Annotated in this window: 53 protein-coding genes and 4 pseudogenes (1 of these 57 only partly in view); 23 read left to right on the plus strand and 34 right to left on the minus strand. The window is 72.4% G+C overall.

What is annotated here, in order from left to right; genetic code table 11:
* Both MXD57_RS19355 and MXD57_RS19360 read left to right on the plus strand, forming a co-directional pair.
* Entirely contained in the window at positions 1-1,512 is a 1,512-nt protein-coding gene (locus tag MXD57_RS19355) for an LCP family protein (protein ID WP_374114727.1), read from the plus strand.
* A gap of 133 nt (positions 1,513-1,645) precedes the next feature.
* Positions 1,646-2,338: a GAF and ANTAR domain-containing protein gene (locus MXD57_RS19360; RefSeq protein ID WP_250402792.1), complete on the plus strand. Its 693-nt coding sequence runs from the start codon at positions 1,646-1,648 to the stop codon at positions 2,336-2,338.
* On the opposite strand, the gene MXD57_RS19365 is transcribed toward MXD57_RS19360, so the two are convergent.
* The 4 genes from MXD57_RS19365 to MXD57_RS19380 all read right to left on the minus strand — a co-directional run bounded on the left by MXD57_RS19365 (position 2,283) and on the right by MXD57_RS19380 (position 6,256).
* Positions 2,283-2,942, minus strand: coding sequence for an ATP-binding protein (locus tag MXD57_RS19365; protein ID WP_250402793.1), 660 nt, complete (start codon positions 2,940-2,942; stop codon positions 2,283-2,285). The two genes, MXD57_RS19360 and MXD57_RS19365, sit on opposite strands and share 56 nt — an antisense overlap.
* A gap of 290 nt (positions 2,943-3,232) precedes the next feature.
* Positions 3,233-4,111, minus strand: coding sequence for a CAP domain-containing protein (locus MXD57_RS19370; protein ID WP_250402794.1), 879 nt, complete (start codon positions 4,109-4,111; stop codon positions 3,233-3,235).
* Between the two features lie 461 nt (positions 4,112-4,572).
* Entirely contained in the window at positions 4,573-4,860 is a 288-nt protein-coding gene (locus tag MXD57_RS19375) for a DUF1905 domain-containing protein (protein ID WP_250402795.1), read from the minus strand.
* Between the two features lie 91 nt (positions 4,861-4,951).
* A complete protein-coding gene (locus MXD57_RS19380) occupies positions 4,952-6,256 on the minus strand; it encodes an MFS transporter (RefSeq protein ID WP_250402796.1) in 1,305 nt (434 codons plus the stop codon).
* Positions 6,257-6,313: 57 nt separating this feature from the next.
* Here MXD57_RS19380 and MXD57_RS19385 point away from each other — a divergent pair, with 57 nt between their 5' ends.
* Positions 6,314-7,297: an ArsR/SmtB family transcription factor gene (locus MXD57_RS19385; protein ID WP_250402797.1), complete on the plus strand. Its 984-nt coding sequence runs from the start codon at positions 6,314-6,316 to the stop codon at positions 7,295-7,297.
* Between the two features lie 31 nt (positions 7,298-7,328).
* Here the strand turns inward: MXD57_RS19385 and gap are convergent, their stop codons facing one another.
* The 3 genes from gap to MXD57_RS19400 all read right to left on the minus strand — a co-directional run bounded on the left by gap (position 7,329) and on the right by MXD57_RS19400 (position 9,612).
* Positions 7,329-8,327 carry a type I glyceraldehyde-3-phosphate dehydrogenase gene (gene gap, locus MXD57_RS19390; protein ID WP_250402798.1) on the minus strand — a complete coding sequence of 333 codons (999 nt, stop codon included), beginning with the start codon at positions 8,325-8,327 and terminating at the stop codon, positions 7,329-7,331.
* Positions 8,328-8,436: 109 nt separating this feature from the next.
* On the minus strand, positions 8,437-9,399 hold the full coding sequence (locus MXD57_RS19395; RefSeq protein WP_250402799.1) for a GlxA family transcriptional regulator: 963 nt from the start codon (positions 9,397-9,399) through the stop codon (positions 8,437-8,439).
* A 57-nt stretch (positions 9,400-9,456) separates the two neighbouring features.
* The gene (locus MXD57_RS19400; RefSeq protein WP_250402800.1) at positions 9,457-9,612 is read right to left on the minus strand and encodes a DUF6131 family protein; all 156 of its coding nucleotides are present in this window, start codon (positions 9,610-9,612) and stop codon (positions 9,457-9,459) included.
* Positions 9,613-10,094: 482 nt separating this feature from the next.
* On the opposite strand from MXD57_RS19400, the gene MXD57_RS19405 reads away from it, so the two are divergent.
* Together MXD57_RS19405 and MXD57_RS19410 are read left to right on the plus strand one after the other, a co-directional pair.
* Positions 10,095-11,306 carry a S8 family peptidase gene (locus MXD57_RS19405; RefSeq protein ID WP_374114728.1) on the plus strand — a complete coding sequence of 404 codons (1,212 nt, stop codon included), beginning with the start codon at positions 10,095-10,097 and terminating at the stop codon, positions 11,304-11,306.
* 291 nt (positions 11,307-11,597) lie between these two features.
* Complete coding sequence (locus MXD57_RS19410; RefSeq protein ID WP_250402801.1) at positions 11,598-12,266, plus strand: lamin tail domain-containing protein; 669 nt, start codon at positions 11,598-11,600, stop codon at positions 12,264-12,266.
* A 168-nt stretch (positions 12,267-12,434) separates the two neighbouring features.
* Here MXD57_RS19410 and MXD57_RS19415 read toward each other — a convergent pair whose 3' ends face one another.
* The gene (locus MXD57_RS19415; protein ID WP_250402802.1) at positions 12,435-13,589 is read right to left on the minus strand and encodes a glutathione-independent formaldehyde dehydrogenase; all 1,155 of its coding nucleotides are present in this window, start codon (positions 13,587-13,589) and stop codon (positions 12,435-12,437) included.
* 262 nt (positions 13,590-13,851) lie between these two features.
* Here MXD57_RS19415 and MXD57_RS19420 point away from each other — a divergent pair, with 262 nt between their 5' ends.
* The gene (locus MXD57_RS19420; protein ID WP_250402803.1) at positions 13,852-14,742 is read left to right on the plus strand and encodes a restriction endonuclease; all 891 of its coding nucleotides are present in this window, start codon (positions 13,852-13,854) and stop codon (positions 14,740-14,742) included.
* A 256-nt stretch (positions 14,743-14,998) separates the two neighbouring features.
* Here MXD57_RS19420 and MXD57_RS19425 read toward each other — a convergent pair whose 3' ends face one another.
* Positions 14,999-15,214, minus strand: coding sequence for a hypothetical protein (locus MXD57_RS19425; RefSeq protein ID WP_250402804.1), 216 nt, complete (start codon positions 15,212-15,214; stop codon positions 14,999-15,001).
* Positions 15,215-15,489: 275 nt separating this feature from the next.
* Between MXD57_RS19425 and MXD57_RS19430 the strand changes: the two genes are divergently transcribed.
* From MXD57_RS19430 to MXD57_RS19445, 4 genes are all read left to right on the plus strand, one after another.
* On the plus strand, positions 15,490-17,709 hold the full coding sequence (locus MXD57_RS19430) for an FUSC family protein (protein ID WP_250402805.1): 2,220 nt from the start codon (positions 15,490-15,492) through the stop codon (positions 17,707-17,709).
* A 421-nt stretch (positions 17,710-18,130) separates the two neighbouring features.
* Entirely contained in the window at positions 18,131-19,543 is a 1,413-nt protein-coding gene (lpdA, locus tag MXD57_RS19435; protein ID WP_250402806.1) for a dihydrolipoyl dehydrogenase, read from the plus strand.
* Between the two features lie 275 nt (positions 19,544-19,818).
* Complete coding sequence (ctaD, locus tag MXD57_RS19440) at positions 19,819-21,549, plus strand: aa3-type cytochrome oxidase subunit I (RefSeq protein ID WP_250402807.1); 1,731 nt, start codon at positions 19,819-19,821, stop codon at positions 21,547-21,549.
* On the plus strand, positions 21,546-21,914 hold the full coding sequence (locus MXD57_RS19445) for a hypothetical protein (RefSeq protein ID WP_250402808.1): 369 nt from the start codon (positions 21,546-21,548) through the stop codon (positions 21,912-21,914). The genes ctaD and MXD57_RS19445 overlap by 4 nt, the downstream gene beginning before the upstream one ends.
* 52 nt (positions 21,915-21,966) lie before the next feature.
* Here the strand turns inward: MXD57_RS19445 and MXD57_RS19450 are convergent, their stop codons facing one another.
* The 5 genes from MXD57_RS19450 to MXD57_RS19470 all read right to left on the minus strand — a co-directional run bounded on the left by MXD57_RS19450 (position 21,967) and on the right by MXD57_RS19470 (position 26,871).
* Positions 21,967-22,362: a GNAT family N-acetyltransferase gene (locus MXD57_RS19450; protein WP_250402809.1), complete on the minus strand. Its 396-nt coding sequence runs from the start codon at positions 22,360-22,362 to the stop codon at positions 21,967-21,969.
* 38 nt (positions 22,363-22,400) lie between these two features.
* Positions 22,401-23,855, minus strand: a complete 1,455-nt coding sequence (locus MXD57_RS19455) for an NAD(P)/FAD-dependent oxidoreductase (RefSeq protein ID WP_250402810.1) — start codon at positions 23,853-23,855, stop codon at positions 22,401-22,403.
* A gap of 32 nt (positions 23,856-23,887) precedes the next feature.
* Positions 23,888-25,042 carry an MAB_1171c family putative transporter gene (locus MXD57_RS19460; RefSeq protein WP_250402811.1) on the minus strand — a complete coding sequence of 385 codons (1,155 nt, stop codon included), beginning with the start codon at positions 25,040-25,042 and terminating at the stop codon, positions 23,888-23,890.
* Between the two features lie 75 nt (positions 25,043-25,117).
* On the minus strand, positions 25,118-26,293 hold the full coding sequence (locus MXD57_RS19465) for a hypothetical protein (protein ID WP_250402812.1): 1,176 nt from the start codon (positions 26,291-26,293) through the stop codon (positions 25,118-25,120).
* A complete protein-coding gene (locus MXD57_RS19470; RefSeq protein WP_250402813.1) occupies positions 26,290-26,871 on the minus strand; it encodes a toxin in 582 nt (193 codons plus the stop codon). The genes MXD57_RS19465 and MXD57_RS19470 overlap by 4 nt, the downstream gene beginning before the upstream one ends.
* Before the next feature lie 655 nt (positions 26,872-27,526).
* On the opposite strand from MXD57_RS19470, the gene MXD57_RS19475 reads away from it, so the two are divergent.
* The 3 genes from MXD57_RS19475 to MXD57_RS19485 all read left to right on the plus strand — a co-directional run bounded on the left by MXD57_RS19475 (position 27,527) and on the right by MXD57_RS19485 (position 30,712).
* Positions 27,527-28,810 carry a phosphatase PAP2 family protein gene (locus tag MXD57_RS19475; RefSeq protein WP_250402876.1) on the plus strand — a complete coding sequence of 428 codons (1,284 nt, stop codon included), beginning with the start codon at positions 27,527-27,529 and terminating at the stop codon, positions 28,808-28,810.
* A gap of 146 nt (positions 28,811-28,956) precedes the next feature.
* The gene (locus MXD57_RS19480; protein ID WP_250402814.1) at positions 28,957-29,127 is read left to right on the plus strand and encodes a hydrophobic protein; all 171 of its coding nucleotides are present in this window, start codon (positions 28,957-28,959) and stop codon (positions 29,125-29,127) included.
* Positions 29,128-29,467: 340 nt separating this feature from the next.
* Positions 29,468-30,712 carry an NAD(P)/FAD-dependent oxidoreductase gene (locus tag MXD57_RS19485; RefSeq protein WP_250402815.1) on the plus strand — a complete coding sequence of 415 codons (1,245 nt, stop codon included), beginning with the start codon at positions 29,468-29,470 and terminating at the stop codon, positions 30,710-30,712.
* A gap of 14 nt (positions 30,713-30,726) precedes the next feature.
* Here the strand turns inward: MXD57_RS19485 and MXD57_RS19490 are convergent, their stop codons facing one another.
* Together MXD57_RS19490 and MXD57_RS19495 are read right to left on the minus strand one after the other, a co-directional pair.
* The gene (locus MXD57_RS19490; protein ID WP_250402816.1) at positions 30,727-32,223 is read right to left on the minus strand and encodes a cryptochrome/photolyase family protein; all 1,497 of its coding nucleotides are present in this window, start codon (positions 32,221-32,223) and stop codon (positions 30,727-30,729) included.
* 466 nt (positions 32,224-32,689) lie between these two features.
* Positions 32,690-32,905, minus strand: coding sequence for a hypothetical protein (locus tag MXD57_RS19495; protein ID WP_250402817.1), 216 nt, complete (start codon positions 32,903-32,905; stop codon positions 32,690-32,692).
* 581 nt (positions 32,906-33,486) lie between these two features.
* Here MXD57_RS19495 and MXD57_RS19500 point away from each other — a divergent pair.
* Complete coding sequence (locus MXD57_RS19500; protein WP_250402818.1) at positions 33,487-34,332, plus strand: RNA polymerase sigma factor SigF; 846 nt, start codon at positions 33,487-33,489, stop codon at positions 34,330-34,332.
* Between the two features lie 78 nt (positions 34,333-34,410).
* Here MXD57_RS19500 and MXD57_RS19505 read toward each other — a convergent pair.
* The 5 genes and pseudogenes from MXD57_RS19505 to MXD57_RS19525 form a co-directional block, all read right to left on the minus strand.
* A pseudogene (locus MXD57_RS19505) lies at positions 34,411-34,507 on the minus strand.
* Between the two features lie 156 nt (positions 34,508-34,663).
* Positions 34,664-35,077: a cytidine deaminase family protein gene (locus MXD57_RS19510; protein WP_250402819.1), complete on the minus strand. Its 414-nt coding sequence runs from the start codon at positions 35,075-35,077 to the stop codon at positions 34,664-34,666.
* Between the two features lie 112 nt (positions 35,078-35,189).
* Positions 35,190-35,921 carry a dienelactone hydrolase family protein gene (locus MXD57_RS19515; protein WP_250402820.1) on the minus strand — a complete coding sequence of 244 codons (732 nt, stop codon included), beginning with the start codon at positions 35,919-35,921 and terminating at the stop codon, positions 35,190-35,192.
* Positions 35,922-36,106: 185 nt separating this feature from the next.
* Positions 36,107-36,943 carry a hypothetical protein gene (locus tag MXD57_RS19520; protein WP_250402821.1) on the minus strand — a complete coding sequence of 279 codons (837 nt, stop codon included), beginning with the start codon at positions 36,941-36,943 and terminating at the stop codon, positions 36,107-36,109.
* A gap of 293 nt (positions 36,944-37,236) precedes the next feature.
* Positions 37,237-38,280 (minus strand): GlxA family transcriptional regulator, encoded by a 1,044-nt coding sequence (locus tag MXD57_RS19525; RefSeq protein WP_250402822.1) that lies wholly within the window; start codon positions 38,278-38,280, stop codon positions 37,237-37,239.
* Positions 38,281-38,410: 130 nt separating this feature from the next.
* On the opposite strand from MXD57_RS19525, the gene MXD57_RS19530 reads away from it, so the two are divergent.
* The gene (locus MXD57_RS19530; RefSeq protein WP_250402877.1) at positions 38,411-39,334 is read left to right on the plus strand and encodes an NADP-dependent oxidoreductase; all 924 of its coding nucleotides are present in this window, start codon (positions 38,411-38,413) and stop codon (positions 39,332-39,334) included.
* 46 nt (positions 39,335-39,380) lie between these two features.
* Here the strand turns inward: MXD57_RS19530 and MXD57_RS19535 are convergent.
* Positions 39,381-39,477, minus strand: a pseudogene (locus MXD57_RS19535).
* A gap of 425 nt (positions 39,478-39,902) precedes the next feature.
* Between MXD57_RS19535 and MXD57_RS19540 the strand changes: the two are divergent.
* The 3 genes from MXD57_RS19540 (at position 39,903) to MXD57_RS19550 (ending at position 41,982) form a co-directional block, all read left to right on the plus strand.
* A complete protein-coding gene (locus tag MXD57_RS19540; protein WP_250402823.1) occupies positions 39,903-40,469 on the plus strand; it encodes a DinB family protein in 567 nt (188 codons plus the stop codon).
* 468 nt (positions 40,470-40,937) lie between these two features.
* Positions 40,938-41,459, plus strand: coding sequence for a transglycosylase SLT domain-containing protein (locus MXD57_RS19545; RefSeq protein ID WP_250402824.1), 522 nt, complete (start codon positions 40,938-40,940; stop codon positions 41,457-41,459).
* A gap of 139 nt (positions 41,460-41,598) precedes the next feature.
* Positions 41,599-41,982, plus strand: coding sequence for a VOC family protein (locus MXD57_RS19550; protein WP_250402825.1), 384 nt, complete (start codon positions 41,599-41,601; stop codon positions 41,980-41,982).
* Positions 41,983-42,111: 129 nt separating this feature from the next.
* Here MXD57_RS19550 and MXD57_RS19555 read toward each other — a convergent pair whose 3' ends face one another.
* The 3 genes from MXD57_RS19555 to MXD57_RS19565 form a co-directional block, all read right to left on the minus strand.
* Entirely contained in the window at positions 42,112-42,933 is an 822-nt protein-coding gene (locus MXD57_RS19555; RefSeq protein WP_250402826.1) for a maleylpyruvate isomerase family mycothiol-dependent enzyme, read from the minus strand.
* Positions 42,934-43,130: 197 nt separating this feature from the next.
* Positions 43,131-44,174, minus strand: coding sequence for a vWA domain-containing protein (locus MXD57_RS19560; protein WP_250402827.1), 1,044 nt, complete (start codon positions 44,172-44,174; stop codon positions 43,131-43,133).
* 254 nt (positions 44,175-44,428) lie between these two features.
* A complete protein-coding gene (locus tag MXD57_RS19565; protein ID WP_250402828.1) occupies positions 44,429-44,674 on the minus strand; it encodes a DUF5133 domain-containing protein in 246 nt (81 codons plus the stop codon).
* Between the two features lie 396 nt (positions 44,675-45,070).
* Between MXD57_RS19565 and MXD57_RS19570 the strand changes: the two genes are divergently transcribed.
* Positions 45,071-46,009, plus strand: a complete 939-nt coding sequence (locus MXD57_RS19570; protein WP_250402878.1) for a L,D-transpeptidase — start codon at positions 45,071-45,073, stop codon at positions 46,007-46,009.
* Positions 46,010-46,140: 131 nt separating this feature from the next.
* Here the strand turns inward: MXD57_RS19570 and MXD57_RS19575 are convergent, their stop codons facing one another.
* The gene (locus MXD57_RS19575) at positions 46,141-46,419 is read right to left on the minus strand and encodes a GlsB/YeaQ/YmgE family stress response membrane protein (RefSeq protein WP_250402829.1); all 279 of its coding nucleotides are present in this window, start codon (positions 46,417-46,419) and stop codon (positions 46,141-46,143) included.
* A 252-nt stretch (positions 46,420-46,671) separates the two neighbouring features.
* On the minus strand, positions 46,672-47,226 hold the full coding sequence (locus MXD57_RS19580) for a hypothetical protein (RefSeq protein WP_250402830.1): 555 nt from the start codon (positions 47,224-47,226) through the stop codon (positions 46,672-46,674).
* A gap of 140 nt (positions 47,227-47,366) precedes the next feature.
* Here MXD57_RS19580 and ku point away from each other — a divergent pair, with 140 nt between their 5' ends.
* The gene (gene ku, locus MXD57_RS19585) at positions 47,367-48,410 is read left to right on the plus strand and encodes a non-homologous end joining protein Ku (protein ID WP_250402831.1); all 1,044 of its coding nucleotides are present in this window, start codon (positions 47,367-47,369) and stop codon (positions 48,408-48,410) included.
* 111 nt (positions 48,411-48,521) lie between these two features.
* Here ku and MXD57_RS19590 read toward each other — a convergent pair whose 3' ends face one another.
* Together MXD57_RS19590 and MXD57_RS19595 are read right to left on the minus strand one after the other, a co-directional pair.
* Positions 48,522-48,845, minus strand: coding sequence for a UBP-type zinc finger domain-containing protein (locus tag MXD57_RS19590; RefSeq protein WP_250402879.1), 324 nt, complete (start codon positions 48,843-48,845; stop codon positions 48,522-48,524).
* Between the two features lie 144 nt (positions 48,846-48,989).
* Positions 48,990-49,169: pseudogene (locus tag MXD57_RS19595) on the minus strand (MmyB family transcriptional regulator); the annotation flags it as partial.
* Between the two features lie 288 nt (positions 49,170-49,457).
* Here MXD57_RS19595 and MXD57_RS19600 point away from each other — a divergent pair.
* Both MXD57_RS19600 and MXD57_RS19605 read left to right on the plus strand, forming a co-directional pair.
* A pseudogene (locus MXD57_RS19600) lies at positions 49,458-49,908 on the plus strand (SDR family oxidoreductase).
* A gap of 183 nt (positions 49,909-50,091) precedes the next feature.
* Entirely contained in the window at positions 50,092-50,382 is a 291-nt protein-coding gene (locus MXD57_RS19605; RefSeq protein ID WP_250402832.1) for a hypothetical protein, read from the plus strand.
* 331 nt (positions 50,383-50,713) lie between these two features.
* Here MXD57_RS19605 and MXD57_RS19615 read toward each other — a convergent pair whose 3' ends face one another.
* From MXD57_RS19615 to MXD57_RS19635, 5 genes are all read right to left on the minus strand, one after another.
* Positions 50,714-51,586 carry an AraC family transcriptional regulator gene (locus MXD57_RS19615; RefSeq protein WP_250402833.1) on the minus strand — a complete coding sequence of 291 codons (873 nt, stop codon included), beginning with the start codon at positions 51,584-51,586 and terminating at the stop codon, positions 50,714-50,716.
* Between the two features lie 273 nt (positions 51,587-51,859).
* Positions 51,860-52,975, minus strand: coding sequence for a MerR family transcriptional regulator (locus MXD57_RS19620; protein ID WP_250402834.1), 1,116 nt, complete (start codon positions 52,973-52,975; stop codon positions 51,860-51,862).
* A 551-nt stretch (positions 52,976-53,526) separates the two neighbouring features.
* A complete protein-coding gene (locus MXD57_RS19625) occupies positions 53,527-53,913 on the minus strand; it encodes an ArsR/SmtB family transcription factor (RefSeq protein WP_250402835.1) in 387 nt (128 codons plus the stop codon).
* Positions 53,914-54,105: 192 nt separating this feature from the next.
* Entirely contained in the window at positions 54,106-54,480 is a 375-nt protein-coding gene (locus tag MXD57_RS19630; RefSeq protein ID WP_250402836.1) for a hypothetical protein, read from the minus strand.
* A gap of 203 nt (positions 54,481-54,683) precedes the next feature.
* A complete protein-coding gene (locus tag MXD57_RS19635) occupies positions 54,684-55,136 on the minus strand; it encodes a hypothetical protein (protein ID WP_250402837.1) in 453 nt (150 codons plus the stop codon).
* Positions 55,137-55,601: 465 nt separating this feature from the next.
* Here MXD57_RS19635 and MXD57_RS19640 point away from each other — a divergent pair, with 465 nt between their 5' ends.
* Positions 55,602-56,229, plus strand: partial view of an oxidoreductase gene (locus MXD57_RS19640; protein ID WP_250402838.1) — the 5' portion only. It continues 152 nt past the right edge of the window; 628 of the gene's 780 nt are visible here — the first part of the coding sequence; the start codon lies at positions 55,602-55,604; its stop codon lies beyond the right edge, outside the window.

Below are 56,229 nucleotides of genomic sequence, written 5' to 3' on the forward strand. Positions count from 1 at the left end.
ATAGGCCTGGCGGTCGCGGTGCTGGTCACGGCCGGTGCCGGCTGGTGGTTCTACGAGCACCTGAACGGCAACATCCACAGCGTCTCGCTCGACGGCAAGGGCGGCACCGAGAAGGCCGACGCGTTCGGTCGTACCCCGATCAACATCCTGGTGATGGGCTCGGACGGCCGCACCAGTGAGGCGGACTGCAAACTCGGCGGCGGCTGCTCGCGGACCGGCGTCCAGGACGGCAGCAACGCCGACGTGCAGATGGTGGTGCACATATCCGCCGACCGCTCCAACGCCACCGTGATGAGCATCCCGCGCGACACCATGACCAAGGTTCCCGCCTGCAAGGACAGCGCGAGCGGCCGGTCCACGGGCGGCTACTACGGCCAGATCAACAGCGCGCTGCAGTACGGCCCCGCCTGCCAGGTGGCCACCGTGCACCAGCTCACCGGCATCCCCATCGACCACTTCGTCAAGCTCGACTTCTCCGGCGTGGTCAAGATGTCCGACGCCGTGGGCGGCGTCTCCGTCTGCGTCACCGACGACGTCTACGACACCTACTCGCACCTGAAGCTGTCCGAGGGCAGCCACACTTTGAAGGGCGTCGCGGCCCTGGAGTTCGTCCGCTCCCGGCACGGCTTCGGAGACGGCAGCGACCTCGGCCGCACCGTCTCCCAGCACATCTTCCTCGGCGCGATGATCCGCAAGTTCAAGAGCGCGGGCACGCTCACCGACCCGAGCGCGGTCTACGATCTCGCGGACGCCGCCACCAAGGCGCTGACCGTGGACGACGGCCTGGGCACCGTGAAGAAGCTGATCGGTCTCGCGACCGACGTGAACAAGGTCCCCACCAAGCGGATGACCTTCACCACCATGCAGACGGGCGCCGACCCCGGCGACAGCAACCGGGTCGTGGTGGGCGCCGGTGCGAAGGCGCTCTTCTCGGCCATCGCCGACGACCGTTCACTGACCACCGGCTCGGGCAAGAAGTCCGCGGCGGCCTCGCCGTCCGACGGGGCGAAGGCATCGGCCTCGGCCGTGCCCGCGTCCGACATCGACGTCACGGTGGAGAACGGCACCGGGATCACCGGCCGCGCCTCCGCCGTCGCCGCCGCCCTGACCGGCAGGGGGTTCGGCACCGGGACGACCACGGCCAACGCCCCCAGCCCCGCGGCGACGACGACACTCACCTACGGCGCCGGCCGGAAGGACGAGGCCCTGACCGCCGCCAAGGCCCTGGGCCTGCCCGCCTCGCGTCTGAAGCAGGGCACCGGCACCGGACTCACGCTGGTCGTCGGCACCGACTGGCCCAGCGGCACCTCCTGGCCCGGCGCCTCGTCCTCGGCCTCGCCCACACCGGCCGACACCGGGGCAGCCGTGTCCAACGCCCACGCCCAGACCGCCGACCAGGCCAAGACCTGCGCCAAGGTCAGCCGCTACAAGACGGTCAGCCTCAACGGCGTACCCATGACGCCGGCCCAGGCGTACGCCGCGGCGCGCGGCAGACCGGACTCCGACGACTGATCCCCCGGCCCCGGTGGGCAGGGAGCAGGCGTCCCCGCCCGCCGCGCCGCGACCGTACCCGGGCCGGGGGAGCGGAGCCCGCCGTTGCGGCGCTACTGTTGATCGAACCGGTGAGCGAAACGGGTGGTGAGGCATGGAGTGGCGGGAGTACGCCGAGGCGATGGCCCGGCTCGCCAGGGACCTGCTGGAGCAGGACTCGGTACAGGCGACGCTGGACGCGATCTGCGCCGCGGCGGTGGAACTCGTCGAGGGCTGCGAGTCCGCGGGCATCCTCGCGGTGCGCAAGGGCAAGGCGGTCACCCTGTCCGCCACCCACGACATGGTCCGCGAGTGCGACCGGCTCCAGGGCGAGCTGGGGGAGGGGCCGTGCTTCGACCTGGCCCGGGGCAAGAGCGGTGACCGTGTCTACCGCATCCCCGACATGGCCGCGCCCCAGCCCGCCTGGGAGAGTTTCGCGGCGGCGGCCCGCGGACTGGACGTGCACAGCATGACGGGCGTGCTGCTGTACACGGACCAGGAGGACTTCGGGGCGCTGAACCTGTACGGCTCCCGCTCCGGGGCCTTCGGTGAGGAGATCGAGACGGCCGGCTGGCTGCTGGCCTCGCACGCGGCCGTCGCACTCGCCAGCGCACGCACCATCGACCAGTTGGAGCACGGGCTGCAGAGCCGGCACGCCATCGGGGAGGCCATGGGCATCCTGCGCGAGCGCCACAAGCTCAGCGAGGAGGACGCCTTCAACGTGATGCGGCGCATCTCGCAGGAGCACAACGTCAAGCTGCGCGACATCGCCGAGCGGGTGCGCGACGACCGTCCCGGGCGGCCCTGAGCGCCCGAGTGGGCGGTGCCGTCCGGCCCGGCGGCGCGGCGGTCCGGCTCCCCGGCGGGCCGTTGGGCGGGTCCGCGCGGATCCGCTCCCGCGGCGCCCGGCGCAGCGGATCCGGGTCCGGCTCCGCCTGCGGCGCGGGTCCGCGCGCGCCGGGCAGCAGCAGCGACACCTCGACGCGCTTGCCCTCGTCCCGGGCCCGCACGGACAGCGTGTGACCGATCGCCTTGACGATCTCGAGCCCGTGTCCGCCGACCCGCCGCGCGTCCCGGGACCGGACCTCGGGCATCCGGCCGGAGGAGTCCCAGACCGAGATCCGCAGCCGGTCGCCGTCGGGTGCCACCTCCAGCCCGAGCCCACAGGGTCCCGACGTGTGCAGAACGACGTTGGTGATCAGCTCGCTGACCACCAGGAGTGCGTCCTGCACCACGAGGTCGGGGACGGGGATGCGGCCGGTGGCGCGGACACGGTCGAGGAAGCTCTCCGCCGCTGCGCGGGCCCGGGCGGCGGTGATGGCACCGCTGTCCCAGGTCGCGCTCCACCGCGGCGAGGCGTCCCCGTTCCATTCCGGCCCATCCGGTGCCTTCTGCACAAGCGGGATGGCCATGAATATGCCTCGGTTGTCACTGGGTGCGTGGCTGATCTGAACCAGTCGGCTACCCCGAAGCCGGACCGTTAGCCGTCCTAGCGGCCGCCGGTGTCGGACGTGGCGGCCACCCGCCCGGGCGGCACCCTGGTGCTGTGACCGGAAGGGTTCACCGGCTCGCGACGCCCGGCCCGGCACCTCGCCGCGTCGTCGCATCACCCGAGTACGTCCGGTACGCGGACGACGCTCCGCCTTGCGCTGCACCGCACCGGACGCCGCGAGCCTTCCGGCAAACCCTTCCGGTCACAGCACTAGCGGGCGGTTCCGAAGTCCTGGGTCCAGTAGCTGTTGGGCTGCGCGAGACCGACGCCGATCTCCTTGAACGAGCAGTTGAGGATGTTGGCCCGGTGACCGGGGCTGGACATCCAGCCGTCCATGACCTGCTCCGCCGTGGCGTAGCCGTACGCGACGTTCTCGCCGTAGGAGCTCCAGGTGTAGCCGGCAGCGGTGATCCGGTCGCCGGGGGAGGACCCGTCGGATCCGGTGTGCGACATGTTCTGGTGCGCGGCCATGTCCTCGCTGTGCTCCTGCGCGGCCTTGGTGAGGGTCGCGTTCAGGGTCAGGGGGGAGCAGCCCGCCTTGCCGCGCTCGGCGTTGACCAGTTCGACGATGCGGGCGGTGACGCCGGAGGCCGTGGCGGTGGGCTCGGGGGTGCTCGGCGCGTCGGTGGCGGGCGCCGTGGTGGCGGGCGCTGAAGCGGTGGGTGCCGTGGCGGTGGGCCGGGGCGTGGCCGGGGAGGCCGTGGCGGCGGGCTTCGGCGCGCGCTGCGGCGTGCCCGCGGTGGGGCTGGACGGGCTGGGGGACACCTTGACGGTGTGCTTGTGCGCGTGCCGGTGCTTGTGCTTCGGCTTCGGCTTCGGCGGAGTGCCCGCCGGGGTGCTCGGGGCGGCCGCGCTCGGTATCTGCGTCGGCAGCCAGCTCGGCGCGATGCCGCCGTCACCGTGCCAGTAGCGCTGTCCGTACTCGGCGTACCGGCTCTGGGCGGCGTCCTGGACGGCGACGGACCGGTCCGCTGAGCCGTCCGGCCACTCGGCGCAGGCCATGGCTATGGACGGCACCCCGACGGCGCTCACGGCGACCGCGGCGACGACCACCCGCCGGTATTGCTGCTTCTTGCGATGCTCTCCCATTGCGTGACCTCACTCGCTGGTCGTTGCGCGCCCCGGGGTTGCCGGCGCGCCGCGGACTCCGCTCCCGACCTGCGGGAACGCCTTGCGGGTCGTCATTCTTAGGAAGCCTTCACATGGCATGCAAAGAGCGGTCGTACTACCGCGCCTAGTAGTCGGATGCGGCCCTTGCCAAGGGCGATCGCGCGTGCCGGTCCGGCCGGAGCGGGGCGAACCGAGCTCTGACGGCTCGTCAGAAACCCTGCACCGGCGGGAGAACGGCGCGCGGCGCCGGTGGGGCGGGGTGACGTCCGGCCGGCCCCGGTCCACTCCCGCATCAAGACGGACAAATCCCATATGTCGCCGGAGCCCCGTCTACTAACCGACCCGCTCATGTCGCGGTAATGCTGTGACGGATGTCACGGAACCTTGGATTCCGCTTGTTTTCCGGGCGCGCGGGGCCCGGAAGCGGCCGGCCCCGCAGGTCAGAGACGGACGGTCATCGTCACGGTCACCTCGTCGCCGGCCGACAGCCCCTGCGACACCCGTACGGCCTTCTTCAGCGGCAGGAGGTAGCCGCCGTCCCTGGGGAAGAGCGAGGTGGAGAACCCGCTGCCGCCGATCCTGGCGTCGACCGGGACGACACCCCAGCCGTACGTCACCGCCGACGCGATCTGCCGGATGTCGGCGGACTCGTCCTCGGGCACGGCGACGAAGTGGAACGGGGACGGCCCGCGCCACTCGATCACCCGGCCGTCGAAGACAAGTTCCATGCGGAATGCTCCAGTTGACCGAGGAGGGAGGGATCGCGCCCAGCATACCCGCGGGGCGGGGGCCCGCCGTGGCCGCAGGCCGGCCCGGGCGTCAGGCCGGTTCACCGCGCCAGGCGCCGTCGCGCAGCGCCCAGCGCACGGCCGGTGCCACGCAGAGCCCCGCGAGGGCGAACACCGCGCCGAGCACCGCCCAGCCGAGGGCGCCGTGGGCGATCGCGGTGACCGTGACCAGCGCCGGTCCCGCCATCATCCCCGCCGACGCGCCCGCGCCGAACACCCCCTGGTAGACGCCGTGCGCACGGGCGTCGGCCAGTTCGTAGCCCAGGGTCCAGCCGCCGGCCGCCGACAGCACCTCGGCGAACACCTGCACCACCGCCCCGGCCGTGAGGGCCGGCACCGCCCACAGGGGGGAGAGGCCCGCGGACAGGGCGTACACCGCGCAGGCCGCCGCCAGCAGCAGCCCCGACCAGCCCATCGCCCTCACCGCGGCGGGGACTCGGGAGGCGCGCCGGGCGACCCGCACCTGGAGCAGGGCCACCAGGACACAGTTGACGATCATCAGCAGGGCGGCCGTCCAGCGCGGTGCCGTGGTGCGCTGCACGATCCACAGCGGCAGCCCCACCTCGGCCAGCGTGTACTGCACCACCAGCACCGCGTTGAGCACCGTCACCGTCAGGAAGGGCAGGTCGCGCACCGCCCGCCAGCGGTCGCCCGCCGGGGCGTCCGCCACCTGGACCGCGCGTTCACGAGCGTGGGACGCCAGTGGCAGCCGGGGCAGCAGCAGCGCGGGGCCGGCGAAGGACAGCGCGTTCAACGCGATCACCGTCAGGTAGGCGCCCCGCGTGTCCACCTGCAGAGCGACAGCGCCCAGCGCGCCGCCCACGCCCATGGCGACGTTCGTCACCATCCGCAGGTACGCCCGGGCCTCGACCCGCGTCGCCGGTGGCAGCACCTCCGCGTACAGCGCGCCCTGCACCCCCCGGCTCGCCATCTGCAGTCCCGTCGCGCAGATCACCGCGACGAGGAACGCGGCGTAGGAGCCCACGAGGACGTAGCAGGCCGTGGCGATCCCCGTGCCGCCCCACAGCAGGGACCCGACGCGTCGGGCGCCCCACCGGTCCGCCGCCCGCCCCGCGGGCACCCCCGCGGCCACTCCCACCAGGCCCGCGATCGTCATCCCGAGCCCGACGGCGGTCGCCTCCAGGCCGACGACGCGGGTGAAGTACAGGACGCCCAGGGGGAAGTACAGCCCGTTGCCGAGGGAGTTGACGGCGGTCAGCACGGTGGCGGGGCGCAGCACCGGGTCGGCCGGCAGCAGCCCGCCCGCCCGCGTCGCCGGTCCGGCCCCCGAACTGCCGTCCAGGCCAGGGGCCTTCGGAAGTGGTGTGGTGGTCATGCCCGACAGCCAACCCGGTCCGCGTCCCGGTCCGACAATGATTTAGCGTGGCGCTCAATGATCGAGTTCCGCTTCGCCGTCGGCGACCTGGCCACCACGTCGTTCGCCTACTCGCCGCTGCAGGAGGCGGTGTTCTCGCTGCGCTGTCTGCACGACCCCGCGAGGTACCCGCACCACCGGCCGTGGCTGCGCCGCATCCGCCCCCGCCTGCAGGACACGGACCGCGAACTGCTCACCGCCCTGGTCACCCCGTGGCTGTGGGTGCCCGACTTCCTCACCCCGCGTCCGGCGCGGGCGCGGCCGGCCTTCGCGCACGAACTCGACGAGGTGCGCCGCACCCCGCCGGACGTCGTCTCCGCCGACTTCCGGGCCGGCTACCGGGCCGCGGACACTCTTCCCCCGCTCGTGGCGCGGGGCCTGGCCGACCCGGCCGCCTTTCTCGTCCGGCTCACCGACGCCCTCGACGCGTACTGGCGCACCTGCCTCTCCGACGCGTGGTGGCCGCGCGCCCAGAGCATCATGGAGGCCGATCTCGCCCACCGCGCACGGGTGCTGGCCGAGCAGGGGGCCGCCGCCCTGTTCGCCGGGCTCGACCCGGGGCTCGAGTGGAACGGTGGTCTGCTCCGACTGCACCACAAGGGCGCCACCGCCCCCTGGCCGTCGGCCGACATCCGTATCGCGGGACGCGGCATGGTCCTGGTGCCCACCCTCTTCGCGCGCGGCGCCCAGACGATGATCGACGTGTCCCGCCCGCCGCTGCTCGCCTATCCGGCCCGCGGCCGCGGCACCCTCTCCGAGACGCCGCCCCCGGTCACCGACCGAGCCCTGGTCCGGCTCCTCGGCCGGCCCCGCGCCCGGCTGCTGGTCCTGCTCGCCGAACCGGCCTCCACGACGGAACTCGCCCACCGCCTGGACGTCACCCCGGGCGCCGTCAGCCAGCATCTCGCCGTCCTCTACGACGCGGGCCTGCTCAGCCGCACCCGCAGCGGCCGGACCGTCCGCTACCTGCGCACGCCCCTGGGTGACGCGCTGTGCCGGTAGCGGCGGCCGGCCGCGCCGCCGGGGCGTCCGGTCAGCCGGCGGCGAGCAGTTCGAGGGTGTCGATCACCCGGTTCGAGAAGCCCCACTCGTTGTCGTACCAGGCGACCACCTTCACATGGCGCCCGTCGACCCGGGTGAGGGCGGAGTCGAAGACCGACGAGGCCGGGTTGCCGGTGATGTCGGAGGACACGAGCGGGTCCTCGGAGTACTCCAGGACACCGGACAGCGGTCCCTCGGCAGCAGCCCGGTAGGCCGTCAGTACGTCGTCGCGCGTCACGTCCCGCGCGACGGTCGTGTTCAGCTCGACGATCGAGCCCACCGGAACCGGCACCCGGATCGAGTCGCCCGACAGCCTGCCGTCGAGGTTCGGCAGCACCAGCCCGATCGCCTTGGCGGCGCCCGTCGTGGTCGGCACGATGTTGACGGCCGCGGCGCGGGCCCGGCGGGCGTCGCGGTGCGGACCGTCCTGGAGGTTCTGCTCCTGCGTGTAGGCGTGCACGGTCGTCATGAAGCCGTGCTCGATCCCGGCGAGTTCGTCGAGCACCGCGGCCAGCGGGGCGAGCGCGTTGGTCGTGCAGGAGGCGTTCGAGACGATCGTGTGCCGGGCCGGGTCGTAGGCACCGGTGTTCACCCCGAACGCGAGCGTGACGTCCGCGCCGTCCGACGGCGCGCTGACGAGCACCTTGCGCGCTCCGGCGGCCACATGGGCGTGGGCCGCCTTGGCCGAGGTGAAACGGCCGGTCGCCTCCAGCACGATGTCGACGCCGAGTTCGCCCCACGGCAGCCGCTCCGGCTCACGCTCGGCCAGCACCCTGATGCGGCGGCCGTCGACGACGAGGGCGTCACCGTCGGCGCTCACCGGGCGGCCCAGCCGGCCGGCCGTCGTGTCGAAGGCGAGCAGCCGCGCCAGCGTGGCGGGCTCCGTGAGGTCGTTGACGGCCACGACCTCGAGGTCGCTGCCGCGCTCCAGCAGGGCGCGCAGCACATTGCGGCCGATGCGACCGAATCCGTTGATGGCGATACGAGTCATGAGTGGTGTCCCTTCGCTCGCACACCAGGTTCGCGGGCGGCGGCGGTCGCTGACAGAGGCGCGATCGCCACAGTTCGCAAGGATCGCGCCAGCGCGCGCGGGGCGCGGGCTACTCGCCCCGGGTGAAGGTGCGCCGGTACTCGCTCGGGGTGGTGTCGAGGACCTGCTGGAAGTGCAGCCGCAGATTCGCGCCCGTGCCGAGACCTACGTCGGCGGCGATCTGCTCGACACTCAGCTGCGAACGCTCCAGCAGCTCGCGCGCCGCGTCGACGCGGGCCCGCATCACCCACTGCATCGGCGTGTACCCGGTCTCCGCCACGAAACGGCGCGAGAACGTGCGCGGCGACACCGCCGCATGGCGGGCGAGCACGTCCAGGGTGAGCGGCCGGCCGAGCCGGTGCAGGGCCCACTCGCGGGTCGCCGCGAACCGCTCGCCCAGCGGCTCGGGCACACTGCGCGGCACGTACTGGGCCTGGCCCCCGCTGCGATAGGGAGCCGCGACCAGGCGCCGGGCCGCGTGGTTCGCCGGGGCGACCCCGAGGTCACGGCGCAGGATGTGCAGGCACAGATCGATGCCGGAGGCGGCGCCCGCCGAGGTCAGCACGCCGCCCTCGTCGACGAAGAGCACGTTCTCGTCGACCCGGACGAGCGGGTGCCGCGCCGCAAGCGCCCGGGTGTAGTGCCAGTGCGTGGTGGCCCGCAGGCCGTCCAGCAGGCCCGTCGCGGCGAGCGCGAAGGCGCCCGTCGAGATCGCGGCCAGCCGCGCGCCCCGGTCGTGGGCGGCCAGCAGTGTGTCGACGACGGCGCGCGGCGGGTCCTCGCGGTCCGGGAAGCGGTATCCCGGGATGAAGACGCTCTCGGCCCACTCCAGCGCCTCCAGGCCGTGCGCGACGTGGTACGACAGACCGTCACCACCGGTCACCAGGCCGGGCGCCGCCCCACAGACCCGCACCTCGTACGGCATGCTCGCCCGGGTCGTGAACACCTGGGCGGGAATGCCGACGTCCAGCGGTTTCGCACCCTCCAGGACGAGCACGGCGACTCGGTGCGGATGCTGGGCTGAGGCGGACACGAGCAGCAGGGTACGCGGCGCCCGGACGGACGACGGACCGGCGGACGGCCCCCTTCGCTACCAGTAGTGCCGGCGTCCGGCGACCGCGTGCCCCATGGAGCCGAGGATCCACAGGACCGCGCCGATCACCACCAGGATGATGCCGATGGTCCACAGGATGGAGATCCCGGTGAGGAAGCCGATGATGAGCAGGATGACTCCGAGGGCGATCATGACGTGCCTCCTGTCGAAGTAACGCTCCTCAGGTCCGGGTGCCCCGAAGTGAGGCCTCGAGCCACCCTGCGAAGCAACAATTCGGCACAGAACCGCAACTTCGAACAGGTCCGGAAGCGACAGATGCCGACGCCGTCGAGGCCGTGCGCCCGACGGCACGGGGACCTCACCCGGCGCAGGCCACCGCTGCGCCGCGCGGTCCGGGACGTCGCGGGACCCACGTGCGCATCGTGTGCGGAGAACGTCACAAAGGCTCCCCCGGTGTTGCTTCGTGGGTTCAATCACCGCTGGGAGCTGCGGCTGTACCCACGGGTTCCGTCGGAGGTGAGGGGATCTGGTGGAGGTGCGCGCGGGATCGGCGTCCCGCCCGCACCTCCGGGGTTGATCTGTGCGTGACAACTGGGCACGCTCCGAGGCGCACCGGTTCTTCGTCGCCGGCGCGCCCCCCACTCAACCCCCCACACAGGACGAGGAGACCCCTCTTGACGACCCATCACCACCGCCTGGGGAAGGCCAGGATCGCCACCGCGATCACCTCCGTGGCGGCCGTCGTCGGCACCGCCATGGCCGTGGCGCCGACCGCCCACGCCGACCGCCCCGCCGAGGGCACGGTCTACGGGCTGCACGCCCGGGGAGCTGTCGCCGGCAGCTACATAGTCCTGCTGGACCACGCGGCGTCACCGGCTCGGAAGGCCGACCTGGCGGAACGGTACGGCGGCGAACTCGGCCGCGCCTACGGATCGGCGGTCAACGGTTTCTCGGCCACGAGCCTCACGGAGACCGGGGCCAAACGGCTGGCCGCCGATCCCGAGGTCTCCACCGTGGTGCAGAACAAGAAGTTCCACACCACCGCCGACCAGGAGAATCCGCCGTCCTGGGGCCTGGACCGGATCGACCAGGCCGACACCGCGGGCGACCACAAGTACACCTACCCCGACAAGGCCGGGGAAGGCGTGACCGCCTACGTCATCGACACCGGTGTGCGCATCAGCCACAAGGACTTCGGGGGCCGTGCCTCCTACGGCTTCGACGCCGTCGACAACGACGACAGCGCCGGCGACGGCAACGGCCACGGCACCCACGTCGCCGGGACCATCGCCGGGACCGCTCACGGCGTGGCCAAGAAGGCCGACATCGTCGCCGTCAGAGTCCTCGACGACAACGGTTCCGGTACCACCGAGCAGGTCGTGGCCGGCATCGACTGGGTGACCGAGAACCACAAGGGCCCCTCCGTCGCCAACATGAGCCTCGGCGGCGGTGCGGACCCGGCCCTGGACGCGGCGGTCGCCAAGGCGATCGCGGCCGGTGTCACCTTCGCGGTCGCGGCCGGCAACGAGTCCACCGACGCCAGGAACAGCTCGCCCGCCCGCGTGCCCGAGGCCCTCACCGTCGCATCCAGCACGAACACCGACGGGCAGTCCGACTTCTCCAACTTCGGTTCCGTGGTCGACCTGTACGCACCGGGATCGGACATCACCTCGGACTGGAACGACGGCGACGAGGGGACCAGGACGATCTCCGGCACCTCCATGGCGACCCCCCACGTCACCGGCGCCGCCGCCGTCTACCTCGCCGGCCATCCGGACGCCACGCCCGCTCAGGTCGCCACGGCCCTGACCGGCGGTGCGACGGTCGACAAGATCACCGGCGCCGGCAGCGGAACACCCAACAAGCTGCTGAAGGTGACCGAGTAACGGCTCCACAGGCGGCCCGGCGACCCCGGTCGCCGGGCCGCTGACTGTTACTCACTTTCGGGTGAGGCCGGGCGGGCTCGGGCGCGAAGTCCCGGACGGCGTCGCCTTATAGCTCATACAACGCATTAATGGACATTACATCCTAGAGTTACGAAAATGTGCGTGAATCGTAACGGGCCTCGTGTGTCCGCCGGTGGCGTGGCGTCCTGCCTGCACGGTGTGCCTGTGCGGCCGCCCGGCCGTCACCCGCACAACCCTGAGAAGGGGGACACCTTGTCCGCTTCTGTCTTCGTGACCGCACGTCGTGCCGCTGCCGCCACCGTCGCCGCGGCGGCCGTCGTGGGCGCGGCGGCACTGCCGGCCTCGGCTGCCGACCACGGGCGTGCGCTGCGCGCACAGGTCGTCATCAGCGCCGTGCAGCACGGCTCCCACGTCCGCGACGCCCGCGCTCTGAACAGGGAGTGGGTCGAGCTCGCCAACGAGGGGCGCCGTGACGTCAACCTGAACGGCTGGACGCTGTCCGACGCGGACGGTCACAGGTACGTCTTCCGCTACTACCGGCTGCGTGCCCACGGGACGGTCCGCGTCCACACCGGTGTCGGCCGGGACCGTGTCGGTGACGTCTACCAGGACCGCGGTCGCCAGGTGTGGGACTACAACGACACCGCGGTCCTGCGCGACAGCTGGGGCCGCTACGTCGACTCCGCCTCCTGGGGCAACCACCGCCGCGGCCGCTGGGGCAACGACCGCAACGGCCGCTGGTTCGGCGGCCTCCTCGACCACCGCGGTGACCGCCGTCACGACGACCGTGACCACCGCGGTGACCGCCGTCACGACGACCGTGACCACCGCGGTGACCGCCGTCACGACGACCGCGACCACCGTGGCGACCGCCGTCACGACGACCGCGACCACCGCGGTGACCGCCGCCACGACGGCGTCCACGGCAACCACCGCTGATCCAGGACCTGCCGGCGTTTGACCCGCGGCGCGTCACTCACCAGGAGTGGCGCGCCGCAGGTGCTTCCCGCCCCGGCGCCGGCGAACGGCCGCACGGCCCGCGCGCACCGGAGCCCGCACGCCGTGCGGCCCGAACGCCGGCGCCCGGCGGCCGGACCCCGGGGTGCCTCACGCCGCGAGCGCGTGGCCCGGGTGCAGCACGACCTTCGTGTAGCCCTCGATCCGCTTGTCGAACTTCTCGTAGGCCCCGGGCGCGTCCTCGAGCGGCAACTCGTGCGAGACCACGAAACTGGGCTTGGCGCGCCCTGCGATGATCATGTCGCGCAACTGGCGGTTGTACCGCTTCACGTTGCACTGGCCGGTGCCCATCTGCTGGCCCTTCTCGAACATCCGGCCGATGGAGACCAGCAACTGACCGTGCTTGGCGTGCTCGTCGGGTCCGCCCGGGTCGGACGGCACGTACAGGCCCGGCACGCCGAGCATGCCGGTGGGGCGTACCGTCTCGACGAGGGTGTTGAGGACGACGGCGGGTTCCTCGTGGCTGACGTCCTTGTGGGACGTGGCCTGGTAGCCGACGGCGTCCACGCCCTTGTCGGTGCCCTCGCCCGAGGTCTGCGCCTTGATCTGTTCGGCCGGGTCGCCCTTGGTGAAGTCGATCGGGATGGCCCCGATCTCCGCCGCCTTGGCGAGCCGCTCGGGCACCCGGTCCACCGAGAAGACCTTGGACGCGCCGCGCAGCAGCGCCGAGTAGGCGGCCATCAGACCCACCGGACCGGCACCGAACACGGCCACGGACTCACCGGGCGACACCTGCGCCAGCTCGCATCCGTGGTATCCGGTCGGGAAGATGTCGGCGAGCAGCACGAAGTCCGTCTCGAACTCCTCTCCCGCAGGCAGTTTCAGGCAGTTGAAGTCGGCGAACGGGACCCGCAGCCGCTCCGCCTGGCCACCGACGTAGGGGCCCATCGCGACGTAGCCGTACGCCCCGCCCGCGAACCCCGGATTCACCGTCAGGCAGAACCCGGTCTTCTCGGCGAGACAGTTCTTGCAGAACCCGCAGGCCACGTTGAACGGCATCACGACCCGGTCGCCCTGGGACAGCGAGGTCACGCCGCTGCCGACCTCCTCGACGATGCCGAGATTCTCGTGGCCGAAGACTATGCCGGCCTCCGCGGCCGTACGGCCCTCGTACATGTGCAGGTCGGACCCGCAGATCGCGGTCGACGTGACCCGTACGATCACGTCGTTCGGGTGCTGTATCTGCGGATCGTCGACGTCCCTCACCGCCACACTGAACGGCTTCTCATAGACGACGGCTTTCACCTTCGGTCACCTCCGCGTCGAACGCCGGACGGCGGCGGCGACGGGCCGCTCCGGAGGGAGCCCGGGCAGGGCGGGCCGAGGGCCGCGCCCCGCGAGCCCCCGCATGGGCCTCGTCGCGCTGCTGGACACTTCCAGCAAACGCCCGCCCGGCCCGATCCGCAAAGGCACACCCCCGGGAACCCCAACCACCGTTGAAAACGACGATCTTGGGCACGCTTAGCCGGGTGATCCCCGTCGTCGATCTCCCGGAGGGAAGCCCAGCATGACCGTCCCCGCGCGCCCTTTCCGCCCCGCGGACCGCGACCGGCGGCGCTTCGACCTGCGTACGACCGCCATGTTCTTCGGGCTGCTCGCGATCATCCTGTGCGTCCTGAGCTTCGTGGCCCGTACCGCGGTCGACATCGTCGAACGCCGTCCGTTCTGGGCCTGTTCACTGGCCATGGTCAGCCTCGCGGCGGCGCTCACGTGCAGGTCCCGGTGGCGGCGCCTGTCCGTCGCGAGATGCGCGCGCCGCGCCACCGAGACCCTGGAGGCGGCGGCCGAGAAGGCGTCCGACACGCTGTGCGCCCCGGCCCCTGCCCCGGTTCCGGCCCCGGCCGGTCCGGTGCCGGTGGAGGCGTTGGTGACTCCGGAGCCGACCGCACCCGCCGGCACGCCGGGCCGGGGCGGCGTCCTCGGGCCGGAGACCACGTGCCCCGGCAGCGAACCGAACGGGCTCGGCGGAGAGGAGGCCACCGTCCCCCTCACCGGCGTGGTCGACCACGCCGAGCTCGATCCCGACGCCTTCGAGCAGGCCATAGCCGACCTGTGCGCGCGTGACGACTGCCGCCAGGTGGAAGTGGTCGGAGGCGCGGGCGACTTGGGCGCGGACGTCACCGCGGTCACCCCCGACGGCCGGCGCGTGGTCATCCAGTGCAAGCGCTACTGCGACACCAACAAGGTCGGCTCGCAGGACATGCAGCGATTCGGCGGCACCTGCTACACCGTCCACGAGGCCGACGTGGCGGTGGTCGTCACGACGAGCGACTTCACCGCACCGGCCCTCGAGTACGCCCGTCAGTGCGGGATCCTCTGCGTCAACGGAGCGGAGCTGAGTGCCTGGACCGACGGCACCGGCCCCCGCCCCTGGGACCTCGCCGAACCCGGCGTCTGATCACGGAGGCGGGGCACACCCCGGTGCCGAGGACAGCGCTGAGCCGGGGCCTCTGGTGTGGACCGGGCCGGATCCGAACGGACGGACCCAGCCAGCGCCGCGTCGGCCGGGGCTCGCCCCGTCGCGATGCCCGGCGGACACGCTCGCCGCACCGGCCGAAAGCCCGGGTACGCCCGGTACGAGGGCTTCCGGCCGGCACGCCGGGAGCACCCACCGCACACCGCTTCCTGACGGGCGAACCCCGGCTGACGCGGCACTAGTCGGCTCCGGACTCCAGGACGCGACGGGCCGCCTCCGCCTCCGCGGCCGGCGGGGACAACTCGTCGAGGGTGTCGAGTTCGGTGTCCGACTCCAGTTCCCGTTCCCAGGCCCCGGCGAGCCGCTCCTGCTCCGCACGCGGCCGGGCGGCCACGGCCTCCCGGTGCTCCGGGTCCAGAGCGGCGAGGAAACGTCCCACCGGGTCCGTCGGCATACCGTGCTCCTTGTTCGCCGGGAAGGGGCGGCTCGCGTTCGCCGGGAAGGGGCGGCTCGCGCTCCAGCATGGCCGACGGTGCCCGCTCCGGCCGTCCGACACGGCCCGCGGCCACCCTGATGGCCCGCACGGAGCCGTGGTCCCTGCGACCCCCCTCACGCCGCGGAACCGCCCTCCCGCTCGCGCGCACCTTCCCGGTCGGCGCACTCCGCTTCCCGGCCGTCACCCCGGACGGTGCGCGTGCCGGGTACCGGGCGGTGCGGGATTCTGTAAGCGTGTGGGGTGCCCCAGCCGGCCGGATCCCCGCGGCCTACGCCGCCGCGGGCCGCCGGGCGGTACCTGTGACGGTGGTCGCCGCGACGGGGTTCCTCCTCTTCCGCTACGGCCTGGGCCTCCCCGTCGCGGCCACCTACGCCCTGTTCTCCGCCGTGGCGCTGGGCGGGCTGTCCAAGATCCCCGGCACCGGGCGGCAACGGGCCGCGACGGCACTGCGCGCGCTGCCGGTGTGCTGGCTGCTGGTGATCGTCGGCACCTGGCTGTCGGTGCGGACCTGGAGCGCCGTCGCCGGGATGCTGATCGTGGGCTTCGCCCTGGCCTTCTCGGCCGTGGGCGGCCCCCGTCCGGCCGGCACGGCCCCCGGCCTGCAACTGCTCTACATCCTGCCCTCCTTCCCGCCCTACGATCCCGGCTCGCTCGGCGAACGGCTGATCGGTACCACGACGGGGCTGGCCCTGCTCATCGCCGCCGAGGCGCTGATCCTCCCCGAGCCCCCACCGCGGTCGTACCGGGAGCGGGCCTCCCGAGCGGTACGGACGGCCGCCCACTGCGCGACCCTGCTGGCCGCACCCCCGTACGCCCTGACCGGCAAGGCCGGTGAGGACGCCCGGGAGGCCGGCGCGGAGCTGAGGCCCCTGACCGTGCCGGAGGCCGAACGCCCCGCCGGACCGGGGCTGCGGCACCGCGCCCTCGCCCACACCGGCCTGGCCACCCGTACCCTGCTCAGCCGGCTCGCACGGCTGACCACCCCGCCCGGCGACGGAGACCAGGGCCCGCGGGTGACCGCCGTCCTGCGCGCGGTGGCGAACCTGTCCACCGCGACCGCGGACAGCCTCGGCTCGGGGCCGGAGCCCGTGGCCGCCCACGCGGACCTGGTCGCGGCCCGCGCACGTCTGGCGGCCACGTCCGCCGGTCCCGTCCCCGCGGTGGCCGGGGCCGCGAGCGGCCCCGGCCCGCCGGTCCTCCCGCCCGCCGTACTGCGCCGGCACGCGGCCGTGCTGGAGATCGCCGACGCCGCGCTGGCCATGGCCACGGCGGCCGACCTCGCGGTACGGGGCCGGCGGGTGGCGGTGCCGGTACCGCCCGGCCGCTTCTGGTACGCCAGGAGCCGGGCCCCGCGGCTGTGGTGGTACCGGATGCGCGGTCATGCCGGGCGCCGGTCGGTGTTCTTCCAGAACGCGGTGCGCATCGCCCTGGCCCTGACCGCGGCCCGGCTCGTCGCGGGGGTGGACACGCTGCCCCACGGTTTCTGGGCCACGCTGGCCACGCTCACCCTCACCCGGACCACCATGGACGAGACCTGGAGCACCATCCGCCGGGCGCTCGGAGGCACCCTGGCCGGGGCGTTGCTGAGCGCCGGACTGCTGGCCCTGGTGGGTGCCCACACCGAGATCTACGCGGCCGTCCTCCCGTTGTGGATGCTCCTCGCCTTCACCCTGGGACCGGTCAAGGGTGTCGGCTGGGCCCAGGGGCTGTTCACGGTCCTCGTGGCCCTGGTCTTCGCCCAGCTCGCGCCGCCGACCTGGCGGCTCGCCGAGGTCCGGCTGCTGGACGTACTGGTCGGCAGCATGATCGGCGCGGTGTTCGGCCTGCTCGCCTGGCCCCGCGGCGCCCATGACGAGCTGCGCCGCGCCGCGGCGGAACTCCTGCGCAGGGCGGCCGAGATCGTGGTGGCGACCAGCGCCGACGTGGCGGCCGGGCGTCCGGCGGCCGCCACACCGCTCGAGGTGTCCGGCCACCGCTCGCTGCACCAGGCCGTGATCCTCGCCGAGTCCGCGTACGCCCAGTTCCAGAGCGAGCCGACGCTCTTCGGGGGCCAGGGCAGAGGGGCGCCGCTGCCCGGGGTGGACTGGCAGGCCGCGCTCATCGCCGGACACCACACCCTGTGGGGATCGGAACGGCTGCTGGAGCCGCCGCCCGTTCCGCTGGGCCCGGCAGCCGCCGAGTCGGCCGGGGGGCTCGGGGACCGGGTGGCGGGGCGGATGCTGCTGGTCTCGGCGGCGCTCGACCCCGGGTGCGACACCCCGGCGGCGCTGGTGCCCCGCCTCGACCCCGCCCTGGCGGGATTCGGCGCGGAGCCCCCCGGCGCACCCCGGCTGTACTACGCGACCGTCGCGTGGCTGAGCGCCCTGATGACCGACCTGGCCCGCATCCCCCGCGCCGGCCCCGCACCCGGGCCCGCGACGACGACCGCGGCTCCGGCTCGCAACACCCCCTGAGGGACGTCCGGCGATCCCCGGCGGGCGCACGACGACAGCCGCGGCACCTCGCCGCGTCGTCGGATCGCCCGGACACGCCCGGCATGAGGACGACCCTCCGCCAAGCGACCCCCCGCCCCGCGACGCAGCGCGTCCGACACCGTGCGCCGGAGCCGCCGCGGAGCACGGGACGGCCCTCGGGTGTACCCGGTCGTGTCTCCGGTGAAGCGCCGTCCCGGCACGTCCGGCACGCACTCCCGCCGCGGGGCCGCCCGCCCGGCGACGACGGTGCCCGGGCCGAATCCCCCCGGCTTCCGTAGCGCCGGCGGCCGGCTGGGAAAGAAGCGGTTGCGTCGGCCCGCCGGGCGCGAGGATGATCCATTCGAGACCGGTCATCCACCTCCGGTCGCCCGAACCGTTCCCCTACGAAGGGAAAACCCCCATGCCCGAGCTGGACGAACGCTTCGACGTCGTGGTTCTCGGAGCGGGACCCGGCGGCTACGTCGCCGCCGTCCGCGCCGCGCAGCTCGGCAAGCGCGTCGCCGTCGTCGAGGAGAAGTACTGGGGCGGTGTCTGCCTGAACGTGGGTTGCATCCCCAGCAAGGCGCTGCTGCGCAACGCCGAACTGGCGCACATCTTCACGCGCGAGGCGAAGACCTTCGGCATCAAGGTCGACGGGCAGGTGTCCTTCGACTTCGGCGAGGCCTTCCGCCGCAGCCGCAAGGTCGCCGACGGGCGCGTCAAGGGCGTCCACTACCTGATGAAGAAGAACGGGATCACGGAGTTCGACGGCCGCGGCACCTTCCTCGACCCGCACACACTCGAGGTGGCCGGTTACGACGGCTCGACGCGCACCATCGGCTTCGACCACTGCGTGATCGCCACCGGCGCCACCCCCAAGCTGCTCCCCGGCACCCGCCGCACCTCCCGGGTGGTGACCTACGAGGAGCAGATCCTCGCCGAGGAGCTGCCGCAGTCGATCGTGATCGCGGGCGCCGGCGCCATCGGTGTGGAGTTCGCCTACGTCCTGCACAACTACGGCGTGAAGGTCACCATCGTCGAGTTCCTCGACCGCATGACCCCGCTCGAGGACGCCGAGGTGTCCGCCGAGCTCGCCCGCCAGTACCGCAGGCTGGGCATCGACGTGCTGACCTCCACCCGTGTCGACGCCATCGACGAGTCGGGCCCGCAGGTGCGGGTCACCGTCACCGCCAAGGACGGATCACAGCGGACCCTGGAGGCCGACAAGGTCCTGCAGGCGATCGGCTTCGCCCCGAACATCGAGGGCTACGGCCTCGACAAGGCCGGTGTACGGGTGACCGAGCGCGGTGCGATCGACGTGGACGGCCGCTGCCGCACCTCCGTCCCGCACATCTTCGCCATCGGGGACGTCACCGCCAAGCTGATGCTCGCCCACGCCGCCGAGGCGATGGGCATCGTCGCCGCCGAGACCCTCGCCGACGCGGAGACCATGGAGCTCGACTACGCGATGATCCCGCGCGCCACCTACTGCCAGCCCCAGGTCGCCAGCTTCGGCTACACCGAGGCCCAGGCGCGCGAACTCGGGCACGACGTCAAGGTCGCCAAGTTCCCCTTCACCGCGAACGGCAAGTCGCACGGCCTCGGTGACGCCACCGGCTTCGTGAAGCTGATCAGCGACGCCAAGTACGGTGAGCTGCTGGGCGGTCACCTGATCGGCCCGGACGTCACCGAGCTGCTGCCCGAGCTGACCCTCGCCCAGCAGTGGGACCTGACGGTCCATGAGGTGGCGCGCAACGTGCACGCCCATCCGACCCTGGGCGAGGCCGTCAAGGAGGCCGTGCACGGCCTGGCCGGCCACATGATCAACATGTGAGGACGGCCGCGGCCACGACCCGGCGGTCGTGGCCGCGGCCCGTCCCGTGCCGCACGGACAGGTCGAGCCGGAGCCCCGTCCCGGGCGCCCGTGCCCCGGCCGGACGGCCGCCGCGTTCTCGCGGCAACGCGCGCACGGCGTTCATACTCCCTTAGAGGGCGAATGTCATCCCATTGGCGGCGTATTCGGCCGGTCAAGGCGCTTTCCCACGTTTGTCACGGTGAGGATGGGGCCGACTGGCAACGCGAACCGCGACATCGGGAGACATCCAACCTGTGAGCATCCTCAACGAACCTCCCGGAGCAGCGGCAGCCGAGGACTCGTACGAGAACGAGCTGCCGGTCCGGCGCAAGCAGCCCGGAAACGTCGTGGTCAGATGGATGACGACCACCGACCACAAGACGATCGGCACGCTCTATCTGGCGACGTCGTTCCTGTTCTTCCTGTTCGGCGGGGTGATGGCGCTGGTCATCCGGGCCGAACTGGCGCGTCCCGGCCTGCAGCTCATCTCCAACGAGCAGTACAACCAGCTCTTCACGATGCACGGCACCGTGATGCTGCTGATGTTCGCGACGCCGCTGTTCGCCGGTTTCACGAACTGGATCATGCCGCTGCAGATCGGCGCCCCGGATGTGGCGTTCCCGCGGCTGAACATGTTCGCCTACTGGCTCTACCTGTTCGGCTCGCTCATCGCGGTCGGCGGCTTCCTCACGCCACAGGGCGCTGCCGACTTCGGCTGGTTCGCCTACAGCCCGCTGTCGGACGCGGTCCGCTCGCCCGGCCTCGGTTCGAACCTGTGGATCCTGGGTCTCGCGTTCTCCGGCTTCGGCACCATCCTCGGCGCGGTCAACTTCATCACCACGATCATCTGCATGCGCGCCCCGGGCATGACCATGTTCCGCATGCCGATCTTCGTGTGGAACGTGCTGCTGACCGCGGTGCTGGTGCTGTTCGCCTTCCCGGTCCTGGCGGCCGCGCTGTTCGCCCTGGCGGCGGACCGCATCTTCGGCGCCCATGTGTACGACGCGGCCAACGGCGGTCCGATCCTGTGGCAGCACCTCTTCTGGTTCTTCGGCCATCCGGAGGTGTACATCATCGCCCTGCCGTTCTTCGGCATCGTCACCGAGGTCATCCCGGTCTTCTCCCGCAAGCCGATCTTCGGCTACATGGGCCTGGTCGCGGCGACCATCGCGATCGCCGGCCTGTCCGTGACGGTGTGGGCGCACCACATGTACGTCACGGGGGCGGTACTCCTGCCGTTCTTCTCCTTCATGACCTTCCTGATCGCGGTCCCGACCGGGGTGAAGTTCTTCAACTGGATCGGCACCATGTGGAAGGGCTCGCTGTCCTTCGAGACCCCGATGCTCTGGGCGGTCGGCTTTCTCGTGACCTTCCTCTTCGGTGGTCTGACCGGTGTCATCCTGGCCTCGCCGCCGATGGACTTCCACGTCTCGGACTCGTACTTCGTGGTGGCCCACTTCCACTACGTGGTCTTCGGCACCGTCGTGTTCGCGATGTTCGCGGGCTTCCACTTCTGGTGGCCGAAGTTCACGGGCAAGATGCTGGACGAGCGGCTGGGCAAGATGACCTTCTGGACGCTGTTCGTCGGCTTCCACGGCACCTTCCTGGTCCAGCACTGGCTGGGCGCCGAGGGCATGCCGCGCCGGTACGCCGACTACCTGGCGGCCGACGGCTTCACCGCCCTGAACACGATCTCCACCATCAGCTCGTTCCTGCTGGGCCTGTCGATGCTGCCGTTCCTCTACAACGTGTGGAAGACGGCCAGGTACGGCAAGCCGGTCGGCGTGGACGACCCGTGGGGCTACGGCCGCTCGCTGGAGTGGGCGACGTCCTGCCCGCCGCCGCGGCACAACTTCTACACCCTGCCACGGATCCGCAGCGAATCCCCGGCGTTCGACCTGCACCACCCCGAGGTGGCCCAGCTCGAACACGAGGCCAACGTCGGCCGGCGTGACGCGGTCGAGCCGCAGGGCGGTCAGAGGTGACGACGCCGAACCGTCCCGGCGCCCCCCGGGACGGCTCGCTCGCCAACGAGGTCGAGGGCTACCTGCTCCTGCACGCGGAACTCGAACAGGCCCGGCACGAGGCCGAGACGCTCTGCGCCCGCCTGCCCTGGCTCACCACCGGTCAGGCCGAGGACCTGACCCGGCACTACACCGAGCAGCGCCTCGACCTGACGCGCCGGGCCCTGCAGGCCACGGCGGACCGCGCCAAACGCCTGCGCGGCGAGTACGAGGCCCGCTACCGCGCACTGCGCCGCACCCTGGTCCGGCGCCACGCCATGGCCGCCTGCTTCCTCCTCACCTGCACCGGCACGGCGAACACCCTGGCGTGGTATGCGACCCGCTGACCGCCCTCACCGGGGACACGGCCGCCGACGGCGTGCCGCCCCGAACGTGCCGCTACAGGGCGATCAGTCCCGCGGCCGTCTCCCGGAAGCCGCAGGCGTCGACGTAGAACGAGCGCAGCCGGTCCTCGAAGTCGACGTGCAGCCAGGCGCACTCGGCGGCCCGGGCCCGCTGGGCCGCGAGCGCGACGAGCCCGCTGCCGACCCCTCTGCCCCGGCAGCGCTCGGCCACCACGGTGTCGAGCAGGAAGGCGTGGACCCCTCCGTCCCAGAGGACGTTGACGAAACCGATCAGGTCCCCGCCCTCGCGCGCGCAGACCCAGCCGAGACTGTGCCGCTCGAGCCGGGCCCGCCAGTCGGTGCGGGCCACCGGATGACCGAAGCCTTCGGCGTGCAGGGCGTCGAGAGCACCGTCGTCCAGGTCGCCCCGCCACTCGTAGCTGATCGTCATGCCCCGATCGTAGGGCCCGCCGTACGAGGCGCCGCCTGTCATGTGGTGTGACTGGGCCTCGGTGCGGACGGCCGGTGCGCGGCGCTGCCGAGCTGTTCCAGGATCCGCCGCTCCGAGGGCTGCAGCGGGGGCTCGGACGTCTGGGGGAGGACCGGACCGGTGAGGGCCGCGAGCAGGGCCCCGGGCCGCATCGCGCGGGCGGCGGGAGCGGTGAGGCTGGTGACGTCCCACAGCGCCGAGGCCGCCTCGTAGGTCCCGGTCGCGGCCCGGGTCAGCCGCCTCGTGTACCAGGCGGCGACCCGGTCGGCGGCTCCCGGCCGCGCGCCGACGACGCCCGGGTAGAGGACGTCCACGCCGACGGCGGTCGACCAGGCGGTGTCGACATGCCGCGCCGCACCGCGCAGCACGCGCCGGGACAGGCCGGTGCCGGTGAGGCCGTGCCGCTGCACCTCCCGGGCCAGGACCTGGGCGCCGAGCGCCGCCACCGACATGCCCTGTCCGTAGGCGGGGTTGAAGGTCGCCAGCGCGTCGCCGAGGACGATCAGCCGCTCGGGCCACTGACCGGCCTTCTCGAAGTACCGGCGGTTGTTGTCGGTACTGTGCCCCCGGCTGACCGCGACGTCGGTGAGCGGCTCGGCACCGGAGACGAGGTGGCCGATGACGGGGTGCGGCAGGCCGAGGACGTAGCGCAGGAAGCCCTCGGGGTCGCGGGGCGGTTCGCCGCCCCGGGTGCCGGCCGCACTGACCATCCAGCGGTTGCCCTCGATCGGCAGGACCATGGCGCTGCGGCCCGGCCGGCCGTCGTAGGGGTTCGCCTGCACCAGGGTCAGCGGGAAGGATTCGGCACCCGGAGGGATCCGGTAGATCCGGGTGGCGTTGGTGAGACCGGAGTCGATCTTCTTCTCCTCGACGCCGGTGATGCCGACGCCGGCCAGCCAGGCGAGGCTGCCCGAGCCGCGGCCGCTCGCGTCGACGACGAGGTCCGCCGCCAGCTCGCGGCCCAGCCCGTGGGCCGTCTCCTGGCCGAGCCGGACGCCCCGGACCTGGCGGGCGTCGCCCAGGAACCCCTCGACGCTCGCCCGGTGGACGGACACGTGGGGCCGGGCCTCCGTGAGGATCTGCCGCAGGACCCAGTCGGTCAGCGCCCGGGTGCAGGTGATCATGTGCGGACCGCTGCGCTTCCAGCGGTGGAACCAGCCGCCGTCCGGCGTGCGGGCCAGCATCCCGTTGCCCAGCGCGATCTCGTGCGCCCCCGCCGCGAGCAGGCGGTCGCGCACGCTGACGGGGAACAGCGCCTCCATCGCGGTCAGGCCGCCGGCCATCAGCAGATGGGCGTGCCGTCCCTGGGGGACACCACGCCGGTTCTCCGGCCCCCGGGGCAGCTCGTCCCGGTCGAGCACATGGATCCGCAGCGTGGGTTCCGCCAGGGACAGCGCTGCTGCGGCCACCAGTCCGGCCGTGCCGGCTCCGATCACGACAGCTTTGTGCGGCAACGGGCTCTCCTCGTAATGATCGTGAAACGGCGTCATTGGGTACTTATTCGCTCCGGCGCCGCCGTGTGGAGGCGGTGCACGGTGTTCGCCAGCTCAACCAGGTCGATGGTGATGCGGAACTTCTCCGGTGGATCGGCCGGGCCGGCGCTCTTGCCCGACGCACGGCGTAATCCGTCCATGATCATCGCTTCCTCCGATGCGGCGCGTGCCCGGTCCTGCCGCTCGCCGCGCTGGACGGCCGCCGTGTACGCGGTGTGGCCGACCCGCTGGTCGAAGTGCGCCGTGAGCTGCAGCAGGGCGTCGCGGATGTTCGCCTCCAGCAGGTAGAGGCGGTTGCTCGGCAGTTGCCACCACAACTGCCACCAGGTCGGTTCCGCCCTCGGCGTCGTCGCCACGTCCTTCACCGCCGGCCACAGGGGCTTGAGCGCGCGGTAGGTGGCCAGGCTCTGCCGCTCCGCCGCCGCGGCGGACGCGAGGCGCGGCAGGACGAAGCCGGCGGAGTAGATCAGGGCACCGAGGGCGGCGGCGGGGGGTGCCACAGTGGTCGACAGGACGTCCAGGTCGTACCCGAGCCAGCGGGCGGCGACCGCGGTGACCTTGGTGAGCGTGAATCCCAGGGTGTCGACCAGCAGGCCCGCGAGGATCAGCCGCAGACCGATCCGGAGCAGGCCGGTGACCTCGTCGCGCGCCCACTTCAGGCAGACGGCACTGAGCACGATGGTGCTCGTCAGGTGCCCGACGAGGTAGAGCAGGATCATCTCCCGCATGTACGGGGTGTTCGCGTAGTAGGTGTCCAGGTCGGTGAGCCGCTCCGTGCGCGCGTCCGCGAGGGCGAACAGCACGACGATGGCGACGACGAGCGTCCCGTACACCGCGACCGTCAGCCGCACCATGCGCCGTATCCGCTCCTGCGGCCCGCCCCGCCAGTGGATCAGCAGGATGATCAGCGAGCAGCTGAAGGCGGAGATCGAACCGTAGGTGAGCGGGGCGCCGACGTTGGGGACGCCGGTGGCGTGGTTGACCGCGGCGAGGGTCACCGGCGCCGACCAGACGAAGCAGACGGCGGCGAGGAAGGTGGTGGCCCGGCTGGCGACGGTCAGGGGTGAGCGGGGAGTCGTGCGTGGTCGGCGAAGCAGCATGGCGGCCAGGGCCAGAAGGAAAGCCGCCGTGTACACGACAGGACTCATAGGGTGGGGGACTCCGTTCAGGTCCTCTTGCTGTGTGGGGGGACGGCCGGGAGCGGGGCCGGGGCGGTGCCGTCGTCAGACACGCGGCCGGGCCGCCTCGGCCCCGCCGGCGACGTGGGCGGTCGCCCGGGTCACCCGCGCGGACTTCTTCAGGGCGTCGGCGATCAGGACCAGGGCCTGCGCATCGCGGGGATGCGGGAACCGGGTGGGCGCGCCCACGGGTTCGAGCAGGGGCTGGGTACTGCGCTGCGCGGCCGCCGAGATGGTGGCGGCCCACGCCGCGGAGACGGCCCTCTCCCGGTCACCCGTCCTCCTGAGTTCCGCGTCGTGGACCTCGTCGAAGAGCCGTGTGTCGAAGAGCGACTCGAGCGCGTGGAGGCCGTTGAGAATGGTGCTCCGGCGCCAGGTGCCCCACAGGAAGGGGGAGCGCGGCCGGTCCACCCGCAGGGCGCGGTCGCGGAGCACCGGATCCAGTGCGGCGTCCAGTGACGCCAGCCGGAAGAAGTCCCGCCATGCCGAAAGGTGGTAGCCCGCCATCGGCAGCAGGACCCCGGCCACCGTCAGCAGGGCGCCCAGACCGGCGCAGACGGGCGGCACGGACGTCGCGAGCAGGGGCCAGTCCCGGCCGGACCACCGCGCGGCGACGGCGATCAGCTTCGAGATGCTGTACCCGGCGGTGATCACCGTGCCGGTGCCGATCGTCAGCAGACTGGCCCGCAGCCAGGGCCGCTTGCGCACCTCCGCCTCGAAGCCCCAGCGCAGCGACCACAGGGCACTGACCGACACGGCGGTCAGGTGCGCGACCAGGTACAGGACGACCATCTCGGCGATCCAGGGCGTCGTCGCGTAGTACGTGTCGAAGTCGGTGCGCCGTTCGCGCGGTGTCGTCCCCAGTGCGAACAGCCCGGCTATTCCCGCGAGCACCGCCGCGTAGCCGCACATCCAGCGCCGCGTCGTGCGCCGTACCGACGGGCCGCCGCGCCAGCAGGCGATCAGGATCAGCAGCGACGCGCTGTACGCGGTGATGGAGCCGTAGGTGAGCGGGGCGGCCAGGTTGGGCACACCGCTGACCCGGTTGATCACCCCGACCGAAGGAGGAGCGCCGAACAGGAAGCACAGCGACGCGAACGCCAGCACCCCGTTGATCGCGCGCTGGGAGAGTTCGCCGCGATGGCGGATCAGATCCGGCAGTTTGGCCAGGAGCCCGACCCACAGCAGACCGCAGCTCACGTAGTTTATCGCCCCGCTCATTTCCGGTTTCCCCGATAGTTGAGAGCGTCGGCGATACGGCGGGCCGTCTCACCGGTGATCACGTCCCGCTCCATCAGCGCCCGCATCTGCTGGCCGACCCGGATCCCGAACAACTCGGCCTCCTTCTCCGGATCGTCGTCGAAACGAGAACGCGCGGCGGCCGGCCGGGCGCCGTGCTCGTGCCCCGACTCCAGGGAGCCGCAGCCCCCGGCGGCCGGCTGCTGCGCGGCGAGACCCTCCCGCTGCCGCATGTGCCACAGTTCGTGACCCAGTATCTGCGCCTGGTGCCAGATCTCGGCGCTCTGCTCGATGACGACGTCGTCCCGGTCCGTACGCTCCAGCCACATCCCGGTCGCCTTGAACTCGCGGGGGATGGGCACACGGTGCACCTCGAGCCTGCGGGCGCCGCGCCACCGCCTGGCCGAGTCCACCAGGGCCTGGAACAGGTCCTCGGGATCCAGGACCGCCCCGTCGCCCGGCGGACCACCGCCCGCGCCGGTGGCGGCCCTCAGCCTCTCCCGGATGGGGTCGATGAGTGTCGCGGCGAGCTGACGCATCTCCCTGTCGCGCCTGCGCATCCTGTGCCACCGGCGAAGCCGGGCCGCCGAACTCATCGGCCGTCCACGACGGCCGGCGACGCGGTCGCGCCCCGGTGCGCGGCGGGGCCGCGCGGGGCGGCCGGAAGCAGAGGCGCGACCCGCGTGCCATTCGACGCGCGGCGCTCTCGGGCATACCGGAGGAACTCCGGGGCTCCGGCCGGTCGGGCGCCGGCATCGTCTGCTGCCACCGAGTCCTCTCCCGGGCGCGTAGCTTTGGATCAGGGAACGTGTCTGACGCGAGGGTATCCATAAGCCCCCGCCGCTGCTCGCCGGTGTCGGCATCTTCCGGATCGTCCCCCGGTCCGACGGCACGCTTCCGCGGGTGAAGTCGACACTGCGTCACATCGGCGGCCGGGAACGGCACACGGAGTGACCCGGCCTGCCGTCGGAGTCCGGCCCCGGCTCGGCCACTTATCGCTCAAATCCGCCCGCACCCCTCCGATAGCATGATCCGGCCGGGGCGAGCGCCCTCGACGCTCGTCGTGTCACGACAGAACATGCCGTTCGGCGTGAATGGCGACCCACTCACCCGAAAACCAACAAATCGGCCGAAACCTTGATATCGATACCATCGCGGGTGTCTTCGCGAATAAGCAGCAGAGTCAAGTCCGTTCCGTGGCGCGAACCCCGGACGATCCTGTGGGCCGCGGCGGGTGCGGTCACCCTCGGATTCCTCGTCGCGCTCGAGTTCGCCGCGCGCCACTACGGACTGGCGGGACCGATCACCAATCAGGCGCGAGAGGTGATCCTCCCGCCCAAGTCGGGCTTCCTGCTGTACGCCAGCATGGCGCTGATGATGGTCGTGCTCACCTGGCGGCAACGGATCATCGCGACCTGCACCGCGATCGGCATCGACGCCGTCGTCCTGCTGGTCCGCTGGGCGGCGGGCGCAGACCTGTCCGAAGGGCACCCCTTCGGCAACGGCGCGCTGTGGGTGCTCATCGGCTGCGCGGTCATCGCGGTCACGCGCCGCACCGGGCCGGAACGCGTCCTGCTGCTGAAGGGCGTAGGGCTGGGTCTGCTGCTCGTGGCCGGCCGCAAGACGGGCGACACCTGGCTGGTCATCACCTCGAAGACCCGCCCGACGGTGCTCGACCAGTACGTGGCCACCGCCGACCACGCGCTGGGCGACCCGTCCTGGCTGGTGGGCCGGCTCGTCCGGGCCACCGGACCCATCGGCGCCCACGCGCTCGACTACGTCTACGCCCAGCTCGCGGTGGCCGCCGTCGTCGTCACGATGTACCAGCTGCGCAACGTGGCCGCCGAGCGCCGCTTCCCGCCCCACCACCTGGTGCGCACCTTCCTGGTCATCGGCCTGCTCGGACCCGCCGTCTACCTGGTCTTCCCGGTGGTCGGACCGGTCTTCGCCTACGGAGCCGACGGCGGCCACTGGGCGGTGGCCGACCTGTGGCCGGACACCGCGACCCCGATCACCGGCCCGCACCACATGCCGTTCGACGGGATCACCCCGCGCAACTGCATGCCCAGCCTGCACACCGCCTGGGCCACCGCGATCTTCCTCCACTCCCGCAGGGGCCCCCGCGCGCTGCGCTGGGCGGGCACCTTCTGGCTGGTCGCCACGCTGACCGCGACCCTGGGATTCGGCTACCACTACGGCGCCGACCTCATCGCCGGGGTCGTGTTCACGCTCACCATCGAGGCGGGCCTGCGCTCCCTGGAGCGCGGCTGGGACCGTGAGGGGACCCGGCTCGTCGTCCACGGCACGGCGGTCTTCGCCGCGCTTCTCGTGTCCTACCGCTGCCTGCCGGTCGAGATGGCCAGATATCCGTGGCTGTCCGGGCCGCTCCTCGTTCTGGCGATGGCCTCGGTGATCCACGCCTACGTGCGCACCACCAGGCTCTGGGACCCGGTCGCGGTGCCGGTCCCGCAGCGGGAACCGCAACCCGAACCGGTGTGAGCCCGCCGGGGGCGGCCCGGTCGCACACCGCCCCCGGAAATCACCGCGACACGCGCACATGCCCTTCATCTCGTGGAAAAAACCAGCCTGTTCACGTGCTTGTGCAGGTGGACCAGGGGCATGCGGTGGCCAGGAGGTTGATAATCATGGTTCCCCTGGTTCTGGTTCTTCTGCTGGCCCTGATTCTCTTCGGCGCGGGTTTCGCCCTGAAGGCGCTGTGGTGGATCGCGGTGATCGTTCTGGTCGTGTGGCTGCTGGGCTTCGTGGTGCGGCCCGCGGGCAGCGGCGGCCGCAAGGGACGCTGGTACCGCTGGTAGACGAGCGTTCCGACGCACAGCACACGCCACGCCTGATCCGTGGACGGGGCCCGGCCGCAACGGCCGGGCCCCACGTGCGTGCGCGGCGCGAACGGCCCGGGTGACGGCCGTCAACGGGGCCCTCGCCTCCCGGACGAGTCCGCCGGGACCGCCGCACCGGCGCCGGGCAGGGCCCGAGCCCCGATGCCCGTCGCAACCGCAACGGCGTCCGCGGCGCACCCCGCCGCGGCGGAACGGGTACGCGGCGGAACGGGTGTGACCGAGAGCCGGGGCGGGCGCGCCGCGAGGCCCGCCCCGGCTTTCGGGGTACAGGTGACCGCGTGGAAGGAAGGGGACACTGATGAATCGGCACACCCGGGAGCCGGACACCGTCGTCGTCGGTGCGGGGCTCGCCGGCCTGGCCTGCGCACTGGACCTGTGCCACGCCGGGCGCGACGTCGCGCTTCTGGAGGCCTCCGACGGTGTCGGCGGCCGCGTACGCACGGACCGGCGGGACGGGTTCCTGCTCGACCGGGGCTTCCAGGTGTTCAACACCTCCTACCCCCAGGTGAAGCGGCGCCTCGACCTGAGGAGCCTGCGACTGCGGCCGTTCACACCCGGCGTCCTCGCGCACACCTCGAACGGCCCCGTCCGTCTGACCGACCCCACCCGCCGGCCGAAGGACGCCGGAGCGCTGCTGCCCGGACGGGTCCTGCCGGCCCGGGACCTGGCAGCCCTCGGCGCGCTCACCGCGCGGGACACCCTGCTGCCGGCCGGCGTCCTCAAGCGGGGCGCGGACCGCTCAACCGCCGAGACCCTGTCCCGCGCAGGTGTCTCGGCCCGGACGGTGGACGAGATCCTGCGGCCGTTCCTCTCCGGTGTGTTCCTGGAGCACGAACTGGAGACTTCCGGCCGCTTCTTCCACCTGGTCTGGCGCAGCATGGCCCGCGGGACGCTCTGCCTGCCCGCCGACGGCATCGGCGCGGTACCCGCCCAACTGGCCTCCGCCCTGCCCGACCGCGTGCTGCGGCTGGAGACACCGGTCACCGAGGTCACCAGCTCCGGGGTGCTCCTCGGCGACGGCCGCGAACTGCCCGCGGCGTCCGTCGTCGTGGCGACGGACGCCGTCACGGCGGCCCGTCTGCTGCCCGGCCGGGCCGTGCCGGACAGCCGTACCGTGACCACCTACTACCACGCCGCCGCGCGATCCCCGCTGGCCGAGCCGACCCTGGTGGTGGACGGCACCGGGGCGGTGCTCAACACCTGTGTCCTGACCGAGGTGGCGCCCACGTACGGGCCGCCCGGCACCGCGCTGGTCTCCACCTCCGTGCTGGGACCCGACCGCCCGGACGCGGGCCGGGCCGTCCTGCGGCGCCTGGCCGAGCTCTACGGCACCGACACCGGCGAGTGGCGGCAGGTCGCCGCGTACACCGTGGCGGGAGCCCTGCCCGTGATGCGGCCGCCGTGGCCGCTGAGCCGTACGACGCGCCTCGCACCGGGCCGGTACCTCTGCGGGGACCACCGGGCGACCGGCTCCGTCCAGGGCGCGCTCGCGTCGGGCACCCGGGCCGCGCGGGAGGTGCTGGACGACCTCGGGCGCGGGTGAGCGGCGCGCCGCGCTCAGGGCGGCGCGTCGCCCCGCGCGCTTTCCTGACGCCGCACCTCGGCGAGGTCGGCCAGCCGCTCCAACTGCCGCACGGGCCGGGAGACGCGCTGGTTGCGGCCGAGCCGCTCCCGGTGCCGGTCCAGGAAGGCCCAGTAGCCGGCGGTGTAGGGGCAGGCGTGCTCACCGGTCCGCTCTCCCGGCCGGTAGCGGCACGGTCCGCACAGGTCGCTCATGCGGTTCACGTACGCGCCGCCCGAGGTGTAGGGCTTGGTCGTCATCCGGCCGCCGTCCGCGTACTGGGACATGCCGACGACATTGGGCACCATGACCCAGTCGTAGCCGTCCACGAAGCAGCGGTGGAACCAGTCCGTGACCGCGGCGGGGTCCCAGCCCCGCTGCAGGGCGTGGCTGCCGAGGATCATCAGCCGGGGGATGTGGTGCGCCCACCCCGTGTCGCGTACCTGCTCCAGGACCGTGCGCAGACAGCGTGCCTCGACCGCGTCCGCGTCCAGCTCGTTCCACCACCGCGGCAGCGGGGCGACGTGGCGCAGCACGTTCGAGTTCCGGTAGTCCTCGCCGAAGTACCAGTAGAGCTGCCACACGTACTCGCGCCAGCCGGCGATCTGCCGGACGAACCCCTCCACGCTGCTGAGCGGTGCCCGCCCGGCCCGCCACTCCGCCTCCGCCCGCTCGACGCATTCGGCCGGGTCGAGCAGCCCCAGGTTGAGCGACGTGGACAGCAGGCTGTGGCTCATCACCGGGTCGGCGGCGAGCACGGCGTCCTCGTAGGGCCCGAAGGTGCCGAGCCGGTGGGAGAGGAAGCGTCTCAGGGCGGCTCGCGCCTCGGTGCGGGTCGCGGGGAACAGGCGCGGGCCGTCGCGTCCGACGAAGGACACGTCACCGCCCTTCTCCCAGCGGTCGAGGTCGTGGCGCACCTCGTCGTCGATCTCGTCCTCCCGGGGGCGGTAGGGCGCGGGCACCGGAAGGGACGAGGCGTGGCGGGGCGGCGGCTGCCGGTTGTCGTGATCGTAGTTCCACTGCCCTCCGGAAGGGGCGTCGCCGTCCATCAGCAGGTCGTGCCCGCGGCGCACCCACCGGTAGAAGTCCTCCTGCCGGAGCCGCTTTCCGCGGTGCGCGTCCGCCCAGGTCGCGAAGTCGTCCACCGGGACCAGGAAGCCCCGCGCGGGACCCACGGCGACCTGGGGGAGCGAGCGCACCAGCCGCGCGGCGGCGTACGACGTCGGGTGGTGGACGGTGACCGGGCGGCCGCCCGTCGCGCGCTCCAGTCCCTCGCGGTAGGTGTCGGCCCGTACGTAGGTCGCCCGGTCGCCGAGCTCGGCGGCGCGGTGGCGCATGGCGGAGAGCACCAGGTGCGCCTTGGCCCGGTGGAAGCGGCGGCGCCGGAAGACCGACCGGGCTTCGATCATCAGCAGCGGCGCGTCCCGCCCGGGGCCGTCGTCGCCGGGGGTGAGGAAGTGCGGTCCGAGCTGGTCGCCGAAGAGCCAGTGCACGGCGCGTCCCCCCTCAGCCCCGGCCGCGGGCATGCCGTGGACACCAGCCGTAGTGGTGCATGAGCGTCTCCTGTCGAAGGCGTCGGGCCGTGCCGGCCGGCCACGGGGCGGCCGGTCCGGTGGACCGTCCACGAATGTCTTTCCGGGGCGGTCGGCCGGTGGATGCACGGCCGGCGACATGCCCCCCGATCGGGGCCACCGGCCGGCCGAAGGAGCGGGCCGCGCCACCCGGAGGCGCGGCGCCGCCGGTGCGGGCCGCGTTCCGGACCGCCGGCCTTCATCTTCCCGGGCTGTCCCCCTTGCCGCGATCCGCCTCCCGCAGCCCCGCGCCCGGATCCGCTCCGTGAGCCGGTCCCGTGCCGCCGCGGCCCAGGCCGACCGGGCCCGCCGGCCGCACCGCCCCGGCGCGGCGCCCGCGGCGGGACGGAACATCCGCTCGGCGATGCCGAGCGGATACCGGAAGGGGTCAGCCGGTGGCGGTGAGGGCGAGTGCGGTGAGGATGAGGGCGTAGGCGGCCACGGTGAACGCGGTCCAGGTCAGGCGCACACCGCTCGCCGACCGGCGGCTCGGGGCCGGTGCGAAGCTGCAACAGGGCTTCGGGGAGGGCCAGTCGGCGGATTCCAGCCAGTAGGCACCCAGCAGGCGGGAAGGGCCGGTGGTGAAAAGGTGTTCGTCATACACATGCGGGCAAACGGACGTGGCACACGGCGAGTTGCGGCGGTGGACGGGGTCGGCACCGGACCGTGATCTCGCATAGCCCGGGGGCATCTGCCATGCGTGCCGCACCACCGCACGCGGCCGCGGCTCCCCGTCGGGTCCTGAGGGGTGAAGCCGGCCTCCCGGTCGGCGGCGGCGATCCGGTCGCGGAAGCGCGTGTGGACCCAAGGGCGCCGGCCCAGGACGTCCACTTCCCCCCAGCGGCCGCTGACCGGGCCGAGCCGGGTGTCGCGCGGCATGGTCCCGGCCGGCCGCCGCGGGTTCGCACCGCCGCAGGTCTTGCTGCTGTCCAGTACGTGGACGGCGTCCTTGGCGCCCACCAGGGCACCGGTAGGGGTGGTCGGCATCGTCAGGCCGGTGAGGCAGGTGGCGACGGGGAAGAGGAAGTCGGTCGCAGCGCAGGCGGCCGGTTCCGCAAATTGGTGCGAGTGGCAGGCGTGGGTGCAGGATGAGGGGGTACGCGCTGCGTCATCGGACGCCGGCCCCAGGGCAGCGGCCGTGGTGATACGACAGCGGTGACGGTCTGGAACTCCGGGAGGGGAAGCATGACGTCCACGAGCATGGTGGCAAGAGGAACGCGGACGGCGGAGCTGCCGGAGGTCGCCGACCCCTCCCGGGTGGCCCCCAAGGACGCCCGCGAGCTGTCCAGGCTGTTCTTCCACCAGTTGACGGTGCTGGAAGAGGGCACGCCCGAGTACCAGTACGCCCGTAACACCCTGATCGAGATGAACATGTCCTTGGTCCGCTTCGCGGCCGGCCGGTTCCGCAGCCGGGGCGCCGAGGAGATGGAGGACATCGTCCAGGTCGGCATGATCGGCCTGATCAAGGCGATCGACCGCTTCGAGCTCTCCCGGGAGGCGGAGTTCACCTCCTTCGCCATCCCTTACATCGTGGGTGAGATCAAGCGGTTCTTCCGCGACACCACCTGGGCCGTGCACGTGCCCCGGCGGCTGCAGGAGGCCCGGGTGCAACTGGCCCGCGCGACCGAGGAACTGCAGAGCCGCCTGGGCCGCATGCCGTCGGTCAGGGAGCTGTCCGAGCTGATGAGCCTGTCCGAGGAAGAGGTGCGCGAGGCCCGGCTCGCCGCGAACGGCTACAACTCCGCCTCCCTCGACGCCACCATCAACAACAGCACGGACGGTGAGGCCGCGCTGGAGGACTTCATCGGCACCGAGGACGCGGCCCTGGGGCTGGTGGAGGACTTCCATGCCCTGGCTCCGCTGATCGCCGGGCTCGGCGAGCGCGACCGGCAGATCATCCACATGCGGTTCGTGGAGGAACTCACGCAGGCTCAGATCGGTGAGCGCCTCGGGGTCTCGCAGATGCACGTCTCGCGTCTGCTCTCACGCACCCTCGCCCGGCTGCGCGAGGGCATGCTCACCAACCACTGACATCGCGCCCCGCACGGACCGCGGGCCCGTCACTTCAGTGACGGGCCCGCGGTCCGTGCGGGGCCGGCGGCCCTTTCGCGGAGAGGGCAGGATTCGAACCTGCGTGGGCCTCCGAGGAGGCCCGACCGTGAGGCGAGCTCGCTGGTCCCCGATCAACCACTCCGGGCACCTCTCCCTGACCGGCCCGGATGCCGTTCCCGTGCCGTTCACGAGTACGAGACTGCCGCAGACCACTGACGGAAGGCTGACGACGCCCTGACACCCCCGGTCGGCGGACGCGGACGGCGCCGCCTGCCCGGCGCGGCACCGGCTCACCCGATGCGGCGCCGGTTCACCCGGCGTCGAGCCGGTGGTCGGCCCAGACGTAGCCCTCCGGCAGCAGATCCGAGACGGGAACCGCCCGGATGCCGTCACCGCTGCCGACGATGACGCGGAGCGTGGGGAAGTAGTCGAGCAGTACCTGCCGGCAGCGGCCACACGGAGGAACGACCCCTCGGTCCCGGTCGCCCACGGCCACGATGGTCTCCAGCTCATGAGCGCCCTGGGCGGCCGCCGCGCCGATGACGACCAGCTCGGCGCAGGGGCCCCCGGTGAAGTGGTAGGCGTTGACCGCGGTGACGATCCGGCCGTCGCGGGCCCGGGCCGCGGCCGCCATGGTGTGGTTTTCGCCCCGGCAGTGTGTGCCGGCCACATGCGCCGCGGCCCGGACGAGTTCGTGGTCCACGGGGTGGTGCTGGGTGGTCATCTGCTCCGCCTTCTTCCGGTGTCGGGCGACTTTCGCCCCCGGGGACGGAACCACGCAACCCGATATCGGCGGCGACCCGGTCCGCCGCCCACCTCTCGTCGACCCGGTGGCGTCAGTTCAGGTGCCGGGTGAAGAACCGCACCGAGCTGTCCAGTTCGGTCGCCGGGAGGTCTCCGTGCTTGCCGGGGTTGGCGTGCAGCGTCTTCCGCGCCGACGCCAGGGCGTCGAACAGCGCCAGGCCCGCCGCCCGCGGCACCCGCTCGTCGTCCCACTGCAGCAGGAACTCCACCGGCACGGTGATCCGCGAGGCGACCTCCGCCGACGCCGACGCTCCGCCCAGGCCCAGCACCGCCGCACGGACCCGCGGCTCGGCGGCGACGAAGGGAACCCCGAGCCCACAGCCCAGCGACACACCCCAGTACCCCACCGGGCCGGGACCCACGTACGGAAGGGCCTGCACCGCGTCCAGCGCCGCCCGCCACTCCGGTACGGTCTGGCGGGCCACCAGCGCGTGGAAACCGGCGATCAGCGGGCCCAGTTCCTCACCGGCCTCGGCACGCGCCTGGTTCTCGGTCGCGAGCCGGTCGTACTCCACATGCCTGGGCCGGTCGCCGTGCCCCGGCGCGTCGACCGCCACGACGGCGTAATCGCATTCGGTCACGAAGCGGCGCGCGAGGGCCAGGGGGCCGGGGGCCCTCTTGTGCCGGCCACCGCCGTGCCCGATCAGGACGAGTGGACGAGTGCCCGCGGCACCGTCCGCGGTCCACAGCACGCCCGGGACCTCACCGAGGTGGAAAATTCGTTCGCGGACGCCGTCGGACGACGTCTCGGAGATGAAGCGCATGGCCTTGGCCTTTCGGAATGCCTTACGCGGGCACTCCCCGGACCGTGCGAGCGAGGGAGTCCCGACCTGTCGAAGCGTTGATCGGTCTCACCTCCTCGGTTCGCTGTGGCGCACGACGGCGCCGAACCTATCACGCGCCGCCGCGGGCGGCGCCCCATGGCATCGGGTGCTGTGCCGCGGGCGGGTCAGGGGCGTTCGCAGAGCTGGAGCAGGCCGCCGACGGAGAAGCACAGGGCGCCGGTGAGCGTGCCCCAGTTCGCGATGTCGGCGTTGACGAGGCTGCCGGTGGCGGGACGGGTGAAGGCGGCGAGGGCGGAGATCATGAACAGGACCGAGCCGAGCTGGTTCACGGCGACGATCCACCAGCCGAGACCGCGCGGGTGGGCGCAGAGGCGGCCGCGGTGGCAGATCTCGGTGAAGCCCAGGTGCCCGGAGACCAGGAAGAGCACGCAGCCGACCACGTCGGGCACCCAGATCAGCCGGTTGATCTGCCGAACGCTCAGACCCCGCAGGAACGAGTCGATCAGGTTCAGGCCGAACACCAGCGTGCCGGCGAACAGGACGAACGCGCTCAGCCAGTCCACCCGCATCGGCTCGTAGCTCCACCACCGCCAGCGGAGCGTGCTCAGCCGGCCCTCGGTGTGCACCGGCGCGTTGATCACCTGGAGCAGCGACACGTAGCCGCCGGTGTTGAAGAACAGGCCCCCGGCGAAGTAGATCGAGGCGGACTTCAGTGCGTCGCCGGAGCCGAACTGGGCGGCTCCCGCGCCCGCCGCGAAGAGGGCTCCGCCGATGACGAAGGCGGTCGCCGCGATGGCGTTGAGCCTGCGCAGCCGGCCGACGGACACGGCGTCCGCAGGGGCCTGACGGTCCGGCGCGGCACCGGGTGGCCGGACGGTGACGGTTCCGCGCCGCCGTGCGGTCCGTGACTCCCACACCACGGTGTCGCCGCCGGGGCGGCGCCACGTCCGCCTGGTGACGAACGGTCCCGCGCCCTCGGCACGCTGCTCCGGCTGCCCCACGCGTCGAGGCTAGACGGCGGTCGCCCCCGCGAGGTCCGCGAAACGCGAGCCGGTGTCAGCGAGTGTCATCGAGCGCACGCCGTCGATGGGATGTCATCGAACGAGTGTCGTCCAAACAAGTGTCATCGGGGCGACGGATGTGGCAGTCCTGGTGGTGTCGGACACCCCTGCGGTCCGGCGGGAAGTTCCGTGGTCCGGCGGGAAGCCCGGCGGACCGGGCGGACGCCGGTCGCCCTGGGCGGTCAGGGCCACCTCGCCGGGTCCCCGGTCGGTAGGGAGACCGGCGGGCGGCCTCACACGGGCGCGGCGAGGTCGTTGGGGCTGAAGGCGCGACGGTAGGCGGCGGGGGAGACCCCGAACGTGGTGCGCATGTGCGCGCGCAGGGAGTTCGCGGAGCCGAAGCCGGCCCGGTGCGCGACCAGGTCGATGGGCAGATCGGTGGTCTCCAGCAACTGCTTCGCCAGTTCCAGGCGTTGCGCGGTGAGCCACTGCACCGGGGTCATGCCGACCTCGTCGCGGAACCGCCGGGTGAAGGTCCGCAGGCTCATCCGGGCGTGTTCGGCGAGCTGGAGCAGGGACAGCGGCTCGCCGAGGTGCTCCAGCGCCCAGGCGCGGGTGGCGGTGGTGCTGGCGACAGTGGGTTCCGGGACCGGGCGGTCGATGTACTGGGCCTGGCCGCCGTCCCGCCACGGCGGCACGACACACATGCGGGCGGCCCGGTTGGCCAGGGCCGCACCGTGGTCGCGCCGGATCATGTGCAGGCACAGGTCGACACCGGCGGCCACGCCCGCCGAGGTCAGCACGTCGCCGTCGTCGACGAACAGCACCTCCTCGTCCAGCCTGACCTTCGGGTAGGCGCGGCGGAACTCCGGCGCCAGGTTCCAGTGGGTGGTGGCCGGCCGGCCGTCCAGCAGCCCCGCGGCGGCCAGTACGTAGGAGCCGGTGCAGATCGACACCAGACGGGTGCCGGGCCGGATGCCGGCGATGGCCGCCGTCACCTCGGGGGGCAGCGGGCCGCCGCGACCCAGCTCGGGCATGGCGTGCGTGGGAGGGACGATCACGGTGTCCGCGGCGGCCAGGGCCTCGGGCCCGGCGGCGGGCTGCACGGTGAATCCCGCGTCGCTGAGGACCGGGGCACCGTCGGCGGTGCAGACGGTGACGTCGTAGAGAGGCTGTCCGTCGCAGTCCGTCACGCTGCCGAACACGCGGGAGGGGATACCGAGTTCGAAGGGCGGGACGCCGGGCAGGGCGAGCACGGCGATCCGGTGCCGGCGGGGCGACGGCGCCACCGCGCGGTCGGGTGCGCCCGTCGTCAGCGAGGCACGCGTTTCACTCATGGCCAGATCCTGTCACATGGTGGCCGGACGGCCAACACCATGACGGGCGCTTCTCCCGGATCGTGGACCGCGTCGCGCCGGGGAGGTCCCGGTGACGCACGGATTCGAGACGGAAGTCGAGGGAGTCGGCATGCGAGCGGTGGTCGTGGAGCAGTGGGGCGGACCGGAGAACCTGGTCCAGCGCGAGGTCGAGCGCCCCGAGCCGGGACTGAACGAGGTTCTGGTGCGGGTGCACGCGGCCGGAGTGAACCCGGTGGACTGGAAGACCCGCGCCGGTGGAGCGCTCATCGACTGGGGCACCGTCCCCGCCGTCGGCTGGGACGTGTCCGGAACCGTCGAGGCCGTCGGACCGGGCGTGGGGATGTGGCGTCCCGGCGACGAGGTGTTCGGGATGCCGCTGTTCCCGCGCCAGGCGGGCGCCTACGCCGAGTACGTGCTGGCGCCCGCCCGGCACCTCGCCGCCAAGCCGGCCGGCCTCACCCACGTGGAGGCGGCCGCCCTGCCGCTGGCCGCGCTGACCGCCTGGCAGGCTCTGGTCGACACGGCGGACGTGCGCCCGGGCGAGCGGGTCCTGGTGCACGCGGCGGGCGGCGGCGTCGGCCACTTCGCGGTGCAGATCGCCAAGGCCCGCGGGGCGTACGTCATCGGCACCGCCGGCGCCGGCAAGCACGACCTGGTCCGTTCGCTGGGCGCGGACGAGGTGATCGACTACCGCGCGGTGCGGTTCGAGGACGTCGTGGGCGACGTCGACGTGGTGCTCGACGGACTCGGCGGGGAGACGGCCGAGCGCTCGGTGAAGGTGCTCCGGCCGGGCGGCCGGCTGGTCACCCTGCCCGGCCCCGACGACGTACCCGCGGCCCCCGGCGGGGTCCGGGCGGTGTGGATGCTGGTGGAGCCCGACCACCTGGGCCTGCGCGAGATCGCCGCGCTGGTGGAGCGGGGCGCTCTGAAGCCCGTGGTGGAGACGGTCCTGCCGCTGGCGGACGCGGCGAAGGCGCACGAGACCGGCGAGCGGGGCCGGACCGCGGGCAAGATCGTCCTGTCGGTCGTCTGAGGCCCGGCCGCGCCCTCACCGGGCGGGCCGGGGCGGGTGCCGCCGGTGGCGGAGAGGGCAGGATTCGAACCTGCGTGGACCCCGTGGGAGTCCGACCATGAGCGTGCTCGCGGTCCCCGATCAACCACTCCGGGCACCTCTCCTCGTTCCCGGCCCGGTGTTCTCCCGGCCCGTTCACCTGCACAAGACTGGCAGGCTCCCCTGACGGGCGGCTGACGCGTCCCTGACATGGGCGGGCAGGGCGTGGGCGGCGGGGCATGGGCGCGGGCTCGGCGCGGCTCACGTGCCCGCGCCCATGCCCTGCCCGGCGCGGTGCGTTCCCCGTCGTCGCGGCTCCGGCGTGCCGGACCCGGCCGGCAAGGCCCTGGTGGGCTCCCGGCCGCCGTGTTCGACGACCGGCGCGCCACGGCGCCGGGTCCGGAACTCGGCCCCGGCGCCGCCCCCCTCGGCGGTCCGTCCCACCGATGCCCCCGGCGCCCCCTGGGCGGCGCGCCCGCCCGCCCGCGCCGGTGGCCGCCCTCCCCGCGATGTGAATTTCGGTGGCGGACCTGGGACGTCGGTCAGCATCATGCGACGCATGAGTGAACAGCCAGCGCGTTGGACCCGGGCGACCGTCTACCCCGACATGTGGACCGACCCGGACGAGGACCCCCGCGACAACGGCAACAGTCCGGACGGCGAACTCGCCACGCTGCAGGACTTCTTGGCGAACTACCGCATGACCCTGCGGATGAAGTGCGAGGGCCTTGACGCGGACCGGCTGGCCCGCAGGTCGGTCCCGCCCTCGACCATGTCGCTGCTCGGCCTGCTCCGCCACCTCGCCGAGGTGGAGCGGGACTGGCGCAACTGGCTCGGTGACGACGAACCACTGCCGAAGCTGTACGGCGCGAGGGACGCGGACTTCCTCGGAGCCGTCGCCGAGCAGGCGGTCGTCGACGCGGCCCACGCCGACCTGGAACGCGAGCAGGCCGCGACCGACGCCGCGCTGGCCGGGTACGCCGACCTGGGCGAACGCGTCGGCAGGGACCGGATCGCCATTCGCGAACTCATGGTGCACCGGATCGACGAGTACGCCCGCCACTGCGGACACGCCGACCTGCTGCGCGAACGCATCGACGGACGAGTGGGCCAGTGAGTACCCGCCGCCGGCACGTGGCGACGACGGGCGAGGCGGCCGTCGGGGCGCTGCGGTACTGAGCCCGCCTCCCTCCGGACCCGCGATCCCCACGGCGCGAGGGCCCCGGCATGCGCCCCGCGGGGCCGGATCGGAACGCCGTTCCGGGCGGAGAAGGTGATGCGTCCCATAGGAGCCATGTCACGTCCTATGTCGGATCGTAGAGGTGATTCGTGGTGGACGCGGCCTCTTGGGTGCGAGAAGTCCGATATGCGATTTCTCTACGCTCTCGGGTAGTAGGTCACACTCTTGCGCGGTTTCGGCATGCCGCCAAACATGGTGGTCGTTGCCCCGCGAGCCGTGGGGCCGACCGGGCGAACACCACCGGGCATGCCCGCTGCGTCCCGCAGCACGGGCCCCGGTCCGAAGCCCGCACCGTGACCGGCACCCGGCCGGCGCCTCCCAGACGTCCCCAGGAGTTCCTCTTACATGACCGCGATCACCGCCAACCGCCGCCTTGCCCGCCTGCGCACCCTCGCTCTGACCGGCATCGCCACGACCGGCGCCGCGACCGCGGCCCTCACGCTGATGCCGGCCTCCGCGCAGGCCGCCGAGGCACCGAAGACCGCCCACGCCGTCGCGGCTTCCTCGCGCGACGGCCAGGCCGACGCCAAGGGCTCCACCGGCAGCACCGGCAAGCTCGACGGCTGGATCAAGAAGTCGCTGGCCATCATGAAGGAGAAGGGCATCCCGGGCAGCTACGAGGGCCTGCACCGCAACATCATGCGCGAGTCCAGCGGCAACCCCGACGCCCAGAACAACTGGGACGTGAACGCGCGGAACGGCATCCCGTCCAAGGGCCTGCTCCAGGTGATCGAGCCCACCTTCAAGGCCTACCACGTCGACGGCACCTCCAACCGCATCACCGACCCCGTCGCGAACATCACCGCCGCCGCCAACTACGCCGCGGACCGCTACGGTTCCATCGACAACGTCGACTCCGCGTACTGAGCACCGCTCGTGAAAGCGGCCGCCCGGCAGTCGGTGCGGGACCGCCGACCGCCCGGCAGTGCCCACCGAGCCCGCGACCGGGTGGGACCCCGCTCCCCGATCCGGCCCGATCCGGACGGCAGACCCTAGACTGACGGGCATGGCATGCCGCATCAGTGAGTTGGTACTCGACGCCGCGGATCCCGAGCGGCTCGCCGCGTTCTGGAGCGAGGTCCTCGGCTACGTCGAACTCGGCCGCGAGGACGACGGGAGCATCGAGATCGGGCCGCCCGACACCGGATTCGGTGGCCCGCAGCCCACCCTGGTCCTCAGTCCCAGCGACGACCCGCGGACCGGGAAGCTGCCGCTGCACATCGACGTGAGCGCCACCGACCGTGATCAGGACGCCGAGCTGGAGCGGTTGCTCGCTCTCGGCGCCGAGCGGGCCGACGTCGGTCAGACCGGCTCCGAGGGCTGGCACGTCCTAGCCGATCCGGAAGGCAACGAATTCTGCCTCCTGCGCAGGCGCATCCAGCCCCTCTGAGCCGTGCGCCGCCGCGCCGAGCCGCACGCCTCGGACCGAACTCGGTTCCGCGTGCCGGGAATTGCGGCCGCGACGGGCCGGGTGGCGGCCCCTCCGTCTCCCACACCGCGCGCCGCGTCGGGCCGCGGCTCAGGGCGCGGTGAACAACGTGGGGAAGCGTGGACCGAGCCAGGGCCTGCGACCCCAGACGATGATCCGGCCCCGGGCGAGGGCACGCCACGGATCGACCCGGCCGAGCGCGATGAGCAGGAAGGCGACGGGGTCGAGCAGAATGGTGCAGTCCACACCCGGCGACGACGGGCCCGGCGTCACCCGCACGGCACCGCCGGCGAGCGTCACGCAGAACGCCTCCCCGCCCCGCAGCCGGATCCGGTAACGGGCCTCCAGTCCGGCCGTGGCTTCGGGATCGGCCACACGCGGCATGACCGAGAGCATGAACGGCATGCACAGGTTCACCCGTGCCCGGTCGACCATGTGCGGGCGCCTCATGGCGCGTGCCAGGTCGTAGCCGTGGCCGAGCATGTGCGTGAGCAGGTACGACGCGAGAACGGGCCGGCTCATCGGGCCCAGCGGCGTGGCGGGCGCCCGGCCGTCGGCCGCGGATCCCGGCGGCGCCTCCAGGAACCTCTCGCACTGCTCCGTGATCATCGTCGCGAGCGGCTCCGCCCGGCGCTCCGTGAAGGCGGCGAGGGACTCCGCGTTGGCGGCGGCGAGACTCTGCGGCGTCCCGTCACCGTACGGACGCTCCCGCCCGGCCGCCAGATCGGCCATCAGCTCGTTCGCCACGGCCAGGTGCGCGGCGACCTCACCGACGGTCCACTCCGACCCCGGTACGGCAAGCGCCGTGTCACCCGCGCTCCGGACCAGTGTGGCGATCTCCTCGGCGGTGCCCCGGATCGCCCGCTCCAGCCCCTCGGGCCAGGTCCACGACCCGTCCTGCTGTTCCGACATGTGCACGCAGCTCGCTCCACTTCACCGTCCGCCGCGCACGCCGCATGCCGACGGAGCTGGTACCCAACCAGACCAGGTGGCGCACGGCAAGCCTTCGCACGCCCCGCCCCGGTCCCGCTGGCCGGCGGCCCGGCCGTCGACCGGGAACACCGGTGCACGGTGTGCCGCCGACCGGCCGGGAGTCCCTCCGCCCGGCGTCAGGACAGCATGAGCAGAAGCCGTGTGTTCGGGACGAGCTTGCGGCTCACGCTGGTGCTCTGCACGAAGATCGTGTACTCGTCGTTGTGGTCCGGCTTGACGCGGACCTCCACGTCCGGCAGGCCGAGCAGGGCCCGGGCCTCGGGCCCGGTGTACACCCGGTCCGTCTTCTTCTCCAGCACCGCGATCCGCTTCTGCGCCTGGATCTTCTCCGACTTGCTCAGTTGGTAGAACGCGCCGCCGGTGCGGTAGTCGTGCCCGCACTCGACGACCCACTCCCGGATGCCCGCGTGGCGGGCCACCGGGATGAGCTGGTACTCCGACGGCTTCACCGGGGTCAGGCCGGCCGCCTTGATCGTCTTCTTGTTGACCGCCTGGGCACCCGTGGAGAACACCGCCCGCGATCCGCGGATGCCCTGGGACCGGCCCACCATGAAGTTCTCGGTGGCCTGCCTGATGACCTGCCCGGCCTCCTCCAGACCCTGTGTGCTGGTCGCGTCCCAGATGGCTATGTTGTCCTTCGGGAAACCGCACTGCATGGCCTCGCGCTTGCCCATCTGGTCCGGCACCAGGACGGCCAGGGTCCAGTTGTCCTGCTGCGTCCGCATCATCTCCGACACGGCCTGGACCAGTTCACGAGGATCCCTGGAAGAGGAGTCCGGGCAGCGATGACTCGCGTTCTCCTGACCGTCGGTGAGCACGAACGTCAGGAAGCTGTGGTCGCCGTACAGTTGTGCCGTCTGCGCCAGCTCGTGCTGCGACGTCAGCGCGGCCGCCAGCAGGGCCGTCATCCCGCCGACGCGGTAGAGCTGCTTGAGGGACGGCATCCGGAGCACGTCCTTGTCGTAGATGACGCACTCCACCTTGTCCGCGAAGACGTACACCGTGACGCGCGTCTCCTGGTCCAGCTCCCTCGACCGCCGGGCGAGATAGGCTATCTGCTGGTCCGCCACCTCGACCACCTTGCGGCTCAGGTGCGACATGGACGAACTGGCATCCAGCACAAGGGCGACGTGGTTGATGTAGTTCTGGTTTCCGGACATGGCGGCTCCCCCCTCTTTCCGACTCGGTTCCCCCAACGTCTCATCCACCACTGACAATCGGACTCGGGTCCCAAACCGGACGAACCCCTGTACCCGGTGGGGGAGGGGGCTGGTGGCGCGTGCGGGCGACGACACGCTGGACACCGTGAATCGGGAGCCGTCACGCCCGGCGCCCCCGGGCCGGATCGGCCCGACGGGGCGCCCCTTGGGCGGGCTGCGAGCGCGCTTCGGGCGCCGTATGGAGGGCGGGCGGGTCAGGCGGCCAGGGACTGGCTCGTCCTCCGTCCCGAGCCACGGTCCGCTCGCAGCCGTTCCAGGAGAGCGTCGGCGGCGGTGAGCGCATCCTCCACCGACGGGGCGCCGGTGATGGCGCAGAGCGTGCCGGAGGTGTCCTCCAACTCCCGGCTCGAGTGGCCGGTGGGCTGCAGGTCATGGCGGAAGCGCGCCTCGGCGAAGCGGGCCAGCACGGCACGCAGTTCCTTCTCCGCGGGCAACAGCACGGCGGCAACCTCTCTCGACGGACGGGCCGTCACCGGGGCCCGTGACATCCCCGGGCGCACACCCGCCGGGTGGCGCCACGACTGAGGGGAAGCGGGCACCTCCCCGGGACTCGACTGCCCCCGAACGATCACCGTATGCGTCGCTCCTGGTCCGCCCGGCCGGCGGCGCGTCTCCCGTACCACGGGACACAGCGGTCCCTTGCCACGGGCCGCCCAGGGCATCAAGGGCCTCGGGCCGGGAGTTTTGGAACACGCTTTACGCGATACACGCAACTGTGGCCAGGGTCCTGGCTGTCTGACAGGGCGTTGGGCCTGTCAGGGCCGAATGACGAGAGAGTGGGGCACGTCGTGGGACGGGGCAAGGGCGGCATAGGGATCGCAGTCGTCACGGGCGCGATGCTGGTGGGTGTGAGCGCCTGCGGCGGAAGCGGTGGTGACACGGCCGGCGGGGACGACGCGAAGGCACCGGGCAAACAGAGTACGAGCGCCTCACCGTCACCGACGAAGCCCAAGGGCCCGCCGATGCTGCTCGAGACGATCACTCCGCAGACGGGGGCCACGGTCGGCGTGGCCATGCCGATCTCGGTGGTCTTCACCGACCCGGTGGCGGAGAAGGCGAGGGCCGCGGTGGAGAAGCACATGAAGGTCAGTGCCTCGCAGCCGGTGGCCGGTGCCTGGCACTGGTTCGGCGACAAGCGCGCCGACTGGCGACCGAAGACGTACTGGCCGTCCGGCACCAAGGTGAAGATCGACGCCGACATGCAGGGCGTCGGCAACGGCAACGGCCGCTACGGCGTGCATGGCTACACGCACACCTTCACGGTCGGCGACGACGTACGCGCGGATGTGTCGGTGACCGGTCACACCATGAAGGTGACCAGGAACGACAAGCTGCTGCGCACCCTGTCGATCAACGCGGGCAGTGCCCAGTACCCGACGTGGAACGGCACGATGGCCGTCATCGACAAGCAGGAGAAGGTCCACATGACCTCCTGCAGCGTCGGCATCAGCTGTGACAAGGGCAGCCCCAACTACTACGACCTGACGCTGCCCTGGGACGTCCACCTCACCCAGTCCGGCACCTACGTGCACTACTCGACCGGCGACCCCAACCCGGGCAGCGGCAGCGCGCGCGGCTCGCACGGCTGCGTCCACCTGTCGATGTCGGACGCCAAGTGGTTCTACGGCCAGGTCAAGCAGGGGGATCCGGTCACCATCACCGGCTCGAGCCGTGCCAAGGCCCCCGCCGACAACGGCTACGCCGCCTTCAATCTGGGATGGGACCAGTGGCTCGCGGGCAGCGCGTCCGGTGAGGGGACGACCTCGACCCTGTGATGCGCCGCTGCCGCGGGCCGGTGGCCGCCGGCCCGGACGGCACTCCGCGGCGCGTCGGTGCGGCACCGAAACGCGATCGGCTCCCTCCCCTGACGGGAGGGAGCCGATCGCGTGTGTCCGGCCGTGCGGTGTCACGCGTGACCGTGAGAGCGCCGATTGCCGGTGACGAGGCGGTACAGGACGAGCAGGATGAGGGAGCCGGCGATCGCCGCGACCCAGGTGGACAGGTCGAAGAACCCGTCGATGGAGTCGACCCCGAAGATGACCTTGCCGAGCCAGCCTCCGAGCAGACCGCCGGCGATGCCGATCAGCATGGTGACGATGATGCCCCCGGGGTCCTTGCCCGGCATCAGCGCCTTGGCGATGGCGCCGGCCAGCAGCCCGATGAGGATCCACGCGATGATGCCCATGTACGTCTCCGCTCCGTCTCATAAAGAACTTGTCAGCTCATCGTGTGTTCCGTCCGCGCCCATGCAAACGTGCCGATTGCGGCGCGGTCATCGCCGCGCCGCGGCCGGACGCGCGTGACCGGAAGCCCGGGCGCTCCGGGCGGGCCGTCCTCCTGGACGACGGAGGCCCAGGGTGCACGGGTCAAGTCGCCCGCCCCCGTGGTGCGTTGCTGCGACGGGAGCGGGCGGTGGTCCTCAGCCGCCGGACCGGCCTCAGTCCTCCGGGGCCTCGTCCGCCGCGTCCTCGCCGGCCGTGTCCCCGATGGCGACCCGCAGGTCGTGCATGCCCTGCATGGTGTCGATGAGGGCTTCCTCCGCCCCGCTCAGGGCTCGCCTGGTCCCCTCTACGTCCCCTCGATCGGCGTGCAACTGGGCGCTGAGGGTGTACAGGGCCGTCATCGCGGCCGCGAAGGACGCCTCCCGACCCGGCGGCGGTTCCTCCGCGTCGGACTCCGAGACCTGTATGGCGGTGCGCTGCAGTCTGTTCGTCAGGATGTTGACCGCGAGACCGGGATCATGGTCGAGCTGCTCCGCCCAGCCGAGCATCGTGTCGAGGACATCCTCGATCTCGCCCTCCTCGGACAGCCGTGTCGCGGCGGTGATCTCCCACTCCGCCCTGGCCAGCAGATGGCCCAGCAGCCGCAGGCGATCGGGTTCCCGTGGCTCCGCGCGCCGCGCGTCTGGATCCGCCGCCGGTTCGGCTCCCAGAGCGCTCAACGCCGCATTGATCTGTTCGGCACTCACCGGACGCTCGCTCTTGATGCTCACGCTCCCAGCTTCACCCCTCGATGGCGTCGTCGCCCGCCCACGCACCCGGTGGGAGCACCGCGGCCCGGCTCCGGCGGAGTGCGGTCCGCATGCGGCCTCCCTAGGCTGTTGGTGCTCGGGGCTATCGCGGAGGTGTGCGCATGCCCCGAACCATCTGGTCCGGTGCCATCTCGTTCGGCCTGGTCACCGTCCCGATCAACGTGGTCGGCGCGACGGAGGACCATTCGATCCGGTTCCACCAGTTCCACACCACGGACATGGGGCGGGTCCGCTACCGCAAGATCTGCGAGCTCGAGGACCGGGAGGTCTCCCCGGAAGAGATCGGCAAGGGCTACGAGCTGACGAAGACGCAGGTCATCCCCATCACGGACGAGGACCTGCGCAATCTTCCCCTGCCCACGGCGAAGGCGATCGAGATCGACGCCTTCGTGCCGCTCGCCTCCATCGACCCGATCAGGATCGGCGAGGGCTACTACCTGCAACCGGCCGGGAAGGTCGCGGCCAAGCCCTACAAGCTGCTCGCCCGGGCTCTCGGCCGCTCCTCGAAGGTGGCGGTCGCGAAGTACGCCTGGTCCGGTCGTGAGCGGCTCGGCCTGCTCCGGGTGAAGGACGACGTCCTGGTACTCCACGCCATGCGCTGGCCCGACGAGATCCGCTCCCCGAAGGAGTTGCTGCCCCCGCCGGTGGACGTGTCGGACGAGGAGATCGAGGGGGCGCTCGCGCTGATGGAGACCATGGCCCGCGACGACCTCGAGGGGGAGGAGTTCCAGGACCGCTACACCGAGGCCATGGCGCGGATCATCGAGGCGAAGCGGGAGGAGAAGCCGCTGCCCGAGGCGCCGGAGCCGGCGGCACCGGCCCAGGTGCTCGACCTGATGGCAGCGCTGAGTGAGTCGGTGCGGAAGGCGAAGGCCTCCCGCGGAGAGGACGTCGGCACCGCGGAGGTGCGCAGGCTGCCGAAGCCCGAGAAGACAACGGCCGCCAGGCGGGGGAGGGCCGAGAAGCAACCGGACGCAAGGCCCACGGGGAGGAAGGCGTCCACGAAGGAGACGTCCGGGGGGAAGGGGTCGGCGAAGGAGGCGTCCGCGAAGGAGGCGTCCGCGAGGAAGGCCTCCGGGAAGGAGGCGTCCGCGAAGAGGACGACCGCCAGGAGGACGACGTCCCGACGGCCGCGAAGCGCTTAGACCGGCGCCGTCGGCCGGAGGACGGCCCCGGCGCTGTCGGCCGTCAGCGACGCAGGGCCTTCGGGCCCCGCAGACGGCGGACCACCGGGCGGCCCGCACCCCATGCGCTGATCATGCCGATTCCGCGGGCTGCAGGTACACCTCGTCGACGTAGCACCACGCCCATTCCTCCCCCGGCTCCGTGGAACGCACCAGGGGGTGCCCGGTCGCTTCGTGGTGAGCGGTCGCGTGGGCGCCCGGCGAACTGTCGCAGCATCCCATGTGCCCGCAGGCCAGGCAGAGCCGCAGGCGTCCTCCGCGCTGTCCCCGGGCCTCGCACTCCGGGCACACGTCGCTCTGCGGCACCGGCGCCGGTGCCGTGCCCGCGTCCGCCGCGTGGACGCAGCTCCGGCCCTCCGGACGGCCACCGTCCGGTCTCACCACCCACTTGGTCATGGGGTTCCCCTTCGCGCCCACCCGCCGTTTCCGCCACCCCCGCTTCGCGGGCGCTCGGGTTCCTGGATGCGGTTGACCGGGTTCCGAGTAGATCACCAACGTGTGCTCCGGGTGTTCGGCCAGGTGGAAGGCGGTGTAGGCGAATTCGACCACTCCCCGCCCCGCGAGCCGCAGCCGCTTCCGTCCGCCGTGCCGCGCCTGCACGTCGTACCGCGGCCACCACGCACGGACCTCCGGACTGCGTGCCTTCAGCTCGTCGATCAACCGGGTGTACCGGGGGTCGCCCGGATGGCTGCCGGCCGGCGTCCTGAGCCGGGCGAGCAGGCCGCGTGCTCCTCCCGGCGCAGGCCCGGCGTCCTGCGTCGTCCGGCGTGGGGCAGCCCGACCGCGTCCGGCGTGATCCGCTCTCTGCGGCTGCGAAGGAAGGCACCCAGCTCACGGTGCTGATTCGGGTCCGTCTGCATGGTGGATGGCACTCCTGGTTCCAGTATGAACACCTTCTGGATACCAGGCTGAAGACCTCGCAGACTGTGCCGCGCGGGAGATTCGGCTCCCACCGATGACCGGTCCGGTCACCGGCGACGCGTGACGCGGAGGGAAGAGGCGGAGATGGTGTCGGGAATCGCAGGCAAGGCCGTGGCGATCACGGGAGCCGGCAGCGGCAGCGGCATCGGTGAGGTGACCGCACTGCTGCTCGCGGAGCGGGGTGCTCGGCTCGTCCTCGGGGCGCGCCGTTCCGAGCGGCTCGCCGCCCGCCGCATTCCGTGTCGTGCCGGCCATGGCGGTGTACGCCGGCACGAAGTTCGCGGTCCGTGCCATTGCCGAAGGCCTGCGCCAGGAAGCGGGCGACTCGCTGCGGGTCACCACCGTCTCGCCCGGCGCCACAGGGCCCGACTTCGCCGAAGCCTCCACGAGTCCGCGGGTCCGAGCGGAGATCACGGACATGCGGGACCGGATCGCCATTCCGCCGGACGCGATCGCCCGAACCATCGCGTTCGCCATCGAGCAGCCTGAGACCGTGGACGTGAACGAGCTGGTCGTCAGGCCCACCGCCCAGAGCTGACCCCGCTCCCGCCCGGGCCCGGGTGCGGGGGTGGCCCGAGCGCGGCAGGGCACATGTGCCCGCCGGCCCGGCCGACCGCTACCGGACCCGGTCCGAAGGGGACACCGAGCGGCCCCGGACAGCGAAGCGGCCAAGGGGGATTCCGGTGCGCTGAACGGCGCCCGACGGGGTACACGGGCCGGCATGGCAGCCACAACCGATCTCATGTCCCTGCGGGCCGTGCGACAACTGCGCCGGGTTCGTGCCTTCTACACGGTGGGCGTCCTGCTGTGGGCCGCGTCGACCGCCTGGACCAGCCGGCAGTCTCCCGGCAGCCGGCAGATGTGGGTATCCGTCCTCCTCCTCGCCATCTTCGCCGGCCTCCTGGCCGCGGCCACCTTCTGGCTGCGGCGCTTCCGGACCGCGCGCACGGCGAGGCCCACGCACCATGCCGCTTCTCGGAGGACGGGCGGACCGCGCCGGGCCCATGCCTGACACGCCCTGACCCGAAGGGACGGAGACCGGGGCGCAGCCTTCGGGTGCGCGGTGACCGCCCGCGTCGGCGCTCGCTGTTGTCGCGGGCAGGGCCACCGCCCGTCCCGGGGCCCGGCAGGTCGCCGTCCCGGAAGCGGTCGAGCGCGGCGGGGTCCCGCCGGAGCGGGCCATCGGCCCGTCCGGGACCGAAAGGCTCCCCTCCGGCGGCGGCCCGGCGCCGGGCGGTGCCCTGGCGGCGCTGGTCGGCTCCTGCCGGCCCCTCCTCGGAGTGGCTCGGCTCCTTGCCGAATCACCGGGCGCCGCGGTGGCGTTGCGCCGCGGGGGCCCCGCCTCAGGCCGTGGTGCGGGTCACCGGGATCCACAACTGCGCTTCGGACCGAGCCGGATCGTCCTGCGACGGACGGGTGCGCAGGATCTCCGGCCCCGGACGGTACTCGTACGGGTTGGCCGGCATCCACTGGGCGGCCACGTCACCCCACATCTCCTGCAGTGCCTGCGGGAACGGTCCGGTGCTGTCGAACACGGCCCAGGTGCCCGCCGGGCAGTTGAGCACGTCGAGGTCGTCCGGCGGCTCGGCGGCAGTGGTCACCACGGCGTGGTAGTAGTCGAGCTCGCTGCCCTCCTCGAAGCCCTCCGACAGGCGTACGGTCGCCGACACCACGCCCTGCGGGTCCTGGTCCGACAGGCCGGAGATCCGCAGCGTCGTCTCCGGCGGGATACTCCGGATGTGCTCGGCGATGTGCGGGTTGACCCCCCGGTGGATCAGCGGGACGCGGGCCTTCTTGCCGACGACCCGGAATGCTTCCTTCTCCACGATGCGGTACCGCATGGTGCTGTTCCCTTCGACGGTGAGACGGAAGGAGAGCCGGGGCTGTGAGTTCAGCGCCGCGCCGGTACGTCTCGCCTCGCCGGGACCGACGCCGTGCATGGCACGGAACGCCCGGGCGAAAGCCTCGCCCGAGGTGTAGCCGTAGCGGATCCCGATCTCCAGCAAGGTCGGGCTTCCGGCCAGTACTTCGGCACCCGCGACGGTGAGCCGCCGGCGCCGGACGTACTCCGACAGCGGCATCCCGGCCAGTGACGAGAACAGTCGCCGGAAGTGGTACTCCGACGTGACCGTGATGCGGGCCAGCGCGGACACCTCGATGTGACGGTCGAGGTGGCGCTCGATGTGCTCCATCGCCTGGTTCAGCCGATCCAGCAACCCCGGCCTCCTTCCCCTGTGTTCACCCACGCTAGGAGGGGCCGAGTCTGCCGCACCCGACAACCTGTGCCCGCTGCGGTCGGGTGCGGCGGGTTCGGTCGTGCCCGCTGACGACGTCGTGGTGCGGGCCGCCGCCCCGACGGGTGTCGCGCGTCACGGCCGTCCTCGGACATCGGGGGCGGTACGCCGGCCGGGCGGCGCACCTGTGCGGGCGGCCCCTGGGGGTGGCACCGTGCCGGTCGGGCTCGTGCCGGTCGGCTCGCGCGCCGGGGTTCAGGCCACGAGCAGGCGGAGGCCGAGCTCCGCGGCGTCGAGATCGGTCAGGTCGGGGTTGCGCTCGGCCCACCGGCCCGAGGAGAGGTCGTCGCGGAGCCTGTCCACCGCTCGCTGTTCGGCCTCCGCGCCGACCCGGGTCCACACCGACACCGCGCGGCGCACCTGCTCGTCCAGGTACGCCTCGGGACGACGCCAGTGGGCCTCGAGGAAGCCGTCGGCGCAGTCCCACGGGATGAGCACCGGCTCCAGGCGGGCCCCGATCGCGCGGGCCAGCCGGTGTACCGAGGGGCGGCCGGCGACGAGTCCGGTGACCTCGGGCAGATAGTCGCGGGTCAGCCAGAAGCGGTGACGCCATCCGGCGTCACTCGTGTCGTGCGTGAACACCACCACGCGCCGGGCCACGCGCCGCATCTCGCGCAGCCCGGCGATCGGGTCCCGCCAGTGGTGAACGGTACTGAAGGCCATGGCCGCGTCGAAGGAATCATCCTCGAACGGAAGGCTCTCCGCGGTGGCGGCCACGCAGGGAGCGGCGCTCGCGGGCCGCTGCGCACGCATGACCGCCGACGGTTCCACCGCGGTCACGTCGCGGTCCGGGGGCTCGTAGGAGCCGGTGCCGGCGCCCACGTTCAGCACCGTACGGGCGTCCCCGAGGGCGTCCCAGACCTGCGCGGCGATCCGCGGCTCGGTGCGTCGCGTCGCCGGGTAGGCGGTTCCGATCGCTTCGTACAACCGCGATCCGAAAAGGCCGAGTTGGTCCTCCGACGTCATTCTGATCCCCATCGCCCGTGCCTCCAGCTCCCTGTCGATGGCCGTCACCATGGCGGTGGCGCGGTCGCGTTCCTCCAGCAGCAGCCCGCGCAGCCGGCGCAGATGCGCGACCGCGTCGGTGCCCGGGTCGTCGACCAGAGCGGCGATCTCGCGCAGTCCGAAGCCCAGCCGCCGGTAGACGAGCACCTCCCGCAGCCGCCCCACGTCGACCGGTGAGTACGCCCGGTATCCGGCCGCCGTCCGCGCGGACGGCCGCACCAGCCCGATCTGGTCGTAGTGATGCAGCGTGCGGACGCTCACACCGGCCAACTCGGCCACGCGCCCCACGGTCAGGTGTTCCGCCATGCCACCGACGATGGAGCATGACGCCGCGTGAGGGTCAATCGTCGGCGGCGCGGCCGCCCCGGCCGCCGCTCGCGAGACACGTGCCGCGCTCGCACAGGGGCTCGTTCCGGCGCAGCCGGTGCGCCTGATTTCGGCTGGTTCTCGCCGTCGGGCAGCCGGTGTTCGGCTTCCACGGCCGAGGAGGGGATGCCGTCCCGCGGCCCCGGCTCGACGAACGGGCGGCGGGCGGCGGGCGGCGGTACCACCGTGCGCTCAGCCCACAGCCCCAGGAGGCCGTCAGCCGTTCGCCTCGCCCGCGCTGCACGGCGCGGCGGCGTCGAAGAGCGTGCCAGGTGCGGCCCCGGTCCCGGGGAGCGCCGCTCACCTGGACACCCGCCCGAGGAACCGTGCCCATGCTCCGTCGGATCGTCCTTCTCGCCGCGGCGGGCGTGCCGGCCACGGGGGCGGCCGCCGGTGCCACGGCAGGCCGGACCCCGGCGGACGGCCCCGGCCCGCGGCCCCCGCCGGGTCGCCGTCATCGGCGACACCCGAGGCGTCGGGGCCGGCCGTGCTCAGCGGATACCGGTCTCGACCGCGTCGCCGGTCACGGATGTCCTTCGGGGCGGGGGCATGTCGGTCTGCTGCAGTTCCGCCAGCAGTTGGTTCCGCCCCGCCAGGAGCTCGGTGAGGATACGGCGAGCCGCACGCAGGAGTTCGGCCACGTCACCCCCGGCGAGCGCGTAGGTGACGGTGGAGCCCTCCCGGGTGGACACGACGATGCCCGCGCGGCGCAGGATGGCAAGCTGCTGGGAGAGGCTGGACGGCTCGATCTCGATGTCCGCGAGCAGGTCCCGTACCGGGACCGGGCCGTGCTGCAGCAGTTCCAGGACCCTGATGCGGGTGGGATGCCCGAGCATGCGGAAGAACTCTGCCTTGGCTTGGTAAAGAGGAACCTGCATAGCGTTCTTCCTGCCTGTCCGGGGGCCTCTCATGGCGCGGCCCGCCCCTGAGGACCGGCCGCGACATGAGTACTGCCTGCCCATTTTTCTCGCTCCGGGCCGCCGATGTTCATGAATTGTCATCCTCTCCATGTGATGGCTTGAAGAATTCTTCAATTCATGGGCATGCGTCGGCCCGGAATCGAGGAGTGACTAGACCTCGAGGTCCCCTTCGATCCGCTTGAGCTGATGGCGTGCCATGGCCAGGTTCGAGCGGGCCCTGTCGATCACGAGGTAGAGGAACAGGCCGTTGCCGTCCCGGCTCCTGACCAGCCGCATGAGGTGGTACTGCCCTCCCAGAGTGATCAGGATGTCCTCGATCTGGCTCTGCAGACCGAGGAGTTCCATGGTGCGGACCTTGGCGCGGATCACGTCGGTGTTCCCGGCCGCGGCCACCGTCAGGTCCAGGTCCTTGCCCCCGCCCAGGGTGCCCAGGGCCATGCCGCTGGTGTAGTCGACGACTGCCGCCCCCAGCGCCCCCTCGATCCCGGTCACCATTTCCTTCAACGCCACTTCCACGGTCGCCATCGGGCGCCCTCCCCTTGGTCATCGGCTGCGGCCGGCTCCGTTTCCGGGTCCGCCTGTGAACGCACCGTATGCGCACCGATCCGCCAGGGGAGAGGTCTGCTCAAGAACGATCAAAGCTGATCGACGAGCCTCTTGATGTGACAATCCGATGATCATTCTTGCTGGGTCGCGCGGGGCCGGATGAGGGTGCGCCGACGGCGGGGTCAAGGGCCGGGCACCGGGGGCGCGTGCCGGTCCAGGGTGAGCACCCCGTCCGTCACGCGCGCCGCCCGGGTGTCCCTTGCGAGGTCCTCGCACCGCTCGAGCAGGGCGTAGCCCGTGCAGAGCACGGTTTCGTGCCCGCCGTAGGACTCCAGGTTCACCACGGCCGCCTCCAGGTGCCGGATCTCGCAGGCCAGCATCGGTACTCCGGGCGCATCGCCGGCCCCCTGGCCGCGGGTGGCTGCCGCCCGCCGCTCGAGCAGGGTCGCCAACTCGGCGCCGCCGGCGTTGCTGATGGTCTCGGCGTCACTGCCGCTGCGCAGGACGAGGCAGGTCCGGGCGTGCTCGATCACTCGCAGGAGCGCCCGGTACTCCGGTACGGACAGTTCGAAGGCCGGCAGTTCGTGGGCCGGGCGCACCTCCGGCCGGGCCGCACCGCCGGCCGGGTCGTGCACCCTCGAACACCTTCGTGCGCCGAACCTCATCTTCGATCCCCCCATGAGCGCAAGAGCCGACCCCGGCCGCGGACCCGCTCCGCGGCGCGGGAAACGGACGCCGCACGCGCCGGGCGGGCGTCCAGGCGTACGGTGCCCGATCTTTGACGGTCCAATACTCAACTGTTGTCCCTTGAAAAGATTCAGGCCAACCTTGATCAGGTAAAGACGCGCGGACGCCGTCGCGGCGATCGCGGTGGTCCGGGAGAAGCGGGACAGGCCTGCGCCCTCACCGGTATGGCCGAAGCGGGCCCGCAGGCGTGACGGCCCGGCCCGCGCCCGCCCGAGCGGCCCGCCGACCGGAGACCGCGGCCGGCCGACTCGTGCGCGGTTGCCGGTGCTGACCTGAGACTGAGGGGAGCGAAGCCGCCGGGGAGCGGCACCGGACATCGGTGCTCACGGGCACCGGGAGAACCAGGAGTGCTGATGAGCAGCCCACTGCACGGCCGCACCGCCGTGGTGACCGGTGCCAGCAAGGGCATTGGTCTGGCCGTCGTCGCGGCTCTGGCGCGGGCCGGGGCGACGGTCATCGCCGGATCCCGTACCTCCACACCCGAACTGGAGGCACTCGCCGAGGACGGTGCGGTCACCTGGGTGCCGGTGGACCTCGGCGACACCCGGGACGCCGAGCGGCTCATCCGCGAGGCGAGGGGAAACCTGGACATCCTGGTCAACAACGTCGGCGCCGCGCCCGCCCGGACCGGCGGCTTCCTGACGGTGACCGACGCCGACTGGGAGCACGTCCTGAACCTGAACCTGCTCAGCGCCGTGCGCGTCACCCGAGCGGCCCTGCCGCTCATGCTCGACGCCGGGCGGGGCGCGATCGTCACGGTGGCCTCCGTCAACGCCACCCTGCCCGACCCCATGGTGATCGACTACAGCGCCGGCAAGGCCGCCGTCGTCGCCTTCTCCAAAGCGCTGTCGAAGGAGGTCGGGCCCCAAGGCATCCGCGTCAACACCGTCAGCCCCGGACCGGTGCGGACCGACCTCTGGCTGGCCCAGGACGGGGTCGCGGCCACGGTCTCCGCGGCCGCCGGCATCACCCCGGACGACG

The sequence above is a fragment of the Streptomyces cellostaticus genome, assembly GCF_023630175.1.
GTDB classification, from domain to species: domain Bacteria; phylum Actinomycetota; class Actinomycetes; order Streptomycetales; family Streptomycetaceae; genus Streptomyces; species Streptomyces cellostaticus_A.

Bases quoted from the DNA above. Each gene is read 5' to 3' on its own strand.
- MXD57_RS19360 (WP_250402792.1), top strand. From the start codon at position 1,646: ATGGAGTGGCGGGAGTACGCCGAGGCGATGGCCCGGCTCGCCAGGGAC.
- MXD57_RS19365 (WP_250402793.1), bottom strand. From the start codon at position 2,942: ATGGCCATCCCGCTTGTGCAGAAGGCACCGGATGGGCCGGAATGGAAC.
- MXD57_RS19370 (WP_250402794.1), bottom strand. From the start codon at position 4,111: ATGGGAGAGCATCGCAAGAAGCAGCAATACCGGCGGGTGGTCGTCGCC.
- MXD57_RS19375 (WP_250402795.1), bottom strand. From the start codon at position 4,860: ATGGAACTTGTCTTCGACGGCCGGGTGATCGAGTGGCGCGGGCCGTCC.
- MXD57_RS19380 (WP_250402796.1), bottom strand. From the start codon at position 6,256: ATGACCACCACACCACTTCCGAAGGCCCCTGGCCTGGACGGCAGTTCG.
- MXD57_RS19385 (WP_250402797.1), top strand. From the start codon at position 6,314: ATGATCGAGTTCCGCTTCGCCGTCGGCGACCTGGCCACCACGTCGTTC.
- gap (WP_250402798.1), bottom strand. From the start codon at position 8,327: ATGACTCGTATCGCCATCAACGGATTCGGTCGCATCGGCCGCAATGTG.
- MXD57_RS19400 (WP_250402800.1), bottom strand. From the start codon at position 9,612: ATGATCGCCCTCGGAGTCATCCTGCTCATCATCGGCTTCCTCACCGGG.
- MXD57_RS19420 (WP_250402803.1), top strand. From the start codon at position 13,852: ATGACCGTCCCCGCGCGCCCTTTCCGCCCCGCGGACCGCGACCGGCGG.
- MXD57_RS19425 (WP_250402804.1), bottom strand. From the start codon at position 15,214: ATGCCGACGGACCCGGTGGGACGTTTCCTCGCCGCTCTGGACCCGGAG.
- lpdA (WP_250402806.1), top strand. From the start codon at position 18,131: ATGCCCGAGCTGGACGAACGCTTCGACGTCGTGGTTCTCGGAGCGGGA.
- MXD57_RS19450 (WP_250402809.1), bottom strand. From the start codon at position 22,362: ATGACGATCAGCTACGAGTGGCGGGGCGACCTGGACGACGGTGCTCTC.
- MXD57_RS19460 (WP_250402811.1), bottom strand. From the start codon at position 25,042: ATGAGTCCTGTCGTGTACACGGCGGCTTTCCTTCTGGCCCTGGCCGCC.
- MXD57_RS19465 (WP_250402812.1), bottom strand. From the start codon at position 26,293: ATGAGCGGGGCGATAAACTACGTGAGCTGCGGTCTGCTGTGGGTCGGG.
- MXD57_RS19470 (WP_250402813.1), bottom strand. From the start codon at position 26,871: ATGCGCAGGCGCGACAGGGAGATGCGTCAGCTCGCCGCGACACTCATC.
- MXD57_RS19480 (WP_250402814.1), top strand. From the start codon at position 28,957: ATGGTTCCCCTGGTTCTGGTTCTTCTGCTGGCCCTGATTCTCTTCGGC.
- MXD57_RS19485 (WP_250402815.1), top strand. From the start codon at position 29,468: ATGAATCGGCACACCCGGGAGCCGGACACCGTCGTCGTCGGTGCGGGG.
- MXD57_RS19500 (WP_250402818.1), top strand. From the start codon at position 33,487: ATGACGTCCACGAGCATGGTGGCAAGAGGAACGCGGACGGCGGAGCTG.
- MXD57_RS19510 (WP_250402819.1), bottom strand. From the start codon at position 35,077: ATGACCACCCAGCACCACCCCGTGGACCACGAACTCGTCCGGGCCGCG.
- MXD57_RS19515 (WP_250402820.1), bottom strand. From the start codon at position 35,921: ATGCGCTTCATCTCCGAGACGTCGTCCGACGGCGTCCGCGAACGAATT.
- MXD57_RS19525 (WP_250402822.1), bottom strand. From the start codon at position 38,280: ATGAGTGAAACGCGTGCCTCGCTGACGACGGGCGCACCCGACCGCGCG.
- MXD57_RS19530 (WP_250402877.1), top strand. From the start codon at position 38,411: ATGCGAGCGGTGGTCGTGGAGCAGTGGGGCGGACCGGAGAACCTGGTC.
- MXD57_RS19540 (WP_250402823.1), top strand. From the start codon at position 39,903: ATGCGACGCATGAGTGAACAGCCAGCGCGTTGGACCCGGGCGACCGTC.
- MXD57_RS19545 (WP_250402824.1), top strand. From the start codon at position 40,938: ATGACCGCGATCACCGCCAACCGCCGCCTTGCCCGCCTGCGCACCCTC.
- MXD57_RS19550 (WP_250402825.1), top strand. From the start codon at position 41,599: ATGGCATGCCGCATCAGTGAGTTGGTACTCGACGCCGCGGATCCCGAG.
- MXD57_RS19555 (WP_250402826.1), bottom strand. From the start codon at position 42,933: ATGTCGGAACAGCAGGACGGGTCGTGGACCTGGCCCGAGGGGCTGGAG.
- MXD57_RS19560 (WP_250402827.1), bottom strand. From the start codon at position 44,174: ATGTCCGGAAACCAGAACTACATCAACCACGTCGCCCTTGTGCTGGAT.
- MXD57_RS19570 (WP_250402878.1), top strand. From the start codon at position 45,071: ATGCTGGTGGGTGTGAGCGCCTGCGGCGGAAGCGGTGGTGACACGGCC.
- MXD57_RS19575 (WP_250402829.1), bottom strand. From the start codon at position 46,419: ATGGGCATCATCGCGTGGATCCTCATCGGGCTGCTGGCCGGCGCCATC.
- ku (WP_250402831.1), top strand. From the start codon at position 47,367: ATGCCCCGAACCATCTGGTCCGGTGCCATCTCGTTCGGCCTGGTCACC.
- MXD57_RS19590 (WP_250402879.1), bottom strand. From the start codon at position 48,845: ATGACCAAGTGGGTGGTGAGACCGGACGGTGGCCGTCCGGAGGGCCGG.
- MXD57_RS19605 (WP_250402832.1), top strand. From the start codon at position 50,092: ATGGCAGCCACAACCGATCTCATGTCCCTGCGGGCCGTGCGACAACTG.
- MXD57_RS19620 (WP_250402834.1), bottom strand. From the start codon at position 52,975: ATGGCGGAACACCTGACCGTGGGGCGCGTGGCCGAGTTGGCCGGTGTG.
- MXD57_RS19625 (WP_250402835.1), bottom strand. From the start codon at position 53,913: ATGCAGGTTCCTCTTTACCAAGCCAAGGCAGAGTTCTTCCGCATGCTC.
- MXD57_RS19630 (WP_250402836.1), bottom strand. From the start codon at position 54,480: ATGGCGACCGTGGAAGTGGCGTTGAAGGAAATGGTGACCGGGATCGAG.